Source organism: Streptomyces sp. NPDC059866, from assembly GCF_042731325.1.
Lineage (GTDB): Bacteria > Actinomycetota > Actinomycetes > Streptomycetales > Streptomycetaceae > Streptomyces > Streptomyces flavusporus.
In genome coordinates, this window is the sequence record NZ_JBHWJT010000044.1 from 1 (window position 1) to 50,581 (window position 50,581).

Annotated in this window: 45 protein-coding genes, 1 tRNA gene and 2 pseudogenes; 20 read left to right on the plus strand and 28 right to left on the minus strand. The window is 68.5% G+C overall.

Annotation, left to right across the window (positions count from 1 at the left end; genetic code table 11):
• Positions 1–366: 366 nt before the first annotated feature.
• The 3 genes from ACFV7R_RS40285 to ACFV7R_RS40295 form a co-directional block, all read right to left on the minus strand.
• A tRNA-Met gene (locus tag ACFV7R_RS40285) sits at positions 367–443 on the minus strand.
• A 133-nt stretch (positions 444–576) separates the two neighbouring features.
• Positions 577–1,257 carry an HNH endonuclease family protein gene (locus ACFV7R_RS40290; protein ID WP_385273639.1) on the minus strand — a complete coding sequence of 227 codons (681 nt, stop codon included), beginning with the start codon at positions 1,255–1,257 and terminating at the stop codon, positions 577–579.
• Positions 1,258–1,288: 31 nt separating this feature from the next.
• Positions 1,289–1,465 (minus strand): hypothetical protein, encoded by a 177-nt coding sequence (locus tag ACFV7R_RS40295; protein WP_385273641.1) that lies wholly within the window; start codon positions 1,463–1,465, stop codon positions 1,289–1,291.
• Positions 1,466–1,767: 302 nt separating this feature from the next.
• Here ACFV7R_RS40295 and ACFV7R_RS40300 point away from each other — a divergent pair, with 302 nt between their 5' ends.
• Positions 1,768–2,205 carry a cytidine deaminase gene (locus tag ACFV7R_RS40300; protein ID WP_385273644.1) on the plus strand — a complete coding sequence of 146 codons (438 nt, stop codon included), beginning with the start codon at positions 1,768–1,770 and terminating at the stop codon, positions 2,203–2,205.
• Positions 2,206–2,400: 195 nt separating this feature from the next.
• On the opposite strand, the gene ACFV7R_RS40305 is transcribed toward ACFV7R_RS40300, so the two are convergent.
• The 3 genes from ACFV7R_RS40305 to ACFV7R_RS40315 all read right to left on the minus strand — a co-directional run bounded on the left by ACFV7R_RS40305 (position 2,401) and on the right by ACFV7R_RS40315 (position 8,096).
• The gene (locus tag ACFV7R_RS40305; RefSeq protein ID WP_385273647.1) at positions 2,401–3,534 is read right to left on the minus strand and encodes a hypothetical protein; all 1,134 of its coding nucleotides are present in this window, start codon (positions 3,532–3,534) and stop codon (positions 2,401–2,403) included.
• A 16-nt stretch (positions 3,535–3,550) separates the two neighbouring features.
• The gene (locus ACFV7R_RS40310; protein ID WP_385273650.1) at positions 3,551–6,976 is read right to left on the minus strand and encodes a hypothetical protein; all 3,426 of its coding nucleotides are present in this window, start codon (positions 6,974–6,976) and stop codon (positions 3,551–3,553) included.
• A 556-nt stretch (positions 6,977–7,532) separates the two neighbouring features.
• Complete coding sequence (locus ACFV7R_RS40315; RefSeq protein ID WP_385273653.1) at positions 7,533–8,096, minus strand: hypothetical protein; 564 nt, start codon at positions 8,094–8,096, stop codon at positions 7,533–7,535.
• A gap of 200 nt (positions 8,097–8,296) precedes the next feature.
• On the opposite strand from ACFV7R_RS40315, the pseudogene ACFV7R_RS40320 reads away from it, so the two are divergent.
• Positions 8,297–8,554: pseudogene (locus ACFV7R_RS40320) on the plus strand (aquaporin); the annotation flags it as partial.
• Positions 8,555–8,601: 47 nt separating this feature from the next.
• On the opposite strand, the gene ACFV7R_RS40325 reads toward ACFV7R_RS40320, so the two are convergent.
• Both ACFV7R_RS40325 and ACFV7R_RS40330 read right to left on the minus strand, forming a co-directional pair.
• Positions 8,602–10,689 (minus strand): phosphatidylserine/phosphatidylglycerophosphate/cardiolipin synthase family protein, encoded by a 2,088-nt coding sequence (locus ACFV7R_RS40325; protein WP_385273656.1) that lies wholly within the window; start codon positions 10,687–10,689, stop codon positions 8,602–8,604.
• Between the two features lie 25 nt (positions 10,690–10,714).
• On the minus strand, positions 10,715–13,825 hold the full coding sequence (locus tag ACFV7R_RS40330) for a hypothetical protein (RefSeq protein ID WP_385273659.1): 3,111 nt from the start codon (positions 13,823–13,825) through the stop codon (positions 10,715–10,717).
• A gap of 113 nt (positions 13,826–13,938) precedes the next feature.
• On the opposite strand from ACFV7R_RS40330, the gene ACFV7R_RS40335 reads away from it, so the two are divergent.
• On the plus strand, positions 13,939–14,088 hold the full coding sequence (locus ACFV7R_RS40335; protein ID WP_385273662.1) for a hypothetical protein: 150 nt from the start codon (positions 13,939–13,941) through the stop codon (positions 14,086–14,088).
• A 231-nt stretch (positions 14,089–14,319) separates the two neighbouring features.
• Positions 14,320–15,549 (plus strand): PIN domain-containing protein, encoded by a 1,230-nt coding sequence (locus ACFV7R_RS40340; RefSeq protein ID WP_385273664.1) that lies wholly within the window; start codon positions 14,320–14,322, stop codon positions 15,547–15,549.
• A 79-nt stretch (positions 15,550–15,628) separates the two neighbouring features.
• On the opposite strand, the pseudogene ACFV7R_RS40345 reads toward ACFV7R_RS40340, so the two are convergent.
• The 3 genes and pseudogenes from ACFV7R_RS40345 to ACFV7R_RS40355 all read right to left on the minus strand — a co-directional run.
• Positions 15,629–15,792: pseudogene (locus ACFV7R_RS40345) on the minus strand (XRE family transcriptional regulator); the annotation flags it as partial.
• 56 nt (positions 15,793–15,848) lie between these two features.
• Positions 15,849–16,214, minus strand: coding sequence for a hypothetical protein (locus ACFV7R_RS40350; protein ID WP_385273667.1), 366 nt, complete (start codon positions 16,212–16,214; stop codon positions 15,849–15,851).
• Positions 16,215–16,223: 9 nt separating this feature from the next.
• On the minus strand, positions 16,224–16,811 hold the full coding sequence (locus ACFV7R_RS40355; RefSeq protein WP_385273670.1) for a DUF6573 family protein: 588 nt from the start codon (positions 16,809–16,811) through the stop codon (positions 16,224–16,226).
• A 212-nt stretch (positions 16,812–17,023) separates the two neighbouring features.
• Between ACFV7R_RS40355 and ACFV7R_RS40360 the strand changes: the two genes are divergently transcribed.
• Positions 17,024–19,087: a Shedu anti-phage system protein SduA domain-containing protein gene (locus ACFV7R_RS40360; RefSeq protein ID WP_385273672.1), complete on the plus strand. Its 2,064-nt coding sequence runs from the start codon at positions 17,024–17,026 to the stop codon at positions 19,085–19,087.
• Positions 19,088–19,217: 130 nt separating this feature from the next.
• Here the strand turns inward: ACFV7R_RS40360 and ACFV7R_RS40365 are convergent, their stop codons facing one another.
• The 10 genes from ACFV7R_RS40365 to tnpA all read right to left on the minus strand — a co-directional run bounded on the left by ACFV7R_RS40365 (position 19,218) and on the right by tnpA (position 31,068).
• On the minus strand, positions 19,218–20,486 hold the full coding sequence (locus ACFV7R_RS40365; RefSeq protein ID WP_385273675.1) for a phosphoadenosine phosphosulfate reductase family protein: 1,269 nt from the start codon (positions 20,484–20,486) through the stop codon (positions 19,218–19,220).
• A 78-nt stretch (positions 20,487–20,564) separates the two neighbouring features.
• A complete protein-coding gene (locus ACFV7R_RS40370) occupies positions 20,565–21,422 on the minus strand; it encodes a hypothetical protein (protein ID WP_385273678.1) in 858 nt (285 codons plus the stop codon).
• 75 nt (positions 21,423–21,497) lie between these two features.
• Complete coding sequence (locus ACFV7R_RS40375) at positions 21,498–21,848, minus strand: hypothetical protein (protein WP_385273681.1); 351 nt, start codon at positions 21,846–21,848, stop codon at positions 21,498–21,500.
• A 598-nt stretch (positions 21,849–22,446) separates the two neighbouring features.
• Entirely contained in the window at positions 22,447–22,806 is a 360-nt protein-coding gene (locus ACFV7R_RS40380; RefSeq protein ID WP_385273684.1) for a WYL domain-containing protein, read from the minus strand.
• A gap of 265 nt (positions 22,807–23,071) precedes the next feature.
• Positions 23,072–24,136 carry a hypothetical protein gene (locus tag ACFV7R_RS40385; RefSeq protein WP_385273687.1) on the minus strand — a complete coding sequence of 355 codons (1,065 nt, stop codon included), beginning with the start codon at positions 24,134–24,136 and terminating at the stop codon, positions 23,072–23,074.
• 60 nt (positions 24,137–24,196) lie between these two features.
• A complete protein-coding gene (locus tag ACFV7R_RS40390) occupies positions 24,197–24,748 on the minus strand; it encodes a hypothetical protein (protein WP_385273690.1) in 552 nt (183 codons plus the stop codon).
• Between the two features lie 392 nt (positions 24,749–25,140).
• Entirely contained in the window at positions 25,141–25,662 is a 522-nt protein-coding gene (locus ACFV7R_RS40395; protein WP_385273693.1) for a hypothetical protein, read from the minus strand.
• Positions 25,626–29,546 (minus strand): hypothetical protein, encoded by a 3,921-nt coding sequence (locus ACFV7R_RS40400; RefSeq protein ID WP_385273696.1) that lies wholly within the window; start codon positions 29,544–29,546, stop codon positions 25,626–25,628. The genes ACFV7R_RS40395 and ACFV7R_RS40400 overlap by 37 nt, the downstream gene beginning before the upstream one ends.
• 104 nt (positions 29,547–29,650) lie before the next feature.
• Positions 29,651–30,004, minus strand: coding sequence for a DUF3846 domain-containing protein (locus ACFV7R_RS40405; RefSeq protein WP_385273698.1), 354 nt, complete (start codon positions 30,002–30,004; stop codon positions 29,651–29,653).
• A gap of 647 nt (positions 30,005–30,651) precedes the next feature.
• Complete coding sequence (tnpA, locus tag ACFV7R_RS40410) at positions 30,652–31,068, minus strand: IS200/IS605 family transposase (protein ID WP_385273701.1); 417 nt, start codon at positions 31,066–31,068, stop codon at positions 30,652–30,654.
• A gap of 32 nt (positions 31,069–31,100) precedes the next feature.
• Here tnpA and ACFV7R_RS40415 point away from each other — a divergent pair, with 32 nt between their 5' ends.
• A complete protein-coding gene (locus ACFV7R_RS40415) occupies positions 31,101–32,324 on the plus strand; it encodes an RNA-guided endonuclease InsQ/TnpB family protein (protein WP_385273704.1) in 1,224 nt (407 codons plus the stop codon).
• Between the two features lie 354 nt (positions 32,325–32,678).
• Here the strand turns inward: ACFV7R_RS40415 and ACFV7R_RS40420 are convergent, their stop codons facing one another.
• Complete coding sequence (locus tag ACFV7R_RS40420; protein ID WP_385273707.1) at positions 32,679–33,119, minus strand: hypothetical protein; 441 nt, start codon at positions 33,117–33,119, stop codon at positions 32,679–32,681.
• A 453-nt stretch (positions 33,120–33,572) separates the two neighbouring features.
• Here ACFV7R_RS40420 and ACFV7R_RS40425 point away from each other — a divergent pair, with 453 nt between their 5' ends.
• Positions 33,573–34,220, plus strand: coding sequence for a DUF1963 domain-containing protein (locus tag ACFV7R_RS40425; RefSeq protein WP_385273709.1), 648 nt, complete (start codon positions 33,573–33,575; stop codon positions 34,218–34,220).
• Between the two features lie 122 nt (positions 34,221–34,342).
• Here the strand turns inward: ACFV7R_RS40425 and ACFV7R_RS40430 are convergent, their stop codons facing one another.
• The 4 genes from ACFV7R_RS40430 to ACFV7R_RS40445 form a co-directional block, all read right to left on the minus strand.
• Positions 34,343–34,477, minus strand: a complete 135-nt coding sequence (locus tag ACFV7R_RS40430; protein ID WP_385273712.1) for a hypothetical protein — start codon at positions 34,475–34,477, stop codon at positions 34,343–34,345.
• Positions 34,478–34,550: 73 nt separating this feature from the next.
• The gene (locus tag ACFV7R_RS40435) at positions 34,551–35,534 is read right to left on the minus strand and encodes a hypothetical protein (protein ID WP_385273715.1); all 984 of its coding nucleotides are present in this window, start codon (positions 35,532–35,534) and stop codon (positions 34,551–34,553) included.
• Positions 35,535–35,850: 316 nt separating this feature from the next.
• Positions 35,851–36,570, minus strand: a complete 720-nt coding sequence (locus ACFV7R_RS40440; protein WP_142270058.1) for a glutamine amidotransferase — start codon at positions 36,568–36,570, stop codon at positions 35,851–35,853.
• Positions 36,571–36,655: 85 nt separating this feature from the next.
• On the minus strand, positions 36,656–37,957 hold the full coding sequence (locus ACFV7R_RS40445; protein ID WP_385273718.1) for an aminotransferase class I/II-fold pyridoxal phosphate-dependent enzyme: 1,302 nt from the start codon (positions 37,955–37,957) through the stop codon (positions 36,656–36,658).
• A 651-nt stretch (positions 37,958–38,608) separates the two neighbouring features.
• On the opposite strand from ACFV7R_RS40445, the gene ACFV7R_RS40450 reads away from it, so the two are divergent.
• From ACFV7R_RS40450 to ACFV7R_RS40505, 12 genes are all read left to right on the plus strand, one after another.
• Complete coding sequence (locus ACFV7R_RS40450; protein ID WP_067271715.1) at positions 38,609–39,082, plus strand: nuclear transport factor 2 family protein; 474 nt, start codon at positions 38,609–38,611, stop codon at positions 39,080–39,082.
• A gap of 436 nt (positions 39,083–39,518) precedes the next feature.
• Positions 39,519–40,055 (plus strand): ATP-binding protein, encoded by a 537-nt coding sequence (locus ACFV7R_RS40455; RefSeq protein ID WP_385273721.1) that lies wholly within the window; start codon positions 39,519–39,521, stop codon positions 40,053–40,055.
• A gap of 136 nt (positions 40,056–40,191) precedes the next feature.
• Positions 40,192–40,767 carry a TetR/AcrR family transcriptional regulator gene (locus ACFV7R_RS40460; RefSeq protein WP_385273743.1) on the plus strand — a complete coding sequence of 192 codons (576 nt, stop codon included), beginning with the start codon at positions 40,192–40,194 and terminating at the stop codon, positions 40,765–40,767.
• Positions 40,768–41,188: 421 nt separating this feature from the next.
• Positions 41,189–41,587: a transposase gene (locus tag ACFV7R_RS40465; RefSeq protein ID WP_385273746.1), complete on the plus strand. Its 399-nt coding sequence runs from the start codon at positions 41,189–41,191 to the stop codon at positions 41,585–41,587.
• A gap of 111 nt (positions 41,588–41,698) precedes the next feature.
• Entirely contained in the window at positions 41,699–41,932 is a 234-nt protein-coding gene (locus ACFV7R_RS40470; protein WP_385273749.1) for a transposase, read from the plus strand.
• A 290-nt stretch (positions 41,933–42,222) separates the two neighbouring features.
• Positions 42,223–42,696 carry a nuclear transport factor 2 family protein gene (locus ACFV7R_RS40475; RefSeq protein WP_067271715.1) on the plus strand — a complete coding sequence of 158 codons (474 nt, stop codon included), beginning with the start codon at positions 42,223–42,225 and terminating at the stop codon, positions 42,694–42,696.
• 561 nt (positions 42,697–43,257) lie between these two features.
• Positions 43,258–43,677, plus strand: a complete 420-nt coding sequence (locus tag ACFV7R_RS40480) for a hypothetical protein (RefSeq protein ID WP_385273724.1) — start codon at positions 43,258–43,260, stop codon at positions 43,675–43,677.
• Between the two features lie 108 nt (positions 43,678–43,785).
• Positions 43,786–44,733 (plus strand): pyridoxamine 5'-phosphate oxidase family protein, encoded by a 948-nt coding sequence (locus ACFV7R_RS40485; protein WP_385273727.1) that lies wholly within the window; start codon positions 43,786–43,788, stop codon positions 44,731–44,733.
• Between the two features lie 14 nt (positions 44,734–44,747).
• The gene (locus tag ACFV7R_RS40490) at positions 44,748–45,215 is read left to right on the plus strand and encodes a nuclear transport factor 2 family protein (protein WP_217214895.1); all 468 of its coding nucleotides are present in this window, start codon (positions 44,748–44,750) and stop codon (positions 45,213–45,215) included.
• Between the two features lie 66 nt (positions 45,216–45,281).
• Positions 45,282–45,404 (plus strand): hypothetical protein, encoded by a 123-nt coding sequence (locus tag ACFV7R_RS40495; RefSeq protein ID WP_331733579.1) that lies wholly within the window; start codon positions 45,282–45,284, stop codon positions 45,402–45,404.
• Positions 45,405–45,704: 300 nt separating this feature from the next.
• Positions 45,705–45,836 carry a hypothetical protein gene (locus ACFV7R_RS40500; protein WP_385273731.1) on the plus strand — a complete coding sequence of 44 codons (132 nt, stop codon included), beginning with the start codon at positions 45,705–45,707 and terminating at the stop codon, positions 45,834–45,836.
• Between the two features lie 309 nt (positions 45,837–46,145).
• Entirely contained in the window at positions 46,146–47,822 is a 1,677-nt protein-coding gene (locus tag ACFV7R_RS40505; protein ID WP_385273734.1) for an acetolactate synthase large subunit, read from the plus strand.
• Between the two features lie 191 nt (positions 47,823–48,013).
• Here the strand turns inward: ACFV7R_RS40505 and cynS are convergent, their stop codons facing one another.
• Together cynS and ACFV7R_RS40515 are read right to left on the minus strand one after the other, a co-directional pair.
• Entirely contained in the window at positions 48,014–48,484 is a 471-nt protein-coding gene (gene cynS, locus ACFV7R_RS40510; RefSeq protein ID WP_142270050.1) for a cyanase, read from the minus strand.
• Positions 48,485–48,595: 111 nt separating this feature from the next.
• Positions 48,596–49,204, minus strand: coding sequence for a carbonic anhydrase (locus ACFV7R_RS40515; protein ID WP_385273737.1), 609 nt, complete (start codon positions 49,202–49,204; stop codon positions 48,596–48,598).
• Between the two features lie 124 nt (positions 49,205–49,328).
• On the opposite strand from ACFV7R_RS40515, the gene cynR reads away from it, so the two are divergent.
• Positions 49,329–50,237, plus strand: a complete 909-nt coding sequence (gene cynR, locus ACFV7R_RS40520; protein ID WP_385273740.1) for a transcriptional regulator CynR — start codon at positions 49,329–49,331, stop codon at positions 50,235–50,237.
• Positions 50,238–50,581 lie beyond the last annotated feature (344 nt).

The following is a 50,581-nucleotide window of genomic DNA, read 5'->3' on the forward strand; positions in this document are numbered from 1 at the left end:
CTCGATGCGATGCATGGGTGCTGTACCTCTCCCAACCAGAGTGCTGTAGCTATATACAGCACACGAGATGCCCAACGTACAGCACACCCAAACCTCTTGCTGGAAAAGGCAGATGAGGACACGTCAGCCTTGCGTCGAAACGCACGTGACCTGAAGCTGTGGTCCGTCGTTGGCCACATCGGCTTGAGTGGCTGCGCCAGGTGCCTGAAGGGCCGGTGGGTCGTCAGTCACGCGTGGATCCGAAAGCTGACGGGCGTCGATCCGAAGACACTTCGGGGAGGGCCATGGGGAAGTTGATGCCCGGTGGCCAGGCCTCGGCCGCAGCGCATGACCCGGGCCCACCGCAACACGCGACGGGCCCGGCCCTGGTGGCCGAGGCGGGATTTGAACCCGCGACCTCTGGGTTATGAGCCCAGCGAGCTACCTACCTGCTCCACCCGGCGGCCCCCACCGTAGAACCCCAAGCACGAGCCGAGCGAGCGAACTTCGAGGCCTCTCGCCCTCAACAGCGTTGTCACTCGCGCGCGGGTGGGAGGCAGAGAGGCTGCCGCGAGTCGGGAGGGTCTATGGGGTGGGTCAGTCGGCGGGACTGAAGCTGACCGGGGCGTTGGGGCAGCCGGCGGCCAGGTCGGTCAGCGTCTGCTGCTCGACAGGGTCGACGGACAGCGCCCAGCGGAGTTTGATCGCGGTCCAGTCGGCCACATAGCGGCAGACCACAGCGTCGCCGGGCAGCCACTCGGCCGGGTCCTGATCGGCCTTCTGCCGGTTCGACCGGGCAGTCACCGCCACCAGCGCCCGCTCATCACCGAGATCGTTGGCGTACCGCTCCCGCCGCTTTGCCGTCCAGTTGGACGCCCCGGAATCCCACGCTTCGACCAGCGGGACCAGGTGGTCGATGTCCAGGCCGCGCGGGCCCGCGACGTACGTATCGTCGTACCACGAGTACCATTCACCCCCGTTCAGGGTGCAACGCCTGCTCACCGAGGGCGCGGTGGTGGCCTCTTCGAGCAGGACCTCGGCCCGGGTGGAGCAGCCGTCGCGGTCGGCGTCGATCCAGTGATTGAACAGGTCCCGGTCATAGCCGGTCCGGTCCTCCTCGGCCACCGGCAGCGCGGCGACCGCTGTCTGCAGGGGAAGCGTCTCCTGGGCATGCGCTGGAGCAGTGACGGCAAGGGCAGCGGCTGCCAGAACTCCGGCCAACGACAGACGAATTGCAGTCTCCACACTGCGTGCATGCCGCTCACTCTTTGCATCCATGCGCCAACTGGCGCAGCGTCACACCTGAGAGCTATTTGTCGCACTGCGCGGCGTCGGGGGTGATCCGCGAGACGAGATAGTCGCGCAGCGGCTGCGGCAGCGCGTCGAAGGTGCCGTCCCACAGGTGCGTCCTGGTGCGCTCCAGAGCGGCCTGGGCGGTGGCCGGGGCACCGCCGTACTGGCTTTCCGGGGTGTCGATAGACACCATGCGAACCGCCATTTCGATGTTGGGGTGTCGCCGTCGGTGACACTCAAGAACCCGTAGTCGTTGGCGGGCCGGCTGGGGCCCACGAAACCGAGATCGACCATTGCTGCTCTCTCGAAGGTTGGCCCGAGGGCGCGACGGTTGGGCACTCGGCAGGAACATCACGGCTGATCAGGGCTTCGGAGCGGGCCACCTGCCGGTGCCATAGCGATTCCTGGCTCCGACCTCCCCCAAACCCTCATATTCGCTTGCACGCCATCGTCACTCGGGCCAACGTCGCCTGACATCCGACGAAGGCAGAGAAGATGACCACGCAGACCCACCCCGTCGACCACGCACTCATCCAGGCCGCAGCCCACGTCGCCCGCACGCGCTGCCGGGGCGACAACCACACCATGGCAGCAGCAGCCCGTGCCCGGGACGGCCGGATCGTCACCGCGGTGAACGCCTACCACTTCACCGGAGGACCCTGCGCTGAACTCGTTCTCATCGGCACAGCAGCCACCCAGGGCGCCTACGAGCTGGACACCATCGTCGCCATGGGCGACCGCGACCGAGGGGTTGTTCCCCCGTGCGGCCGCTGCCGTCAGGTCCTTCTCGACTACTTCCCCGCCCTCAAGGTCATCGTGGGCGAGGGCGACCGCATCCGAACCGTTCTCATCACCGACTTGCTGCCCGAAAGCTACGTCTGGGCCGACCACCAGCTCGAGGCCGAGCCAACCGCGCCACTCAGCACGGGCTGACACCGCCGACAACAGGGCGAACGTTGCCTGATGCGGCACTAGGTGGTAAGTGGGGCGTTGCTGAGGGGTCGGTAGATGGTGGGGCAGGACACGCCAAAATCGTCGGCGATGTGCCGGACGGTGTCGTCGCCGGAGTCGTATATCTCCCATGCGAGGGCGCGGCAGCTTTCGCTCAGCCCCCCAGCCCGACCCTACTCAGAACGGCCCCACAAAGGCGATGTCGGCCTCTTCTGGCGCTGGCTGAAGCATGACGGGCGGCGGTCGCCACCACGCGATCCGGTCCCCGAGCAGAGTGAAGACGACTGCCCGCTCCCACCACCAACCCACCGCGACGGCGCTGCCTACGAAGATGGTCGTGTCCGCGATCAGTCGGCGCCCCGGACCTGCGAGCACCCGCGTCACCCGGCCTCCGCCTCGGTCGTGGCCAAACACCGCCCCGGCGTCAGCGCTGGTGAGGCGCGTCGCGTGGCCGGGCCATGGCATTCGCTCGAGCACCTTGCCGGTGGGCCCGGGCATGAGCAGTTCCGAGTCAGTGGCAGCCACGATCGCCGTGCTGGCGAAGGCAAGGTCGTGGACGGCTGAGCCCAGGTCGTGCGCCCGTACCTCGCCGCCGTCCAGCTCGGCCCAGGCAGTCGAGCCCGTGGCAGCCATTGCCACCGCCGCGTCTTCCGGTGAAACCGCGAGGATGTCCCAGGCACCGGCGCCCGCCCACCGCTGCTCCAGCTGACCGTTCGCGGTGACGGCGAGCAGCTGGCGTTCTTTCCGTTTGCCCGTGATGGCCGCCAGCACGACGATCTCGGCGTGCAGCGGGTCGCCCGCGATGTCGAACACCTCGGCGCCCACGTCGAGCCGGTCCGGGCTGCGTGCCTCCCCGCCGTCGACGGTCCAGATCAACAGGCTCGAACCAGACGCGGTGGCGATGGCATCGCCTGCTGCAGCGATCTGCTGGTTGCCGACCGTTCGAGCTTGCTCGATGAGTGGGAGCAGAATCTGGCCGTGATCTCCGACATCCCGCGGCTCGACCGGACCCTCGTCCGGCGGCTGCGGCAGGAACAGTGCACCCCGGCGGGGGGCGGCTCGGGGTAGGGCATCGCGAGGGATCGTCAGGCCGAGGTAGCGACCGTTGAGCGGGTACTGTTCCCGCAGGACGATCTGGTTGTCGGGCAGCCGGACGACCAGTTCGCCGCTGGGGTACCCCGCCGCAGTGGTGCAGACCGACCTTTCCAGCCGGAACTCGCCGATGCCGTCGGTGACTGCGGTGCACTTCTGTCCGCCGACTGTAAGTTCGACCGTGACCCCGGTCAGTGCCTGACCGCCGGGCAGCGCCACCCGCCCGACGAGTGGTTCACGCCTCATCGTCGCTCCCTTGAGTGTGGTGCCCGCTCGCGCGCGGCAGCGGGCCCACGACGACCGGACCGCCACCGCCGATTGGCACGCCGCCGTCGACGACGACCGGACCGCCACCGCCGCCCGGAGGGGGACTGATGGAGCCACCGGATGTGGCGACAATGATCGGTCCTGCCGTGGCCGAGGCTAGGTTGGAGTTGCCATCGAAGTGGGCTTCGACCTGTACCGTGGTGGCGCCGACCGGGACCGACCTGAACGTTGTCGTGAACGCCCCGCCCGTCTGTACCGGCGCCAGTTTCCAGGAAGGCCGCTGGCCGGTGCTGTCCGCCAGGCAGACCCACACCTGGTCTGCGGTGGTGCCGCCAGCGAGGATGCCGGTGACCTGGACGCCCGGTGGCGTGCTCGTGGCCGACAACGTCAGTGTCGTCGCCTCCCGCGGGCGTATTGCCAGCTGCCAGCCCCCGAACGCTTCCACGTTCGTCATGTCCCGCGACCAGCGGCAGGCATGGAGGACGAACGCGTTGTCGAAGTGGGATTGAGGTGAAACCTCTGCCGTGTCGGCGGAGATGCTGACGACGAACTGGCTTGACCCCCTGGCCGGCACCCGCAGCGTCCTTGGTTTGCACGTCATGCGGTATCCGGGGGCGAGACCGACCGGTTCCAGGTAGACGAGTACGTCTTCCGGGCCGCTGTTGGCGACCGGCAACGCCAGCTTGTACGGCTCGTAGGGGCTGCCGCTGATCAGCTCGAAGTCGACGATGTTCTTCTGCGCCCGGTTGTTGTGCAGCCACAGATCGGTCGATGCTTCGTAGACCGGGACCGGGCCGCCGCCCGGTGCCTGCGGGATGTCCCAGTCGCTGATCTGGACGAGCAGGCACTGGTGGGCGTTGTTCGCCGGAGCAACAGCCCACCGCCCCTCGGCGAGTGCGAACGAGTTCGCGTCGACCGAGGGGATGACGTGGTTGTCGAGGAAGCGGAACTCGCCCTTGTCCCCGCATCCGGGGGGTTCCCAGATATAGAAGCGGACGTTGACGTTGAGCGCGGCCACCGTGCCTTTGTTGTGTACTCGCGCGACGATCAGGTGCGGCTCGGTTCCCGACTTTCGGAAACGCACCTTGTCTCCCTGCTCGTACGGCGTGCCAACCGGGTAGGACTCCCGGCCGTTCGGCGGCCAGTCGATCCAAACGTCCGGGTTGCGCCACGGCGGGTTTGCGTCGGTGAAATGAAGGTCGATGAAGTCCGCCTGCTCGCGCTCCACCCTGGTGCGCAGGACGGGGATGGCGCCACCCCTAACGTCCTGCCGTGCGACGACGCTCACCACCGTGCCCTCGTGGGCGAGCTCCGGTGCGGTAGCAAGGTCGAATGCCTCACCCGCGTTGTCCAGCTCCGACCCGACGTTCAACGGATGGGCGTATCGGCGGTACTTGAAGTCGACTACGTACCGCTCCGGGTCGGAGCACGCGATGCCGTCGCTGACCAGCAGCGCGGCTGTGCTGCCGGCCGCGAAGGGAAGGTTCTGGCTAAAGAGCGTCCCCGCGGCCCTGGCCTCGACCAGAAGGAATCGCGCGCCGGCGCCAGGCAGGGTGATCTCCATGAGCTGGCGGATGGGCAGGCTACCGCCCACGGCGGCGCGGACATCGGCCTCCAGCGTGGCGTCCCAGTGCTCGACCGGCACCAGCCAGCACTCCTCGGCGGTCGGGGCCGTCGGGTCGGGCAGCGCGACGCGGTGGATGCGAGTCGCCGGTATCCACCGCAGGTGCCGCTTGTGGTATCCGGCCAGGTGCGGCGTCTGCTGGTGGCTGGACATCAAATCCCAGCCCCTGAAGTAGCGCAGCTGGTTTTGGTTCTCCGGGTCGTTGTCGTAGGTATCCGGCAGCCCGAGGCACCAGTCGGTGGGAACTGCCATACCGCCCGCTTGAGTGCCCTCCACGCCACCCAGCGTGTGGGCCAGCTCATGGCACGCGGTTCCCACCGGCGCCGGCCCCGGAAAGGCCGAGGTGATCCAGTTCCCCTGGAGCTCGATGTCTGCGTCCCCGGTATGTTGCGCAGTGGCCCACCACTTGAACATCCGCAGCCCTGCAACCGCGGCCGGGTCGGCATCCCAGGTGGGCGGCGCCGGCGGCGGTGTTCCCAGGAACGCGACGTAGATGCAGCGGAAGTCGCGCGCGGGATTGGTGAGCCACGCGGTCTGGTCACCACCGCCGAGCGCGTCGTTGACCAGGGTCAGTACGTCGTTAATCAGCTCCTGGGCGCCGCGGTCGCTGATGGTGCTGCTCTCGCCCGCGGTCACCACGCCAGGAACGACGACCGGGGAGTCGAACCCGATCTTGCCGAGGCCGGTCTGGGTCAGGATGGACACTGAGGATCCGACCCCGCCGTCGAGATCCGAGAGCCGCACCCTCGTCGTCAACGTATCGCCGGAGAGCGTCACTGTCGGGTCGCGCAGCAGCTGGTTGTCGGTCCCCCCGAAGCCAGATTCCTCCTGGGCAAGTTGCAGCCGCTGGATGAGGTAGTCCTGGATCGGGCCGGTGCCCGCAGAGGGGGTGAACCGCGATGGCGCGGCAAGGTCCAGCCCGAGTTTCGCAAGCCCGGTCTGGGACACGACCTCGACGCTGGCTGACCCGTCGCCGTAATCGGGATGCACCGAGAGGTCGAGCACGAGTCTGCCCAATGCGCTGGCGCTGACGCTGCGGATGCGCCGGACCTGGACCGGCTGAAGTAGTGCCGGGGCGGTCCCCGGCAGGTTCAGCGCAGCGGTGGCCGCCTCAATGCGCGCGCTCAGGTAGCTGGCAACCACGGCCAGGTCGGCGCCCATGGACGCCGCGTTCACTGAAAATGAACTGTCGGTGAAACTGACGTTCAGCTGGCGGGCGGTGCCGAGGCTGTCGGTCACGAGCAGCTGGAGAGCGTCGGTCGCGGCGAACGCAATGGTCACAGGGAACGTCCCGTGGGTCGACTCGGCCGAAAGCGCCGAAAAGCTCACTCCCAGCTCCTGCTGGGGCCGCTCGCGAGGGCGCACGTCAAGTCGCAGACTTTCGGTCCCATCGAAGACGACGGGCGACCCGGCGACGACGCCGGGCTCGGCCGCGTCGAAGCCGCCCGCCTCGAACCTAGGGTTCCAGTAATCGGTGAGCGCCCTGGGCAGCTGCAGCGGCTGCGCTCGCGGGGCGACGTCGTGGCCGAACACCTGGAACTCGGTCGTCAGCCGGGTGAACGAGTTCTCGTGGAAGTACGCCGTTACCTCGTCAAGCAGGCGTGTTCGCAACGCGGCCGTCAGATTCCCGAGGTCGGGGTCACGGAACACCTGCCCCGGCACGAGCACCGGCACCACGAGTGTTCGGTACGTGCCGGTGGCCGGCGGGAAAGGAAGTCTCCTCGCCATCGAAAACTCCCATCCATGGGACGCGTCGCGTTCGACGCGCATGCACAACGGCTGACCTCAGTCTGGGCACAGTGCCCTGGGATACCGCGAATGGGCGTAGGCCATGTGGGTGATGTACGGCCTTGGGCTCGCCTCGACAATCGGCACTTCCATCGTCAGCGCCATTACCTACGTACTTCTGGCACTCGCCCGGCCCGGCGACGCAGCGCCGGACTGCTCCTCGGCCCGGCCTGCGGACCTCGAGGCCTCGCCGGCGGTTACCTCGGCGCGCGTCCCTGCGCCGCCCGCGAGTGTCGTCCTCCGCCGCCATCATGCGGGCAGACAGATCAGGCACGGGACCCGAACGGGTCGGCGCTGAGCTGTCGCAGCGGGGTGACCTTCGCACCGTCCGTCGGATCACCGATGGCAGCGCGGCGCAGGTCCGCGCACCCGGTCGTCGCCAAGCCGGAGGTGATCACACGTCAGCTGCTGACGGCGGGCCTGCCCGGCGTGCAGCCGCTCAGCCCCGGCGGCCAGGCCGCCCAGAATGTCAGAGCCGCGGGATCGGGACGGCTCCCGAGCCGCCGTCCCTACATCCTGGGCCAGGCAGGCCCGGAGTTCAGCGGCAGCGGCGGCCCGCCGACTGGGGTTCTTCAGCCCAGGGTCGGTGGACAGGCGCGAGTGGACGAAGCTGACCGCGGCTGCTGCTCAGGAACCAGAACACGTCGCCGGGGACGTAGTCGTCGTAGGCGACGGTGACCGTCTCGTCGGGCCGGATCTTGCGGTACAGGCGGGTTCCGGCTGTGTCGGCCGCCTCGTGGAGGGCGCGGTACAGGTCGTCGAAGGGGTCGAGCTCCATGCCGATGGCTGTGTCGCTCTCGGCGCTGTCGCCGGTGATGTAGACCGACCCGCGCAGCTCCAGTCTCTCGTAGCCGTAGTGAGCGGCGAGGGTGGCGGCGATCGGGTTGTCCTCGCCCGTACTGGCGGGCTGGTGGTGCATCTCGATGCCGTCGGCGAGCAGCAGCGTGGCGTACGGCGCCGCTCCGGCGAGGACGGGCAGCTCGGTGAGCGACCCGGGGGTGGTGCCCGATGAGCCAGTCCAGCATCTTCGCCACGGGGGTGGTGATGCCGTAAAAGGTCGGTTGACGGTGTAGTCGCTCGAGCCAAATCGGAAGTTGGCCATCGTTCCTCGCCTGGTTGAACCCTTGCCTGATGGTGGCAGGCCAACCGGCCCCGCCGGCAGCAGTTTTCGCCGTCGACCGCATGATGCGACCACCACCTCAAGCTGCTGCTGCAGGCTGGGCTCATCGACTGCGAGCGGCGCGGGACCTGGGGCTACTACTGGGTGCTGCCCGGCGTCTGCAAACCGCCGAAGCCAAGCGCGTGAACGCGCCGCTCGGCCGCCTCATCGCGGCCGAGGAGATCAAGGCCGGGCTGCTGGCGGCGGTGGTCGGCTCCGGCATTCAAGCCACCGAGCTGTTGCGCGACGTCGGCGTGCAGCTGTTCGCCAACACCCTCGCCATCGTCTTCAGCCTGGGCGTCATGATCGCTCTGCCCGGGCTGGTCTCCGGCGCGCACTTCAACCCGCCCGTCGTCCTCGCCGCCTGGTTCACCGGCCGCCGCACCCCAGACGGCCTCACCGCTCCCCCTAGTGACGACAAGGCACCTCCACCTCGACCGGTGAGGCCTTAGCGTCTCACGAAGTCGGGGTGGTTGCCGCGGGCGAACCTATCGTTGAGGAACATGCACTCGAACTGGAGGACCATCGACGGCCCAGGGTCGTTCGGTCCTTCGTCGAGGGGCAGGATCTTCACTCGGCAGCGGATGACGCCCAGGACGGCGGTCGTGGTCTCCGCGTTGATGCGCTCCGCCGACAGCTTCCCGATGTAGACCGAGTCCTGGTCGGAGTAGTTCCACACCTCGTCCCTGTCGTACTTCAGACTCCTCAGCTTCAGATACACCGGCGCCCGGCGGGGGTCACGTCCCGAGGGCTCAGTCGGGTCGTAGTGCAATTGGCAGTGCCAGCGGTACCAGCAGCGCCAGCCGGGCGGGACGCTCGGCACGACACGGGCGGTGAACGCGGCGCGTACCAGGGTGGGCGGTAGGCCGGAGGCGAGCAGGTCCCTGCTGAGCGACGGGATGATGCGCGACTGCTTGGCGAAGTCGATGCGGAGCGGGTCGCGGCTCTCCTGCAGCGATTCGGGGAACCAGGTGGGTACGCCGCGCTTGATGTTGTCGTATCCGGGGAAGAAACGCAGCTTCCCACCGGGCTTGTTGGCCAGGCCGCGAAAGCGGTCCGCGTCGTGTACGTCATAGGTCGGGCCGACCGGGACCCCCAGATGCTCGGACCAGACCTTCGAGCGGAAGGCCGACGCGAAGGCCTTGTCGTGGATGATCGCTGACAGCTCCGTGTCGGGCTCGTCCCGCCCCGAGCGGACGCCTTCGAGAGAGATGCCCCCGGCGTTCGCCGAGCCGATGAGAGACCAGGCGTCGTCGATGATGAGCACCTTGGAGTGGATGTAGATCTGGCCCTGCACATTCGACCGCCGGTCGTGCTGGTGCAGCGCGTACATCCCGAAGGTGGCCGGGCTGCGGCTGGCCTTGATGACGTCCTCCATCTCTGTCCCGATGAAGAGCTCCTGGTTGGAGCCCAGGCCCGCGGCGAACAGCCCTTCGTACGGCACCATCAGGATGATCCGGAAGTCCGGGTTGTTCTTGTTGCGGCGTGCCGCCGCAGCCAGCTCGGCCCAGATGTCCTCGTCCGCGACCCACTGGTTCTCCAGGTAGATGTACTTGTTGGCTGACCTGATGCCGATGAGGTAGGCCTCCTTGCAGGAGTGTTCCCACTCGTCGGAGCGGTTAGTGTTCCAAGTGGGCTTCTGGCGGTGCCAGTTGTCCTTGCGCGGCATGGACCGGACGATCTGGACCGTGGGAGCGGCCGGCTCCTCACCGTCGGCCGGGTAGGTGTACGACAGGACCGACTTCTGGGCGAAGGGCGGCAGGGCCGGAGGCCTGCGGTCCTGTGTCGCCTCCACCGCGACGTGCCGGGGATCCTCCCCGATGTGCTGCGACCACGCCTCGTAGCTGTTGAGTGACTTCTTCCTGATCGTGTGGAGGCTGCCGTGATTCCAGCGCTGCAGAAAGTTGTCACGCACGAACTCCACAGCGGGCCCCTGGAGCCTCAGGTGCACGTCGTGCCAGAACTTCTGGGTGCGGTCGACATGCCGGTGCCGGGCCGTGTGCTCCGAGGTGTCCCATCGGTCGCCGTCGAGGTACGTGAGGTCGATCCCGCCGAGGAAGGCGACCCGGTCGTCGATCACCACCGTCTTCTGGTGGTGTGTCGCGAAGATGTCGGAGTTGGGGTGGATGTCCGTGCGGCAGTGCACGTTCTTCAGGCCCTTGAGGCTGTCGAACAGCTTCAGGGTCTCCGGCAGATAGCCATACAGCTCACCGGCCTTCATGATCTTCGCGCGGATGGGGTGTCCGCCGGTGATCACTTCGGACTCGTCCCGCCAGAACTGGTTGACCAGCAGGAAGACCTGGACGCCGCGCTCGCCGGTCTGTCTGAGGACCTGGGCGAGGGTCGCCACCGCATCACTCGGCTTCCCGGTCCGGATCAGGCCGAACTCCGCCATGAAGTGCAGCCCGGTGAGGAAGACGAACTTCTTCGCGGACCGTAGGTCCTCGTAGAGGTCGGCGCAGTAGTCCCTGCCGTCGGTGTACAGCCGGGTGGAGTTGCCCGTCGTCACGGGCAGGTACTTCACGAAGTAGGTCATGGCGTGCTGCCGCAGAAGGCTGTCGTCAGGATTCGACCCACTCGCCGGCCGCGTTGCGCGTCCAGACGGGCAGCTTGTCGTCCGCGCGCAGGTGTACCAGCGTCGTCGGCACACGGACGAGCCAGTGGTCTCCTTCGGGGACCTCCTCACCGGGGCGGTCGAGGCGTTCGGCGATCTCGTCGGCGATGGGTACGTAGAGCGGTGTGGAGATGGGGGGCAGCGGTCCGCCGTTCCAGATCTCGCCGAACGTCATGAAGTGGTCGATCGCGCCTTCGAACCCCGGTCTGGCGGGCACGGCCACGCGACAGTAGCCCGCCTTCAGGAATTGGTTCATGACCGGGTCGGCATCCTCGTAGGCCACCCGCTCGGCCCACTCGCTCTTGCGTCCCCAGAAGTACGGGTAGGCGACCCAAGTCATTTGCTCCCACTCGAAGGCCTGCTCGAAGAAGCGGACGTACGGTCCCTCCGCGGCGTTCTCGGGCAGGTCCGTCTCGGGCACGGAGAACGAGCCGGTGCGCACCGCGCCGAAGAGGTCAAAGTGTTGGTCGGTCAGGATCGTGATGCAGTGCTTCTTCAGCTCGTCGTTCATCAGCTCACGATTGAGCTGCGGGTTCTTGCCGCGGACGGCCACCCCCGCCTGGACCTCCAGCTCGGCGAGTTTCTCCTCGTACTCCGACAGCCTCGCCTTGTAGGCCTCGGCCAGCTTGGCATGGGTGTCCAGCCGCCATTTCAGCAGTGCCCGGTCGGTGCGCCTGCACTTGACCTCGACGGCGACCGCGATATCGCCGACCAGGATGGTGACGAGCGCCGCCGGAATCGAGTCCGTCTCGTCGTTCAACGCCGTGCCCCACACCCAGTCGCCGTCCTTGAACCGATGGCTGCGCGACCCGAGAACGACGTCGACGACCGCGTCCCCCTCCCAGATGCTGCGGACGCAGCCGACAGTCCCGTAGATCGCCTGGTAGCCGTCGTCGATCGCGATCTGAGCCGAGTGCGTGAACTCGACGTTCTTGTCCTCGGCGTTGGCGTTGTAGTCGTGCGACTTGGTCCGGTAGAGCTCGGGCGGCGGCTGCACATCGGTGGCGCCGTACTCATGGACCCAGGTGAAGTAGTTCGTCTCGGTGATCTGGTCGGGCCGCAGCGTGAACGGCGCCGGTTTCGTCAGATCGACCGCACGGGCGTGCGCGCCTTCCAGTGCCGAGATCAGGAAGGCGGCGGGTTCCGGCACCATGAAGTCGTACATCATGCGAATGCCGTAGTTGAACATCTGTGCCTGGTAGACCTTGTTCACCCATTGGTAGACGCCCGAGATATGCCCCGCGCCAGCCGTGTTGTCGAGGGAATGCGTACTCTTCTCGATCACCTCGTTCGTCACCCGCAGCGACGACCGCTCCAGGACCCGTTCGGTGATCTTCGTGGCGCTCCGCTCGGTTACGTCCTGGGAGAAGGTGGCGGCGGTCTTCGTCGCCTCCTCCCTGCTGCGGGACACAGAGCCCTCCGCGCTGGCCGAGAACTCCACGGTGGGTCCGTACTTGCCGGAGATAGTGAGCCCAGCCGTCAGCGAGGCGTCCTCAGTGATCGTCCTGCTGGCCTCCCGGCTCATCTCGAAGCGCGTCGTCGACTCCAGCTCGCGCTCCTCGGTCGTCGTGACCTCCGACTCCCGCAGAGTGAACTCCTCCGTCTCGCGGCGGCGCGCATGCTCCCGCTCCTTCTTCTCCCCCTTCAGCACGTTCTCGATGTGAGCGACGTCCGCGGCCTCGTAGCGGACGAGGTGCTGCTTGACGACGAGCAGATCGGCCACGCCAGCCGGTGTCACGTCTCCGTGCGTGTGTGGGACGCGGGTGGTAGCGGGGAGGGGCTCCACAGGCAGGGTCAGGTCGCCAGCGACCACCATCATGTTCCAGACGGACGCGAGCGGTGTCGAGATCATCACCATCGCGTTCCCGACGCGCTTGAGACTGCGTCGAACCGGCCGTCCCAGCAACGCGTCCAGTGTCCGGCTCAGTTCGAGCATCTCGGTCCGCAGCGCCTCCGCGACCAGGTCCAGTGGTTGGTCGGCGAGGTTCAGGCCGCGTTCCCGCAGCAACTCTTGGGTGCTGCGGGAGAGTGCCCCCATCACGGTGGGCTTCACCCTGAAGCCCACCTCGGCGGGCCGGACCGGCGTGAACGGCACGCTCCCGCGGATCAGCCCCGCCTTCGGGGACAGCAGCGCCGCGGCCTCCAGGGCCGGGAGCAGCCCGGGCCCGGACTCCACGGAGTGCCCTTCCGCCTCGCTTCCCCGCTCGGCCGCGATGTTCTCGCGAAAGAGCGCCCACTGCGAACGCTGCTGGCGCCGCGCGACCTCCTGGACCAGCAACTGCACCGGGCGGACGTTCACCGGCGCCAGGAAGCCCGCGTCCGGTCGCTGGGGAGTGCTCACGAAGGCGTCACCGGACAGGCCGGTCAGCTCCTCCACGGCTTTCCCCAGCCGCTTGTAGAGCTCCAGCTTGGCGGCGGCTTCCTTGCGCTTCTTCTCCTCGCTCTCCGCAAGATGCTTGTCGCGTCCCTCGATCTGCTCCGACGTCGAGAGCACCGAGCGAAGGCCTGCCTCGCCCGGCAGAAGCAGCGATCGGCGGCGGTAGCGCCGCAGGGTCCGTCCGTCGCCGGGGAAGTCGCCTGCCGCCACGACATGGCGGATCAGCTCGAGGTCTCGCAGCTGATTGGTCAGGGCCTCGACGGGGCGACGGTGTTCCTCGGGGAGCAGCTTGATCGCGATGATGCTGTCCCGCAGCTTCTCCAGCGGGCCGTCGAGCGCCTTGTCCTTCACCAGATCGGCAGGCTTCTTGCCGAAGGCCTCCTCGATCGCGTCCACGACGTCGGCGTTGGCGACAGCGTCGGCAGTCTCCATGTCGTCGAGCGCCGCGCCGAGGGCCCGGAGCTCAGCATGGACGGAAAGGGCCGCGGGGTCACCTACGAATCCCGACGAGGCGACGAACTGCCGCGCGACCCGTTTGAGCTCATCCCGGACGTTTCGGCCGCCCTGGGCATGGCCGAGGGCGGCCTGGAACGCGGAGTTCTGCGCCAGCCGTGCACTCGACACGTCGTCATCCTGGGCGACCGCAGGACGCGTCAGGGCGAACCGGAACAAACGCTCCATCTCGGTATCCTTCGGAATTGTATGGGTGATCGAGACACACTCTCTTCCATCTTTGTGGTCAATGCATCGCCGTTCACCCGAAGGCGCTCGCCGTACGGCTGCCCGACGGACGCGTGGCGCTGTCCCAGCGGCTGACCAGGGTCGGCAACTACGACCAGGCCATCCGCGTCCCCGAGCGGCTCTACGAACGTATCGAGCGCCGCCAGGCCAAGACGGTCTCCCGGTTCGTTCAGCGCCTTCGACCCGGCTCAGGAAGGCGGTGAGGCAGAAGCTGGCGACGACGAAGGCCATCCGCAGGTGAAGGGCTGGGGGAGACGGAGCTCTTCGGTGACAACGAGGTCGACAACTCCTCGCTCACAGGGGGCAAGGTCTTCGTCAAGGATGAGTACGCCGGGAACCGACTGCGCCTACAGTCCCCGGGTGTTCTGAATATTCGATGCACCAGTCTTTGCCTCCTGGGACCCTTGATCAGGCAGTACGGGAGGGACACCACCTTGATCATTCTCGACGCGTGCATTCTGCGGGGCTGTGGTCTCGGCAGCAGTAGCGCAGAACTCCTTCAGACCATTCGCGCCGTCGGCACCGAAGGCATCTCCGTACCGTGGATGGTCCTGGAGGAGCTCGCGGCGCAGCAGGCTGTGAAGTACCGGCAGAAGTACGAGGCCGCTGTGCAGGCCATCGAAGCCCTCGACCAGAACACGCCCTGGAAGGTGCCGACCGTCCTCGGGGACTACGACCCCGAACGGGTCCGCGAGCACTGGCGCAAGGAGTACCGCAGCATCGTCGACGTGATCGAGACCAGCGAAAGCGCCCTCCGCGAGGCCGCGTTCCGCGAGGCCAACGGCCTGGCCCCGTGCAAGGTCAACGACGGTGGCAAGCAGGCGAAGACGGGCTTCCGAGACACGGCCATCTGGATGTCGGCCATCGAGTACGCCCGCATCAATCCGGAGGAGACCGTCTACTTCGTCAGCTCCAACACCCGTGACTTCGGGGACGGCACCGCCTACCCCGATCCAATGGACCAGGACGTTAAGGGGCTCGGCGAGCGGTTCGTGCACCTCACGAGCCTCGACGAGGTGATCTCCCGCTTCACCCAGGAGACCGAAGCAGACGACGCCTTGGTGGAGAGAGCCCTGGATTTCCCTGGCAGCTGCGACACCATCGCCGAAGCTGCGCAAGCGTTCGACCTGGAGCGCGGAACGCGCCGTATCCCAGGGTTCCGCTGCACTACTGGTGCATATCCATTCGACGGGACGAAACCAGGAATCGGCAGCGTATGGCTCACTCCGCCAGCCATCACGCTGAGCTCGTTCCGAGACGTCCGGTCGTACCGCATTGGCGATCACGAGTGGTGCACGGCGACGGCGCGTTGGATCGTGGCCGGCGTGGCGGAGATTGCAGGCCCTGACCGAGTGGCTGCCGCGGCGTGCGCCTGGGAGACCCGCGTCCTGTTCACCCCCGGCGGCGATGATCCGCGCCTCACGATCCTGCGCGGTGCTGCCCCAGAGCCGCTGGCCGAAGACGAGTTTGAGATCGTCTCCGGCCTCGAGGACGCCCACTCGGCCATCGCGCAGACCCTGCAGGGGCTCCCCGATGACTACGCCGTCACGGCCTTCCGGGAGAGGCTTCAGCGCGGTGAACTGACCAACCTGGAGTTGCTCACGACGGCTGGCTTGATGTTCTTCTTTGCGTTGAGGAGCCGCGGCACGGCCGGGCAGGAGTGAGCAGGGCCCGCGCTATCGGCTGATCCTGGGCCCGCACCCCGCAACCGCTCCCCCGCGCTGCGGAATGGTCTGCGCGGGGCTACAGGTCGAACTCGATGTGCTCCACGTCGGTGTACTCCACGAGCAGTCCGGCCGCCCGGTGGCCACGGTCCTTGTAGTAGGTCTCCTGATGCGCCTCGCGGCGATGTCGCGCAACTGCTGTTCGGAGCCGCCCTGCTCCTGGGCCTGAAAGAGCCGAGCCGCGTCCGCGGTAGCGGCCGGCGCGGCGGGGGCGTTGCCGTGTCATGGTTCCTCGCTCGTCACGTGGTCTCGTCGTCCTGCCGCTCCCACTCGATGACCATCCTTCGGAGCACCTCCGCCGAGCTGGCATCCGCATCACACCGGTCGTGGTAAATCGCAAGACGTGCGAACGCGGCGCTGAAACAGCCTGCCATCAGGATCATGCGCGATTGGATGGACCGGGCCACCGCGTCGGCCACGTCCTGCGAATCAGAACTCGCCGGCGTGACAGCATCGAACTCCAGCAACTCCGCGATCAGCTCGCCGATCAACTCCCCCTGAGAGTCGAGATCGTCACGCTCGCGGTCCTCCCCGTAGAGGTCGGCCATCTCCCTGGCCTGAGTGAGGATCGCGACCACGCGCTGCAACATCTGCGTCTCCGTCATGCAGCCAGCCTAGAAACGGCACAGCCCCCGCCCCTCTGCCGAAGCAGCGGGGCGGGAGCACGAGCGGCGCCAGCAGGGGCAACCGTGTGTCAGTCCTCGTCCGGCTCCATGATCGTCAGAACTGGCTCCCCGTGATCGCCGGGCCCAAGCCTGGGCAGCGAGCTGCACGCGCTGGGGCTGCCGGGCGCGGCCGCCGCGCGGCACCCGGTACAGCTCGACCGCGACACGGTCCCCGCCGCCCCGGCTGCGCCGGACGGCGAAGCGGGTCATGTTCAACACGTCCCACAGCCGGCCGGTCTCCTCCTGCGGCACCTGCCAGCCGCTGCCGTCCCCACCCCAGGCCACACAGTCCTCCCAGGCGGCCGCGGTCAGCGCCACCGGGACCCTGAAGCCGGCCTCGCGCTCCAGCTGGGCCGGAACCTCGACCAGGGCACCGTCGGCGAGAGCCTGAGCGCGGCTGTAGGCGTGGATCACGTCGACCGATTCGCCGAACAGCTCGGTGAGCGCGTCGGCGCGGGCGTGCTGCTCCTGCTCAGGGGTCCAGCGCACGGCGTCGTCGCTGACGCTGGCGTCGCAGCCGACTGCGCCGTGGATCACGTCCCCGAGCTGGACAGCCGCCGGGCGGTGACGGCGCTGGGCAAGCCTCAAAGGCCCGGGCCAGGCCAAGTGGATCGGCGGCCGCGGCCTGGCGGACGAGTCGAGAGCGCTGCTCACCGATGCCGCGGCATCCGCGACGTTACCACTGAGGTCAGAGACATTTGATGTTCAATCACCCACCGGGTGAGGCGGAGGGCGTTCATCCTGGGGGCATGACGCAGTCCGCCGCCTCCCCGGCATCACACAGCAACAGCACGCAGAGGATCACGACACTCACGCGACGCGACATCTTTGACTACCTGTGCGGTGAGGGCGGCCCCTGGTGGGGACGGCTCGACGAGATCGACTTCCTGGGATCCCTGTACGACCTCGACAGGCTGGCGTCGACGGACTCCCGGTTCACGACGGCACGCGAAGACATCATCCAGCACCGGATCAACAACCCACTCGACTGGTCTGACGACTGGGTCTTCGAGTACCCCCAGTTCCAACTCCTCGACGGCCCTGACGAGGTTCTTCTCGCCTTCCTGGCGCGGCTCGTGCATCCCGAGGTGCAGCCCGACGTTGACCACTCATCCCAACGGGTCGCGAAGCTGAATCGCCTCCTCGGACCGGACGGCTGGACCCTCCGCCCCTTCAAGTTCATATCGGGACGGCCGGTCTACGCGCCAGCCCCCGCACCGGACACCGGCCCGCTAGTCTCACTGCCGCTCGATGACGACGACACCGGCAAACTCGACCTCGTCCTCGGACAGACCTACAGCCTCCTCGACCGCGACGGCGAGGAAGTCGCCCGAGACCTGCTCCGCCCGACTGTACTGACGCTGCGCCGCGACGGCGGCATCTACAACCCCATCCCTGGTGACGGATGGACGGACGCCACGTACGAGGCAGTCCTCACCGTGCCTTCTGTCCTCCTGCCTGCATTCACGGAGGCGGTCATCAACGCGGTCTGGCAACGACTGGAAGCCGTACTCACCCGTCTCCAGCGCGAAGACGTCCAGTCCCTCGTGATCGAAGGCGACATGGGGCCGCTGCCGGCCGTCTCACCGGACTGGAGAGACCAGACGGCCGAGCTCGATCTCCCTGTCCTGCGGCGCCTCCGCATCGGTCTCCTGGCCACAGAGTTCGACGTCACGGCGCAGGACTTCTCAGATCTCGAGATTCGCGGCCAAGGGCTCCCCTACTTCTACGACACGCGCAGAGGCCGCCTGATCACGGATTTCCTTCTCGACGACCGGCCGCAGGTGGCCACGTTGTGCCACGTCACCCTCATCAACAAGGACGGCGTCCTCTCGCCCAGGATCAAACTGTGGAAGAAGGACAAGACCAAGGCTGCGAAGACAGCAGCCATGGAAGCGATACCTGGCACCGAGGCCCCTCAGATCGTCAAGGCGCTCGTCGACACCAGCGATGTCCACGAAAGCTTCTGGAAGGTCATCCGCTTCCTCCAGAGCTGCGTCGGACTAGACATCCCTGAGAGCAGCCTGCGGCTGGTCGTCGGCGACGAGGCCGAGTTGGCTCGGCTCCTGGCCGACCAGGACCGCACGACGCTCCTCGAAGCCGTCAGGACCGCCGTCGGCGGCGCCCTCACGGAAGAGGACATCCGGCTGATCAGCAACCGCAAGGCGCAACTCCAAAGGTTCAGAAATTTGTTGAACGACCCGGACTTCTTCGAGCAGGAGCGCGGTCAGGTGGCCGGGCCGGAAGCGGTCTGGCAGGGCTTCTTCGAGGAGAATCCCTGGATCTTCGGATACGGTCTCACCCTCGTTGCCTGTGGCCCCTACGACGACGGCAAGCTGGAGCGCATCACGACCGGCGCGAACCTCTTCGCGGGGGCGGGAAAGCGCAGTGACGCCGTCATGCGCTCCAAGGGCTTCATCAGCAGCCTGCTGTTCTGCGAGATCAAGACCCATCTGACATCTCTGCTGGCCAGCGCCCCGTACCGGGTGCCAGACGTCTATCAGGTCTCCAAGGAGGTCGTCGGCGCCGTGGCGCAGGTACAGAAGACCGCCTACAAGGCCCAACAACTGGTCAGCGGTCAACTGCATAGGCACTTCCGGGACGACGGTGCTCCAACCGGTATCGAGGTGTCCACCGTCCGCCCGCGACAGGTGCTGGTGATCGGTCGCCTCAGTGAGTTCGCCGACCGCGGTTCGGTGAACCCGGAGAAGATCACCTCCTTCGAGCAGTACAGGCGGTCCATCCAGGACGTCGAAGTCATCACGTTCGACGAGCTCTACGAACGGGCCTGCTTCATCGTCGAGGACCGCTGAGGCCCGAACGCGCCAAGCCGGAAACTTCATCGCCTCTGGCCCTGTGCTTACAAGCTGCGGGCAAAGGCCGCCCCTCCCGGGGGCCGTGCCGCGGCCGGCGGCCCCCGGGGCGGGCGAGAGGTGATGGGGGTCAGGCGGCCAGCGCTACGCGGGCCAGGTAGTCGTCGGCTGCGTCGGCGCCGAGGTGCTGCCGGATGGCGTCGCCTTGGTTCCAGACGAGGGGGCCTTCCTCGCGTTCCAGACGCTCGGCCTCGGCGTAGACCTCCGCGAGGCTGTGGCTCTGCTTGAAGCGGTGGCCGATCTTTGCTTCCAGGTCGCGGTAGCGGGCGGGCAGTGGCAGGCCGAGGGCCCAGCACAGGCGGGCGGCGCGCACGAGGACGTCGAAGGGGGCCAGGACGCAGAACACGCAGGACAGGCGGGGGATCAGGGCGTCGTAGACCGGGTGGTACTCCAGCCCGTGCGTGGCGATTTCCTGCCAGCCCTCGTGGTCGGTCACGTCGAAGATGGGGTGCCAGGTGAGCACCATGCGGCTGTTCGCGCTGGTGCGCATGTCGATGGCCAGGCGCTGCTTCTTGCTGCGGGCCGGGGACTCGGCCGCCCGGATCCCCATGCAGTTGAGGATGACGGCCTGCTCGTCGAGGCCGAGTTCGGCGGCGATCTGGCGCAGGAGCTTGTTGGCGATGTCCCGCTTCAGGGTCGCCGTGCATAGCCGGCGGGCGGCGTCGGGCCACATGCCGCGCTTCTCGACCAGGCCGAGGAGTCCGCCCTCGGCACGCAGGACGTGGAAGCGCAGGTCGTAGCGTTCGGCCTGGCGCTGGGCGAGTTCGCGCACGCCCGGCCACTCGGACTCTTCACCCAGATCGATGTGGATCACGACGACCTTGTCGAGGCAGCCCGTCTTCTTGGCCCAGGTCGCGATCCGGTGCAATTGGACAAGTGAGTCCTTGCCAGCACTGGACTGCACAAGGATGGCGTGCGCGGCGTCCATCAACTCCAGTGGGATGTCGGCGAGTTCGTCGAGCAGGCTGGCGGCGACGTCCTCGCGGCTGGTCGCTCGGGCGCGGCCGCGGGCGTGGGGGGTGTACGTGGCGCCGAGGGTGCGGTTGGCGGCGCGGGCGGCCAGGAAGGTGCGGGACACCTTGCGTTTGGCGGCCTGGAGGTGGTGGACGCAGTCGGCGTAGTCCTCCAGCGCCTGGTCCAGTTCACCGGTTGACCCGGAGGTCTGCTCGGGGCCCTGGGCCGTCGGGCGTTGGCATGCGAGCTCTTCGACGCGGTCGCGGGCCTGTGCAGCGGCTTTTGCTGCCCGGGCGGCGGCGCGCACCGCTGCCGCGTGTGCGGCGGTCGCCTGCTGCGCCTGGCGAACCAAGTCCAGCAGGTACAGGCGTGTGGTGATGTCCATGGGTTCCTCAGCCGTGTGGTGTCTTCGGTTCGGGCCCTGGGGACGGGCGGCTGCCACTGCCGCCCGCCCCCAGGTGGATCAGCGCGCGTCGCTGCCGGGGGTTGGCCAGATCGGCGTGCGGCCGGTGTCGTGGTCGCGGCGCGCGAGGCGGAGGTAGCGGCCGAGCACCTCGACGTGGAACTCGGCGAACGCGGCGAAGGTGAGCGCGTCGCTGCGGTCTCCGTGGTCGAGGTGCTCGCTCAGAGCTGCGCGCTCGCGGTCGGCCGCGTGGATGAAGTCCGCCAACGTCATCTCCCGCAGCGGCCGGCGCGCCTGGTAGGGCTTTCGCGGAGGCTGCGCCGCGGGGAAAGCGGCCTTGGCCGTGCTCAGCGCGACGGTGAGAGCCACTCCGATCTGGGTGACGTAGGCGTTCGTGATCGTGTCGTACATGTCGTCGCGGTCCTCGCGCGCGAGGTGCTCGGCCAGGCCTGCGTGGTTGTCGGCCGCGGAGGCGAGCAGCTCGGCGAGGGTGAGGTCACCGAGGCGGCGGCGGGCGGAGCGTTCGGGTGCTGGCGTGGTGTCGAGCCGCGCGGTGGCCCTGCGCCGGTCGTCCAGCCAGTCGCAGACCTGGGCGGCGAACAGGGCCGTGTCCGTCTCGGCGTCGAGCGGGGTTCCGACGCCTGCGAAGAGGCTTGTGACGTAGTTGCCCTCGGCGTCGTGTAGGTGGGCCGACCAGGGCTCGGTGTGCTCGGCTGCGGGGCGGTCCGCGTGCTCGCCGGCGTACATCAGGAGGTGTGCGGTGGTGTATGCGGATCCCTCGTCGTCGGGGGCGTCCGGATCGGCCGTCATGATCAGGAACGTCACTCCGCGGTCGCCGCCGAGGTAGGCGCGCCGGCCGCGCCGGGCCAGTTCGGCGATGAGCAGGTCGCCTTCAGTGGCCTGGGTCTTCGTCGTCATGCAGGTGTCCCTTTCGGTGCCTTCGGTTGGGGCCCGGGACGGCCGTTTGCCACGTCGACCGCCCCCGGGGAGCGCTCAGAACGGGAGCGGCTCCAGCACGCTGGACGCCTGGACGGCTTCGACACCCGCCGGGCTGAACTTCAGCGTCTGGAAGGTGGTGGTGACGCCGTTGTCGTGCTCGGTGCGGATGCGCAGCAGCGCTTCACCGAACTTCAGGGCGAGGTCGGCCAGGTCGACGATCCTGTCCAGGGGGTTGCCGTAGTGGCCCGTGCCGATGACGCCGTATCCGCGGTAGGTCACGTCGGCGATCGCCCACGTGTGGCTGCCGCGGTGCTCGAAGCTGATGTCGAGGTTGACGGTGCCGATTCCGCCGTCCGTCACCGCGGCAACGATCGGCAGGAGGGCGGGGGTGAAACGGCGCAGCATCAAGGCCTCCGTGCAGGCGAGAGTTCGGGGGTGCTGACCAACCCCGACCAGCAAGAGAAATATACCGCAGTTTCATCACGGAGGCGAGGGGTGTGCGCCGCTGGCGGCGCCCGCCGGCGCGGGATTGGGCGGGTCAGGCCGAGCGGGAGAGCGTCTCGGCCCGCTGCGCGGGATTCTCGGTCTGCCACGTAGGCCCGACAGCGCCCGAGCCGTCAGGGGTGAGATCGGCGGCGGGACTGGGCGTCTGCTGCTCGGGAAGCGCGGTCCCGTACAGGCGGTGCAGGTGCTCGCGTACGGGCTGCTCCCAGTAGCGACCTAGGAGTCGGCCGATGACGACGGCGCTGATGACGGGGCTGACGACGTCGGCAGCCTGCTCGATCGCCGAGCTACGCGAGCCCTGCCAGGGATACGGTGGCCCGCTTGGGGCGGAAGGTGGCGGTCACGGGGATGGTCGCGAGCTCGGCGAGTTGGGCGGGCGGCGCGTACGCGGGCATGCGGTGGCTCCAGAGGTTGGTGCGCGGGTGGCGGAGACCGTGGTGGCGGCCGTGATGCCGGGCCCGTATGGCGGCCCCGACACTGGGCGGTGTGCCGTGTGCGGTCAGCCGCGTTCCAGCTCCAGGGCCACGAACTCCTCTTCGGTGCGGGCGGTGAAGCGCACCGGGAGCGGGGCGGTGGGGGCGTCGAGGACGTACGGCTCGTCGAGGGTGATGTAGAGCTGGATCCGGTCGGCCCGGAAGTCTCGGAAGCCGCCGCTCAGGCGGTCCATGGACTGAACGAAGACGGCGCCGTCGTCGCCGCGGGTGATGATGTCGTGGATCTCGATGGTGCGGATGGAGGGGGCCTCGTCTGCGTCGGCGTACGCGATGGTGACGGCACGCTGCTCGTCCATGGCGCGGCCGAGGTCGGTGAGGGTGTCGGTGAGCGACTGGCGGGCGGTGTTCTTCATCGTCTTCAGCACGGAGTCTCCCTGGGGATGTGCCTGTCTTCGGTGGTGAGCTCTGCCACGAAACCCAAGACAAATATACCGCACTAGTATCACCGCGGGGAGTGTAACGCGCCTGCTTTTCAAGCGAATTGGCACGTCAGCGGGTCCCCTGCGTCCCGCGTCGCTGAACGCACGAGAGGCAGAAACCGATGAAGGGCCCGGGCCACCAGAGTTCTGGTGGCCTGGGCCCTGAAGCGATCAGCCGTCGACCGGTCCTGTATGAAGGCCTGCTGCCAGTTCAGCCGTGCAGGGCGGCACCGGCCGGGCGGATCGTCTTGGGCTGCCGGGAGCCGCGCCGGCCATCGGTGAGCGCGGCGAGCAGCTCGGCGGGCTCGGGCTGCTGCTCCTCGCTCAGGTAGCGGATGCCGTCGCCCTCCGGCGGCGTGCCGGTCTCCTTGCCGATCGGGTGGCGCCGGCTGACGGCGGTGCGCCAGCCGTAGCGCTCGTCCCACACCAGGGCGGGTGAGCTGGTTCCTCTCAGCAGCACGGCGGCGGCGAGCACCTCGCCCTCCAGTCGCTGTACCTGGACGTCCTGCTGCTCGGCCAGGCTGGCGCCGACCAGGACGTCGGCGACGCGCTGCAGGTACGGCTGGACCTGGCGGGCGCGCAGCTCGGTGGCGGCGCTGGCCAGGGCCGTACGCTGCACCGCCGTCGGGTAGCCGAGGCGGGCAGCAGCGTCCTCGGGGGTCAGCTCCGGCTCCGCCTGCAGCAGGTCGGCGATCCGCTCTCCCCGCAGCCGAGGCAGTGCCCGCGCGGCCGCGGCGTAGGACAGGCCGACACGCTCCTGCACGGTCGCGATGGTGGCCGCCGGGTCCTCGTCGAGCAGGGCACCGACCCGGGCGGAAATCTCATCGCGTGGAACCATGTCGCCGCTACCTTTGGGGCGACCCTTGGGTCCGGCCTCCGCACTGGCGCCCTTCGCCGTACGGAAGGCCTTCACAATGCCGCGCGGGCAGTGCTCCACGCCCTTGACCTTGGTCAGGTGGGGGGCGATCTGCGGGTGCGTCTTGTAGTCGTCCCAGGTCTTCGGAGTGACCCCGAGCTCGGCGGCGGCCTCGTTGCGGTCGAGGAGGTCCTGATCGTCGTCCTCGTCCGGACCGGCGGGGACGGGACGGCCGGCCAGGTAAGCAGCGGTCTGCTGGCTGTCCCACAGCTTCACCCGCGCGCCCTCTGAACTGATCAGAGGCGGGAAGCCCTCGGCGGTGTAGGGCTGCTTGTTGCGGAAGGTACCGATGCTGATGCCCATCGCCTGGGCAAGCTCATCGCTGGTCTGGGCGTACTTCCGGCGTCCGGCGCGGATCATGGTTCTCTCCTGGTCGGGGGGCAGGGCGCCGGCGTCGGCGTTCCGAGCGGGGCGGGTGGGTTATGCGGTGTGGGCGGGCGTGAGGTCAGCGGTAGTGGCCTTCCACTGGGCTTCGAGAGTGCGGACGGCAGCCCGGTAGCAGTGATCGTCGTCGCCGGTCCGCGCGTCCTGGGCCGCCGTCAGGGCCTCGAGCAGCTCCAGCTCGTCCAGGAGGTGGTGGGCCAGGTCTACGACGAGGCGGGCACCGAGGTCTTCAAGGACGCGATCGTGGCGTGCCTCGAGGGCGGCGCGGCGGCGCCGCTCGGCCTGGCGTGCCTGGGACACGGCTCGCCAGGCCACGACGACCAACGTGATCAGGGCCCCGAGTGCGACGGCGCCGGCAGCGAGACCGATCGTCGCCCACGGGATGGTGAAGTCGGGAAGTAGGGGCGGCGCGGGGCGTCCGGCTACGAAGGCATCGAACTTGGCCTTCGCACGGATCACGACGAAGCAGACGGCAGCTCCGCAGACGACCCCAAAGGTGGCGAGGAACAGGAACTCGATCGGGGTCGAGCCGGCGTCCCCGCGCGCGTGGCGTAACACGGCGGCACGCGGCCGTGCGCGGTGCAGCATGGAGGAACTCCTTGAGAACGGTGATGACTTCGGTCCGGGGTGCGCTTGCCACAACACACCCAACGAAAGAAAGTTACCGGGCTTACGTCATCGCGGGCAAGGAGGCGTTCCTCGGGCCTGCCGCGCCGCTACACTCGAAGGACGGCGCAACCCGTGCGGGTCACTTCCTGTCCTGAGCGGTGTGTGTCTTCGGTTGGCCGGTGCCCTTGCCACCCGCTTCGGCGGATTGGGCGCCGGCCGCATTCTTTGTCCGCGGCCGGCCGACTGTCCCTGCAGCGTAGGTGCCCCGCCTACGGGGGAGGGCGGGGCAGGATCAGTGTCGCAGCCCGAGCCCCGCCCAGGGCAATTTTCGCCGCACCTGCTCTTCCCGATGGCCGAGTCCATACGCTCGTTCAGCCGTCCTGCTGCTGGCCGAGGATGCCTGCGAGCCCAGCACGCTGACCCTCTTCCTCAGCCATGACCTCGGCGAGGATCTCCCGGTCTATGTAGCCGTCGACGGCCTCCGTCACCAGGCGCTTGAGTTCGGCCGGTTCCAGCGCCTCAACCTCCCACTGCACGGGACGGTCGATGTCGAAGCCGTAACGGCGGGCGAACCCGGGCCAGCGCGGATCGTCCCTCTTCCCTTCAGCCGGCGGCAGCTGGTACTCGCGGACCTGCCCGTCCGTCAGCAGCACCCGCTCCACCCGCTCCCAGCAGTCGGTGCGCTCCACCCAGTCGCGTTCGATGTCGGAACCGCTGGCGTCGAAGTCGCCGATGTAGAGCAGCGCCGCCGGGCGGGGATCGCTGCGCGCGCGTTCGCGGACGACGTCGGCGTAGGACTGGCTGCCGAAGCCCCTCACGACCAGGACGGGGATGCTGTACTCGGCGAGCCACCCGGTCAGCAGCTGGCGCAGCGTGTCTTTCTCGGCCGCCACGTACAGCGCCCACTCCTGCCCGCGGGTGCGGTCCAGGCGGAACCACTGGGGCATGTCCGCCACGAACGCCTCAGCGTCCGGCCAGGCCGGCGGGACGTGGACTTCGCGGATCGTGTCGATGAGGTCGGGGAAGAGTCCGTCGCGGCGGGCCTGCGCGAGTCGGGAGGACAGCCTGCGGTACATGGGTGCGGTGTTGGGCAAGAGCCCCTCGGCGACCAGCCGGTACATGACTTGCCGAACGGTGACGCCGCCGTCGTAGCCGTCGACGATGTCGCGGGCCCGGTCGATGATGTCCTGCCACTTGATGCGCGCCATCCGGTACATGTACCAATTCCTGCTGCCGAGTGGTCAACTCCGTTTTCGAGGCTGCCGGCTACGCACCTGCCGCCGGCGCCGTCCTCGGGATCCCCGCCGGTCTGCCGCCCCGATCCGGTCGCTCCGGGGCCAGCTGCCCCGCTGAGCAGCTGGCCCTCCTGGCCTCCGCCCGGGGGCGGGGCCAGGAGGGCCGGTCCATCAGCTGGCAAGCGGTACATATGTACCGGTTCGGGGTCCCTCGCGTCGCCGGCCTGGTTGCCTCGCTCGGCGGAGTCGACCCGCATGCCGGTCAGGACCGTGGTCGCCATGCCGGTCGTGGCGACCGTTTCGAATCCGTCGGTGCTCCGGTGTCGCACGCTCCACACCGGTCCGGTCAGGGTCGGCCGCCAGGTGAGTTCGTAGCGGTGTCCTTCCTTGCTGACCACGTCCCACCATCCGCGTTGGACGGGGGTGATGCGCTCCCCCGTCTGCACCTTGGGCGTGACCGGGTCGGGCCCGTACATCGCGTCCACCCATGCGAGGTAGGCGGGTGTCGGGGCGATCGGGGCGCGCATGGTGTCCCCGCGCGTCCCGTGGGCCGCCCACGAACCGGTGACCTTCCAGCCGCGCTTTTCCACCAGGGCAGCGAGGGTTTCCCGTTCGACGGACAGCGGGGTGCGGTAGCGGCCGCCGATGGTGTGCGGCCGCCACAGGGCGTCATCGTGCGTGTTCGCGCACGTCCCGCACACGAAGGCCAGCACCGCGTTCCCCGTGATCGGCGAAACGTAGAGTTCCGCAGCCACCGGACGGTGCCGTTCCTCCGCCCGACGGGCGATGGCTCGCCGCTTTTCCACGGTCAGCCGCACGGGTGCCTGCCGCCGCTCCCCCTGCAACCGGTAGGCCGCGCGCCGCTGTTGCTGCTCGACACGGCAGCGGTCCGCTTCCAGAGCGGCGGTACGGCGGCGGTCGGCCCGGACGATCGCGCGCACGTCGTCCAGGCCGACCCAGCCTCCCAGGTCGACGTCAGCGCCGCTGACGGTCCGACGCACGGTGTAGGGCAGCACCGCATCCGGGGCGTGATAGACGCGGTACTCCTCCCCTGCGCAAGTCAGCGTTGTGGTCCGGCGGTTGGTGCCCGGGGTGGTGACCCACTCGGCCACGGCCGGACGAACGGCGTACGGGTCCGTGCCGGGCCGCTCCCCCGCGAGGCAGGCGCGCGGCGCCTCGATGCCGGGAACGGCGCCGCCCTCGCCATCCCACGTGTCGACGGCTCCCGGGTCACTCACGACGTCGGGGCGGACCGGGGTGCCGTCGACGGCCGGAGCGGTACATGTACCCATTTCCGGCGACGGGTCGATGCCGACGGGCCCAGCACCCCATCCAGCGTCCGGCGCGCTGGGCCGGTCGACGCCGACGCACGCCCCACCCTCGTCCTCCCAGACGTCCACGCTGCACGGGTCGCTGATCACGTCCGCCGGACGCTGCCCGTACGCCACGGCGACCGCCTTGCGCGCGGCCTCCCCAGCGCGGTGAATCTCGCCGACGCTCGCGCCCGACTCCTCTGCCTCCCTGGGCGCTGCCCGCGCGGCCCGGACAACGTCACCGGCCGGAGCCTTGACCGGCGCCGGACCCGCCTCGGGTAGACGGCGCCCGTGCGCCGTGTAGCACTCGGCGCACACGTACCCGGGCCCCGTGTGCAGCGTCGTCGCGTACAGCGCCACACCGACCGTGAAGCAGCGCGGGCAGTACTGACGACCCGTAGCCATGGCCGTTTCCTCCGCTGGGCACAGCACCGGCCCGGACGGCATGAGCGCGGCCACGATGTCCACTCGCCCACACGTCCGGCACTCCGCACCGAACACGGTGTCGGTGTCGCAACGGTGGCAGTGCGCACCCGCCGGAGTCTCCGGCGCGGCTGTCTCGGCCGGAGCGTCGGCAGGCTCCGGAGCCTCCGGCGCGGCCGTCTGGGGCGGAGCGTCGGCAGGCTCGACACCCGGGACGTAGCCACCCTCCGACTCCCATCCCTCGACCGGGTCACCGGTCGTGGCCACCACATCAAACAGGCCGTCCGAGGCGCACTCCGGGGCGATCACCTCAACGTCCGCGTTCCCCTGCTGAGTTGCCACGAACGCGTACGGCTTCTTCCGGCGCGAGCCGTGCACAAACGGCAGGCACACTGCCTCATCGCGCCGTGCCCGACGGCCGTCAACTGTCGCCACCACTACCGCCGAGCACTCGCCCCGGTCACCGTTCCACTTTCCGGAGCGCACGCGGTTCGCCCACACCTGACCCGTAAACCGCACCCCGTCAACCATCCAGGCGAGCATGGACCCCGGGGCGTAGTCCTTCGGCTCGAACGCCTTACGCGGCGCGGGCTTGCCCGACCACATCTGAACCTTCGCGGGCTTGAACACGGGTCGTCCGTCGCCACGCTTGACGATCTCCCCGGACAGTTCCCGCGCATGCTTGTGGAACCCTTCGCGCGCTTCCTGGTGTGCCTCATCCGGCACCGTGTGCAGCGTGAACCGGGCGCGCCCGTCCGCCGACTCGATGTTCAGTCGCGCGCCCCCACCTGTGACGAAAGCGCGACCCTGCGCGCCCACACTGACCAGGGGACGGACATTGTCCGGGGTGCCTTCCGGGCACGTGTCCGGAGTCTGCGCGTGACCAGACTCGCCGTTCAGGAAGTCGGCGCGGGTGTCCGCCGCGAGCCGCGACAGATGACCATCGGAGGCAACACGCCCGTTCGCGTCGACGACCTTCCAGCGCTTGACGGGCTTAGGTGCGCCGTACGCGATACGGCCGACCGCCGACACGTCGGGCGTGCCGCTGTACTCGGCCACGCTGTACGGGGCGCAGAACGGCGCCTCAGCGTCCGCCGGAACGTCCGGGGTGTCGACCGCGACGGGCGCCGGAACGGGCGCAGACTCCGCCACAGCAGCAGTCTCCGCCGCCTTTCGGGCGTGACCTTCCGCGATCACCTCAGCGGCCGGACGGAACTGCGTAGCCACGACCACGGGCGCGTTCGCCGTCATGGCCACATCCGCCGACCACTCAATCCCGTGCTCAGACCGCACCGCGTACGCCACATTGTGAGTACCCGAGCGGCCGTCAGACACGATCGTGAACCCTTCACGGCGAACGGCGTCCGGGGTCAGAACAGCACCACACGAACACTCGAACCCGTACCCGCCGCGCGTCGCACGGTGAATCTGCCGACGGCAGATGCCCGCCTTGCGCCCCCCGAACCGCGTTACCTCGTACCGGCCGTTGTGCCGCACCGGTTCCACGATCACAAGCCCGTCCGGGCGCACATCCGCGATGTTCTTCCGCGCGTACGTCGACACCGGCCCTCGCGTCCTGTAACCCTCCCGCCCCGGGATGATCCACCGACCGTCAAGCGTCACCAGGCTGTACCGCTCCGTCGCGGGGCAGTACACGGAGTACGCAACCGCGCGACGCGTCATGCTCTGCCCCTGCAGCTGCGGGTACAGATCGGCATCCGAGGCGAGGATCGTCTGCGCGTCCGTAAGGCCGTGCCCTTCCATGGCGTTGCGGGCGGGGGTGGTGATCATGACGGTGTTCGACATTCGTTGTCCTCCTGCTGAATCGGTGTGCATCTCCGGCGCGGCGGGGGTGCCACTCCCCCGCCGTCGGGGGGAGGGGAGCGGCGGACGCCGCTCCCCTTGGGGGGTTAGATCAGGTCGGCGATGCTGGTGAGGAGCGCAACGGCCTTGTCTTTGGTGAGCGGGATCGTGTCGCCGTCGGCGTCTACGCCGCCGGTGAGCAGGACGGGCCCGTGGTACTGCTGGTGGGTGAATCCGAAACGGATCGCGAGGAACGTGGCCAGCTTGTTGACGGGGTGGTTGTAGAGCCCCTCATCGTCAATCCACATGTCGAGTCGGCTGGTGAGGGCAACGACGTCAACCCTGTCGCAGCGGATTACCGAGCGCATGACGGTCAGTCGTTCATCGCTGTTGGCGGGCAGGTTGATCGGGACGATGTCCGCTTCGGGTGTGATGAGCAGGGCGTCGGGCGTGTGACCCATGATGTTTCCCGTTCTGTTGGTGTGGATCTTCGGTGCCGGTCGACTGCCACCGCCGACCAACAAGAGAAATATACCGCACTTACATCACGCAAGGGAAGTGAATCCGGGGCACTTTTCCGAGAATCTCCGCTGGTCAGCGGCTCGCGCGGCGCCACGCGCGCGAGCGCGCGCACCCCGCCCGCGGCGCCTCTGAGCGGGCCGGCGGCGGGCGCAGGGGCCGCTCGAGCTGGCCGGGTGCCGGCGGGACGACCGGACGAAGCCGAGATGGGCTGAACTCTGGGCTGGGCTGGCCTGTGCTGAACTACGTCCTCTTCCTCCGACTTACGCGGAGAAAGAGGTGTCGGTAAGGGTGAAGGGCTTGCCCATGGGGGGTGAGCTGGGAGAACACCGGAAGCACGCAGAGGGGTGCTGCAACTCTCGGTGCACCTCTCGATGCAACGGTGCAGCCCACTGTCCAGGCAACAGTCGAGCCCACTAAGGAAGCAACTACCGCCGAGGCGCCGGTCTCAGCAGTCTGCCCATCACCGCCCGCAGAGGGCCGTGCTTCGCTGCCCCTGGGGGATCACTCGGTTGTTACCGGGACTCTTGCAGAAAGCCCCGGCGTTCGCCGGGGGTGAATGCACCTCAAGGCTGCTCTGACGTGCACTTTAGAGCGGACGCTTTTGCTGCTCGATGTACTGGCGGACGATCGTCAACGGTGCTCCGCCGCACGACGCGGAGAAATACGAGGGCGACCACAGGTGCCCGTGCATGATGGCGCGGTTGATCCGGCCGGTGAACTCCTGCCGTATCCGGCGAGCGGAGACGCCCTTGAGGCTGTTGACCAGCTTGGAGACGGCGACCTTGGGCGGGAAGTTCACCAGCAGATGGACGTGGTTGGCCTCGCCGTTGAACTCGGACAGCTCGGTCTCGAAGTCCGCGCACACGTCTCGCATGATCTCCTCCATCCGCCGCAGGTGCGTGTCAGAAAAGACGTTGTGCCGGTACTTCATCACGAAAACCAAGTGCGCGTGCAGGAGGAAAGCACAGTGCCTACCTGTTCTGATGTCCTTGTACTCATCCATAACCCAACCCACCTGGTATTACGATCGTGCTTGTGCAGCTGCGTTACCAGTACCGCGTGTATCTGACGCCCGGCCAGCGCATCCGTGCAGCCGGGGTGTTCGGGTGCCGTCGCGTGGTCTGGAACGACGCCCTGGCCCGGACCAAGCCGGTCAAAGCGTCGAACAAGCTGTTGGGCAACCCGAACAACCGCCTCGCCGAAGGCCCCTACCTGCGGGTGCCGAAGAACCCGGACCTGTCCAAGACACTCATCACCGAGGCGAAGAAGACCCCCGACCGGGCGTTCCTCTCGGACTGCCCGGTCGGCGTGATGCAGCAGACCCTTCGGGACCTGGACGCCGCATGGAAGGCGCACGAGGACTCCAAGACCGGCAAGCGCAAGGGTCCCAAGGTGAAGCCCCCGCGCTTCAAGAGCCGGAAGGACAACCGGCAGTCCGCCCGCTTCACTCGGTCCGACCGGTTCGCTGTTCTCGACAGCGGACGGCTGCGCCTGCCGAAGATCGGCGACGTGCGGGTGAAGTGGACGAGGGATCTGCCCTCGGACCCCAGTTCGGTGACGCTGATCAAGGACCGCTCCGGCCGGTACTTCGTCAGCTTCGTCGTGGAGTCCGGCCCGGCCGCCGACATCCTCCCTCCTACGGACGGCGACCAGGGCATCGACCTGGGCCTCACGCGCTTCGCCGTCCTCGCCGACGGCTCGCACATCGCCTCCCCGAAGTACCTGCGGCGGGCGGAGAAGAAGCTGAAGAAGCGGCAGCGGGAACTGTCGCGGAAGAAGAAGGGATCGAACAACCGGGACAAGGCCCGCATCCGCGTTGCCCGCGCTCACGCCTCCGTGGCCGATGCGCGCCGGAACTTCGCACACCAGTGGTCTCACAAGCTGACGAGCGAAAACCAAGCCGTCTACTGCGAGACCCTGAACGTGCGTGGACTGGCGCGAACCAGGCTGGCCAAGAGCGTGCACGACGCAGGCTGGGCCCAGTTCATGATGTTCTGCGAGTACAAGGCGATCCGACGCGGACGGCAGTTCGCCCGCATCGCCCGGGACTTCCCCAGTTCCCAAATATGTTCCGCCTGCGGCTTCCGCGACGGCCCCAAACCCCTGCACATTCGGCAGTGGACGTGCCCGAACTGCGAGACCCGGCATGACCGGGACTGGAACGCAGGCCGGAACGTCCGCTATGAAGGCCGCCGCATCCTGACGGCGGCCTCAACGACCGAACCACCCACCCCCGGACCGGGGGCCCGACGCCGGTAACGGCGGCGGTAAACGCCTGCGGAGCGCACGTAAGACCAGGCAGCAGCCCGGCCGCGCGCACAACCCCCACCCCGTGGGGAAGAACCAGGAACCCACCCGAAGCCGATGGCCCCGAAACAACCCGGACCACGGCAGGCGGAGAATCCCCGTGCTTCAGCGCGGGGAGGCGGAGGTCAAAAGGGGTGATCGTAAGCCGGTCACCGTTCCTCCACGGAGTCGGCACCTCGGTAGCCGCCCCGGCTGGCGGCCGGAACATCGGTGGGCAAGCCGGCCCTGCCGCTGGGCAAGCCCTACTGCCTCGTGGTGGGCAAGCCGGCCCCGCCGGTCTCGGCCGGGACCGGCGGACGGGGTCGGTCAGGTGCGGGTGACTGTGAAGCCGGTGCTGTTCAGGGCGCGGGTCCACACGTCGCGGTCGAACCATTTGGTGATGTCCGGCTGCATCTCGGTGAGGGTGCGCATACGGGCCTGCCAGTCATGGCCGGTGGGACCGCGGCTGCCGTCGCATCCCTCGCAGCCGTCTTCTCCGTGGATGTGGCCGGCCATCCATGCGTTGACGGCGACGTTGATGATGACGGCGTACAGGTCTCCGCCGGTTTGGGCCAGGGCGTCCGGCACGCCGGCGACGATCATCGCCAGCTCGGGGTTGTCCCGCGGCGGCATGGGCGCTTGCCCGGCCCCGTCGTCGGGGCTGCTGTCCTCGAACTCCCGGACGCTTTGGGCAATGTTGTCGGCGAGGGCGGATGCGTCGAAGTAGCGCCAGGCTGATCGCACCTGGATGCCGAGCTGGTTGGCCACCGCCTGGACGTTGCGTTCGATGGTGTGGCTGCGTTGGTGACAGTGGAGAACGTTTGTCGTCGGCGGCGAAGAACAGTTGGCGATCATGTGTCGGTTGGATGTTGTCGAGTTGTGAGAGCGCCAGTGCAACGGGAGGAGGGTGAACGGGCTCCGGCCGCACCCAGCCGTCATGCCCCGGGCTGGCTGTCGTACCTAGGTTCTAGAGTCCTGCACATGTCCCGTCACACACCCAGCCGTCCGGTCGACGTGGAAAGCCTCTTTCCTCAGTTGCTGCCCTTCCGCCGTGAGTCCGTCCGCCTGCACCCGCGTCCTGGTTCTCCGACCTACGAGGACAGTTCCGTAGGAGGTCCCTTGCTTTGGCCTGCCGCGGAGCCCTGGCCGGTTTGCAGGGAGGAGCACTACGACCCGGACGGCACGAATCAGCCCGCGCCCTCGGTACCCATGGTTCCCATCGTGCAGGTTCGTCGTGTCGACGCGCCGTCCGTGCCCTTCCCCGAGGGCACGGACCTGCTGCAGGTCCTGTGGTGCCCCTACGAGCACGGCGAATTCTGCTACCCCCTGCCCCAGGTCCACTGGCGGGACTCAGGTGCCGTCGGCGACGTGCTGCCCACTCCGGTGCCGGCCGCTGAACTTCCTGAGGACTGGTACCCGGCTCGCTGTGCCGTGCACCCCGAGCAGGTGACCGAGTACCCGAGCCGGGACCTTCCCGACGAGGTTCACGACGCCCTCAAAGGCCGCTTCGACGAACTGCTCGCCGAAACCGGCCTGCGGTACTCCTATCACCTGGCGGAGGCCCCAGGGATCAAGCTCGGCGGCTACCCGGGCTGGACGCAGGAACCGGTATGGCCCGGCTGCGAAGGGTGCGGCAGCCGGATGGAGCACCTCCTGACGGTGTCCAGCTGGGAATTCGACGGTGAGTCCTGGCGCACGTGGCTTCCCGAGGAGGACCGAGCCGACGAGAACGAATCGGGCGGTCGGCGATGGAAGGACGACGCTCACAACCCCGCCGGGCTGTGCCTCGGCGACGCCGGAGGCGTCTACGTCTTCGAGTGCCGTACCTGTCCCGACCGCCCCATCGGGCACTGGTTCGACTGCTCGTGACTACCGGGCGCCATCGCCTACCCGCTGCGTAAGCACAAGCACACCACGAAGGGAAGCAGCCAGCCGTTCTCGAAACTCAGCGACACTGATCCTCGGCGTGAAAAGGCACTCTCACCAATGGACTACAAACGTTCTCGGTTCTCGACGACATAGCCAATGGTGTCCTCCACCGTCGCAGGGGTGAGGGTCACGCCCCGGCGGGCCAGTTCGGCAAGGGTCTCGGCAACGGCCTCTTTGAACGCTTTGGTGTTCCGCACCACCGCATCGTAGGGGCGAGGGGCTTGCCCGCGTGCCAAGAAGTGGTGCTCTCAGGGCGCGGGCGTCTGCGGTTCAGGGTGAGGGGGCCAGGGAGGCCGGGAAGACGGCGTCGGGTCCGAAGCGGGCGCGGGCGGTGTCGGCTGCCTTCTCGATCCGGTGGGCTTTGTCGTCGCTGGCGTCGAGGAGGAGTTGGTGGTGGGCGGCGGTTGTGGGGCGCAGGGCGGAGGCGCGCAGGGTGATGGTGCGGACGCGTGCTCGTTGGAGGCCGAGGGTGTCGTAGATGCGGTAGGCGGCGTGGGTGAGGGCGGCGGAGTGGTTGGTGGCTTCGGGCAGGGTGCGGGTGGTGTGGGAGCGGTCGGCGTAGTGGACGTCGAGGGTGAGGGTGCCGGCGGTGTCGTGGGTGTGGCGGAGGTCGGCGCCGAGTTCTTCGGCGAGGGCGAGGATGGCGCGGCGGTGCTGTAGGGGGTCGAGTTCGTCGTACGGGAAGTCGTGGCGGGTGGTGCGGGAGGCGGGGGCGGAGCCGGGGGTGACGGGGCGGGGGTCGTGGCCGTGGGCGCGGTCGGCGATCTCTCGGCCGGTGGTTTTGCCGAGGAGGCGCTGCAGGGTGAGCAGGGGGGTGTCGGCGAGGGCGCCGATGGTGTGCAGGCCGTGCCGGGTCAGGAGGTTGGCGGTGGTGGGGCCGATGCCGGGCAGGGCGTGGACGGGGCGGGGGTTGAGGAAGGCGGCGATCGTGTGAGGGGTGGGGTCGATGATGGTGATCCGGCCGGGTGGGGTGGCGTCGGCGGCCATGGCGGCGATCAGGATCGAGTTGCCGCCGCCGATGGTGGTCTGGGTGCCGTACAGGGCAGCGACTCGGAGGGCGATGAGCTGGGCCAGGTCGCGAGGGCTGCGGTCGAAGTATTTCAACGCGCCGGTGACGTCGTGGTCGGCGGCGGTGGGGGGCTGGGCCTGCCAGCGGGGGGAGATCCCGTCGAGGACGGTCAGCAGCTGGTGGTAGAGGTCCTCGTTGCCGCCGTGGTGGAAGTGGATGCGCAGGACGGCGCGCTGGTGGGTCATGCTGCTCACCCGGCGCTTCCGGGATTCTCCAGATGCCTCAGAGTGTCTCGTTTTCCTGCTGCGGACTGGTTCGTCTCCATAGGCCGCGAGACGCACGCCGTTCGCAGCAGCATGACCACCCGCCTCCCAGTGCTTCGAGGGCTGCCGATGCACCTCTGAGATCAATATATCGAACACGAATCGAACATCGCGAGGAACTCGATATTGCGCAAGCGGCTAACCGGGAACTGACCCGGGCACTGAACCAGGCCCGCTGACGCCAACTGCGCGGCCGCGGCGTCCTAAGCAGCACCGGTCTGTTTCAGCGGCCCGCTCGTCAGCGCGCGGTGTAGTCCGCGGCGAGCCGGTCGAGGAACGTCATGAGCTTGGCGTTCATCTCGGTGTAGTCGTTGGCGCGCAGCTGGTCGGGCTGCTGGACAAATGGCCGGTCGGTGAGCGCGGCCAGTTCCTTCTCGCTGTGCTCGATCAGGGCCTCGATGCAGTCGGGGGTGAACTCCATGTGGCACTGGAAGGCATACACGTAGCGGCTGTAAGCGACGATCTGGCGGGGGCATCCGGCGCTGGTGGCCAGCACAGTCGCGTGGTCGGTGAGGCCCGGCATGTCGTTGTGCCAGTGGCCGGTGTGGAAGGAGTCCCCGAAGCCCGCGAGGAAAGGGTGCTCGCGGCCGGCGTCGGTGAGTGTGACGGGGAAGGATCCGATCTCCGTGTTCGGGCTGGGCGCCCAGGCGGCGCCAAGGGACTCACCGACGAGCTGGGCGCCGAGGCAGATACCGATGACGGCCTTGTCCGCCTCGATACAGGAGGAGATGAGGGCCTTCTCCGCGGCGGCGTCGAAGTGCGCGCACTCCTCGACGGTGGTGCTGGGCTGCTGGGGGCCGCCCATCACGATCAGCAGGTCGATGTCCTGTCCGGACGCGGGCAGCGCGTCCCCCTCGTAGACCCGCGAGAAGCTGAGGTCGTGGCCCCGGGCTCTGGCCCAGTCCTCGAAGGCCCCAGGGGCCTCGAACGCCTCGTGGACGACGATGTGGGTACGCATGACTGTGCTGGCCTTTCGGTCTGTGTGTGTGATGGGAGCGGTGCGCTGCGGTAGCTCATGCCGCCGACGGCATGGCCGGGCCGGGTCAGGTGGGGTGGACGGGGAGGACGGCGGCGAGGTCGTCGGTGAACTCGCGGGCCTGCTGCGTGGTGAGCGTGGAGGTGGTTACCCGGATCTCCTGGCTGGTGCCGGCCTTGGCTGCGAAGAGGTGGCCGGGCTGGACTGCCCACCCTCGTCGTGCCAGTGCATCCGCGATGGGGCGGGCCTCCGTGCCCAGCGGCACCCAGACGTTCAGGCCGTCCGGCCGGTAGCCGGGCGGACGGCCGATGCCCCGCTCAGCCAGCTCGGCCAACAGCAACGCGCTGCGCTTGGCATAGGCGTCGCGCGCGCGGGCGGTCAGCTCGTGCACCTGCGGATCACTCACCAGCCGGTACACCGTGTGCTGCAGCAGTCGGCTCACCCACGTCGTCCCGGTGTTCAGCCGCGTCTGCAGGCGCTCGGCGCTCTCCTCGTCCGTCGCGACGAGCGCGAGCCGAAGATCCGGCCCGAGGAACTTCGACACCGAGCGCACCAGCGCCCACCGGGAGACCTCGGGCGGCGTGATCCGGTGGTACGGCGCGTTGGAGACGGCCCAGAAGTGGTCGTCCTCGATGACCAGGACCTGGGGATGCGCCGCAAGGACCGACCGCAGTTCGGCGGCGCGCTCGCGGGTGACGCTCACACCGGTCGGGTTGTGGGCCCGCGGCGTGCACACCACCGCCCGTACCCCGCCCTCCAACGCCGCCCGCAGGGCCTCCGGCCGCATCCCTGCTTCGTCGACCGGGACCGCGACGGTGCGCAGACCGTTCAGCCGCAGGGTACCGATACTGGCCAGGAAACACGGATCCTCCACCGCGACCGCGTCGCCCCGGGTGAGATATGCGGTCAGCAGCCGCTCCGTGGCATCGACCGCGCCGTGCGTGACCAGAATCCGGAAGCCGTCCGTGGCCACGTCCGGCGCGAACTGTTCCGCCGCGCAGCCGGCGAGGTCCGGATCGACCGACGGTGCGCCGTAGAACGCGGGCCGGTAGTCACCACCCCGGAGCGCCTGCAGTGCATCGGGGATCAGTTCCGGATCGGGGTTGCCGCTGGCCAGATCGATCAGGCGGCCGCCGAACCACGCGCCTTCGCTGGCCAGTTGCGGCACCCCACTCACGACAGTCCCGCCGCGGCCGCGGGTCTCCGCCTCGCCGGCAGCCACCAGCTGGCGGTACGCCGAGGCCACCGTGTTCCGGTTCACCCCCAGCTCCTCGGCCAGCTTGCGCACCGGCGGGAGCAGGTCCTGCGGCGCCAGCTGACCCGACGCGATCAGGTCCCGCACACTGCTCGCGATCTCTGTCGCCGTCATCCCGCTGATTTGCACCGAGCACCACCTCCGCCCACGACCATAACGTTTGGCATAGGCCATAAGAAATATGTCCTATGCCAAAAAAGTGCTCCCGACCGTGTCGGACCAGCGAGCCGTTCATCCGGGCGACTAGACCGCGGCCACGTCATGCCGGCTCTCAGGCGCCCGGGGAGGTAGGGAACACCTCGTCGACGGCACGGTGGGAGTTGGCGCGTCCACGACCCGATGCACACCCCACTCCCGGATCGGAGGTGGGGAGATCAACAGAGCACGTCTGCCCGCCTGCTGAGCACCCGGCGGGATTTCCCCGGGTTCAGCCAAGGCGAGCCCAAAAGCCGCCATGAGATGACCTTGGAGTCCTGAAGGCGGCTGGTCAGGAAGCGGCAGGCGTCGCGCGGGCGAGCGGCGCCAGGCTTCCGTGCAGGGCGGCGTGCAGGGCGACTGCGAGTCACGGGCCCGGCCCTCGACCCCCTCACCTCAAGCCTGTTCACAGCGGCTTGCCCCGGACGCACCTGGGGGTCTTGCGCGAGAACCATCGTTCCCGTACGGTTTTTCCTAGCCGGTGAGAACGCTCGTTCTCGCGCAGTGCACCCACGCCAACGGAACTCACACCCCGCCAGCGGCGATACCGACAGACCCAGAGGAAGCGACATGAGTCACGAACCGCGCCCCCCGTTCCCGCCGTTCACCCGGGAGACCGCCATCCAGAAAGTCCGCCTGGCGGAAGACGGCTGGAACTCCCGCAACCCGGAAAAGGTCGCCCTCGCCTACACGGTGGACTCCTACTGGCGCAACCGCGCGGAGTTCGCCACCGGCTACGACGAGATCGTCGCCTTCCTCACCCGCAAGTGGAACCGGGAGCTGGACTACCGGCTCATCAAGGAACTGTGGGCCTTCGACGGCAACCGCATCGGCGTGCGCTTCGCCTACGAGTACCACGACGATTCGGGCAACTGGTTCCGCGCCTACGGCAACGAGAACTGGGAGTTCGACGACAACGGCCTGATGCACCACCGCTACGCCTGCATCAACGAACTTCCCATCAAGGAATCGGAGCGCAAGTTCCACTGGCCCCTCGGGCGCCGCCCCGACGACCACCCCGGCCTGAGCGACCTCGGTCTCTGACCGGCCGCCCCCGCGCCGTGGATCCGGGCCCGACGCCGGATCCACGGCGCGGCCGTTCGCGCGTGACGCTGTACCTGCGGCAGAGGCCGCCGCGCACCTGGAGGGCTTGGGCTCAGGAATCCCTCGCAGGCCCTGAAGACCCTCTCACCTGCGGTAAGCGTGGGGCGCTGCTCCGGATTTTCGGCAGTTCGGCGCATCCCTCTTGCGCCGAGAACGACCGTTCTATAGGTTGGTCTCAATCAATAGAACGATCGTTCTCAGCTGGAGGCTCACGACACTGTCATCGCTGGCCGGACGGATTGCCGGTTCGGCCGCCGCGAGTGCCGCAGGACCGCCGCCTGGGCCCTGACGCCGCCCCAATCCAGGGCCGAGGGCAGAGAAGCTGCAGAACACGAGCCTGTTGATGCGGGCTCGGAAAGTTCAGCTGGGTGATCCCATGACTCTCTCGCACACCGCAATGCGACCCCCGCCGATGGCGCTGCCCCCGTCCGGCGAACAGCCCCGGCCGGCCCCCGTGACCCCGGCGCTGGCCCATGCCCGTACGGGCATGCACCGGCACGGCATGATCGCCCTTCCCGCCGAGGAGCGCTGGGTACACACCGCCCGCCACTTCGCCGCATCCCTGCTCGCCCGATGGGACGTCGTCCCGGAGGATCAGGACTCCGTCCTGCTGATCGTCGGCGAGCTTGCGGGAAACGCAGCCCAGCACGGACGGGCCGACATGATCGTGAGCCTCGCGTTCGAAGGCCGCGCCGTGCGTATCGAGGTTGCCGACTCCGGCGCCACGGCGCCCTCGCCCCACCCTCGCTGCACCGGTGCCCCTGATGAGCACGGCCGCGGCGTGGGCATCGTCGAACTCCTGGCGGACTGGACCGAAACACTCGAGGAACGGGATCACCGGCGGGACCGCGCCGGCCTCCGCGTCGCCACCGCACCGGCTGAGCAGCCCCAGGCAGACCTTGCGCTCGCTTGAGTGGGCAGCGGGCAACGCCCGGCCCCGATCCGGGCAGGCGCATACGGCGACTGGCCGGCCCGCGCTCGGGAATATGCCGTGTGACCTGGTGGCTGTACCGTAGGAGAACGACCGTTTTCGAGAATGGGTGAGCGAAGTGGAACTCGGGACGACTGAGCAGCGGATCCTTGACGCTGCCGAGGAGCTGTTCTACGGCCGAGGCATTCAGTCGGTGGGAATGGATGCGATCCGCACCGCCTCCGGCCTGCCCCTCAAGCGCCTGTACCGGACCTTCCCTTCCAAGGACACCCTGGTCGAGGCGTACCTGAGGCGGCGGGACGCGAGGTGGCTCCGCGATCTTGCCCAGCACGTGGATATCTACGACTCACCCGAGCAGCGGATTCTGGCGGTCTTCGACTGGCTGTTCCTCTGGTTCAGCGAGCAGGGGTTCCGCGGCTGCGGCTTCATCAACTCCTTCGGGGAGCTGGGGGGGACGTCCCAGACCGTGGCCGACATCGCGAAGGCCCACAAGGATGCCTTCCGGCGATATGTTGCCGATCTCGTGGCCGCCGCGGACGCGCCCGCGTGGCTGACCGACCAGCTCGTCCTCCTCGCCGAGGGCGCGATGACCACAGCGGCCATCTCCGGGTCTCCAGAGCCCGCCCGTCACGCCAAGGACGCCGCCCGCACCCTGCTGCGGGCCGCTCACGCAGACGTGGTCACCGCTGCCTGAGCACGCCGTCGCCTTCACTCGCAGCCCCGCTTCCGTTCCCTCCGGGGTGCCACCCAGTGAGCAGGGCGCACGTGAGGCTGGTCCTCGGTAGGGGCTTCTGGCCCTGCCCGCGCCGGTCGTCCACCGAGCAGGACCCGCAGCTACCGGCCGGCGCGCGGATGACCATGCGACTGCGGGTCGCGGCCGAACGCCGGATACGCGACGCCGGGTTCCACCGTCGTCCAGGCCGCCCGGGATCTGCACCTGTCCTGGCCGACCGGACGCATGCCTTCCGCGACCAGGCCCGTGAGGTCGTCGACGCACCTTTGCCCGAGGTCGACGTGCTGGGCATCGGTGAGACCCGCCGGGGCAAGCCGCGCTGGGAACAAGACCCTGACACCGGCAGACGGGCGGGGCACGCGATCGGTGGCACACCGGCTTCATCGACGCCCTCGGGGCGGGCGGGCTGCTGGGCCAGGTCGAGGACCGCAGCGTCGCCGACGTGCTGGCCTGGCTCGCCACCACCCCGCTGACCTGGAGAAAGAGCATCACACACGTCGCCATCGACGTGTCCGCCACCTACCGCGCCGCGATCCGCACCGGTCTGCCGCACACCAGGGTCGTGATCGACCACTTCCACGTGGTGCAGCTGGCGAACAAGATGCTCTCGGCGGCCCGGCGCCGCACCACTGCCGAGGTCCGCGGCCGACGCGGACGAGCCACCGATCGGGAGTGGTCGGCCCGCCGGCGCCTGCTGCGCAGCCGTGAGGACCTCACCGACCAGCAGTTCGCGACGATGTGGAACGCCCTCGGCGAGGGGCAATCGGGCAGACCCTGCTGAGGACATGGATCGCCAAGGAGAACCTGCGCAGCCTCCTCGCTCTGGCCAGAACTGGCGCCGACCGGAACCAAGTCGGCCAACCCCGCTGGAAGTTCCTCACATGGTGCGCGGATTCCGACATCCCCGAGATGCGGCAGCTCGCCGTCACCGTCGACCGCTGATGGCCCGAGACCGCCGCATTCATCGACACCGGACAGCAACGCCAGGAGCGAAGGCATCAACCGTGTGATCAAGCTTGTCGCCCGCGCGGCGTTCGGCTTTCGCAATGCCGACAAACAACGGCTACGGACACGCTGCGTCACCGCTCGCCTCTCCCGCGGACACCTCCGCACCGCTCAACTCTGAAGAGCCGGTATGGGACCCCTCGTGCAGTCGCCGATCGTGCCCGTCCAGGCAACCAGGGCCGAGGCCCGGGCCTGTTCAGGAAGGCCCAGGACGAGAACTGGGCTGGACATCGTGGACGGATCGGAATCACGCAATCGAATTCAGCAGCTTGCGCGAGAACCAACGTTCTCCTATCATGGAGGGCACGGAGAACGCTCGTTCTCTACCTGGTCGGTCGACTGCCGCGATGCGGTTGCCGTCGAGGGCGCCCACCTCCTTGCGTGGGCCCGAGTACAACCGAAGGAAGCGACATGAGTCACGAACCGCGCCCCCCGTTCCCGCCGTTCACCCGGGAGACCGCCATCCAGAAAGTCCGCCTGGCGGAAGACGGCTGGAACTCCCGCAACCCGGAAAAGGTCGCCCTCGCCTACACGGTGGACTCCTACTGGCGCAACCGCGCGGAGTTCGCCACCGGCTACGACGAGATCGTCGCCTTCCTCACCCGCAAGTGGAACCGGGAGCTGGACTACCGGCTCATCAAGGAACTGTGGGCCTTCGACGGCAACCGCATCGGCGTGCGCTTCGCCTACGAGTACCACGACGATTCGGGCAACTGGTTCCGCGCCTACGGCAACGAGAACTGGGAGTTCGACGACAACGGCCTGATGCACCACCGCTACGCCTGCATCAACGAACTTCCCATCAAGGAATCGGAGCGCAAGTTCCACTGGCCCCTCGGGCGCCGCCCCGACGACCACCCCGGCCTGAGCGACCTGGGCCTGTGACCCTCGCCGCCGCGACAGGTCCCAGGCCGGCCACCCGGTTGAGAGCCTGCCGGGTGGCTGTCGATCGGAGAGCGGACGCGGCGTGGTGCGTGCGCCCGACAGAGGACAAGCCTGAGGGAGTGGGGCGAGACCGTCCCCGTCCCTTCAGGCCCGCCCTCTGGCTCTCGCGGCGAAGCCTGTGGCCTCGGCCAACAGCGGGCCGTCGAGGCACGACAGCCCGGGCGGGCCAGTCGGTCGAAGCGCCTGAACCGCGCGGCCACTGAGCGCGTTGTTGCAGGGCTGCACGAGCAGGCAGCGGGAACCGAACCCACGATCAACCTCCGGGGCCCAAGTAACCGACCCTCGAGCAGCGAGAGCTGCTGTCTGCGTGCAGCGCCAGGAGCATCTGCCGCGCTGCTGCGACTAGCCTGCCCCGTGCGGCGCTTCGGAGGCCGGCGCGGACTCAGTACTCGCCGTGAGGCTCGAACGGCGACGGCGTCATGAGCGCCATCGACTTCCGCCTCCCTTTTTTGCACTCATACTGCTGCGGATCGCTCGCACGCAGACCGATATCCCGGCCTGATGAGCGCCACCCAGGCAGGCCCGGAGACACCGCAACGGTGGCGGCATCTTGTTCGGCCCGCCCCGCACCCGCCGCAGGCCATCACCTTCAACGGCCTGGTCGTCCCGGCCGCCACCGGCCGGTTCCACCCGGCCTGGGCAATGGCCGCCGTGGCCCTGTCGGTCACCACCGTCTTCGCCAACTTCATCGGCGCCCGCCCCACACCCTGCTGTTCGCCGCCGTCGGCAGCTACGCCGTCGCCCGCGGTCACGGCCGTGTCGACGACGGCGCCCTTGCAGGCCGAGCGCGACGCGGGTGCCTCGGACGCCGAGATCGGCGAGGTCGTCGGCCACCTGGCCCTGAACGTCCTGACGAACCACTTCAACCTCGCCAAGGTCGACAACGACTGGCCCGTGGTCACGCCGCGCTCCGTGGTCTGACCCGCACCCGCCCCGCCGGCCCGGCCCCACCCCCCGACCGGGGCCAGGCCGGCGGCCCCCTCACCCGCCGGTCGGCGGCATCCCCGACCGCCCGTGGAAGGAAGAACGATGACAGACCCGGCGCGTAGCACCCCGGTGGGCTTCCACGAGGGCGAGCTGGCCGTCCAGCGTCAGGCAGGCGTAACCAGGGACGCGGCACGGCTCTCCGGCATGCTGGCCCCCGCCCAGCTGCGCGGCGGCGTGGCCCGATTCCTGGCCGAGCGGACCTTCGCCGCGATCACCGCCCGCGCCATGGACGGCACGCTGTGGGTCTCCCCGCTCACCGGCCCGCCCGGGTTCCTCCACGTCGCCTCGTCGGCAGCCCTCGCCGTGCGGGCACTGCCCGCCGAAGGCGACCCACTGCATCACCTACCGGCGGCCCAGCAGGTCGGGCTGATCGTGGTCGAGTTCGCCACCCGCAGACGCCTGCGGATCAACGGCACCCTCTCAGCCACCGGGAGCGACGGCCTGCGCATCGACGTGGAGCAGGCATACGGCAACTGCCCCCAGTACATCCAGAGCCGGCAACTCCACGCCACGCCCGCGGGTATCCCTCGCGGGGAGCCGGTCCGGAGCGCCGACACCCTCGCCGCCAGCGACATCGGCCTGATCCGCCGGTCCGACACCTTCCTGATCGGCACCACCCACCCCGCCCGCGGCAACGACGCCTCACACCGCGGCGGTCCTCCCGGATTCGTCCGCGCCGAGGACGGACGACTGTGGTGGCCCGACTATTGGGGCAACAACATGTTCAACACCCTCGGCAATCTTCAGGCCGACCCCACCGCCGCCCTGCTCTTCTGCGACTTCACCACCGGCCACACCCTGCACCTGTCCGGTCAAGCCACCCTGGAATGGACCCGCACGGGCATCCCCGGCGACGACGACCGCACCGGCCGCCGCGTCCACTTCACCCCCCGCCATCTCGTGGCCGGCCGCCTGCTGCCGCTCCAGGCCGACACAGTTACCGCAGCCCCCGACAACCCGCCGCTGACCGACCAGCCCACCGCACAATGAAGGACCGCCCCGCCATGACCGACAGCCGCCCGCTCTTCCCTCCGTTCGACATCGACAGCGCCCTCGCCCAGGTCCAAGCCGCCGAAGACGCCTGGAACACCCGCGACCCGCGTCAGGTCGCCCTCGCCTGCACCGAGGACTCCGCCTGGCGTAGCCGCGATGCCCTCGTCACCGGCCGCGAAGAGATCACCGAGTTCCTCACCGCCAAGTGGGAACACGAACTCGACTACGTCCTGCGCAAGAGCCTGTGGGGCTTCCGTGGCAACCGGATGGCCGTCCGCTTCCAGTACGAATGGCACAACGCCGAAGGCCAGTGGTTCCGCTCCTACGGCAACGAACTGTGGGAGTTCGCCGACAACGGTCTGATGCGCCGCCGCGAGGCCAGCATCAACGACCTGCCCATCAACGAGGAAGACCGCCGCTACTTCGGCCCCCGCCCCGACAGCGAGCGCGGCCCCGGGCACGACCTCCCCCTCGCCTGAAACCACCGCACGTCCCAAGATGCCCATGACGGCGCCTGAGCAGGGCACAGCAATGAGTGAATGGCCATGACCCTCAGCTTTCGCACCATCGACGTAACTGGATACCGGGTGTCCTACCGGGAAACCGGTGAACTTGGCGCACCGAAGCTGGCCCTCCTGGGCGGTTTCCCGTCCTCGTCGCACCAGTGACCAGGGACAAGCCCACCTCACCCCGCTTCGCTTCAGCGATCAGCCCCTCCAGCTGGCTTCGAGGACGTCGGCGTCTCTCCATTGCCGGAATCGGTTGTGGACGGTCGGGTCGGCCAGGCACCGAACTCGCCCGGCATCTCCCGCCACCGCCGCCCGTCTTCACCGCCAGACCAACCCCTCGAACCGCCGCGGTGACCGCTTGAGGTACGGGGGCGAACCTGCCGATCGGCAGGCAGCGCTCGATGAACTCCCATTCCAGATCCGTACGGCGGCGACGGGAAGCCCGGCGTGGTGCCGCTTGTGCCACAACGTACCCACCTCGGCGACGAGTTCGGCGATCCCATCGGCCAGGCCAACAGGGACACCCCGCCTGCCCAGGCGGTCCGCGAGCACGCCACCGACGACCGCGCCACGGCGCCGCCGACGCCGTAGACCGCTGTGACGAAACCGGCGAAAGATGCCGAACAGCCCCGTTCCAGCGTCAGATAGAGCGACAGGAGGACCGCTACGAAGCCGCCGAGTCGGTTTGACGAGCATGGTGGTCCACAGCCACCAGAACGCAGGGCAGCGCCGGCCTCGCATCGGCCACCTCGCGCGCCATGCTCTAGGCGCCGGTGATCACGGTGTGACGGACTCGGAGTGCCCCCCGGCCAGCCGACGCGGTGCCCCACGCGACTGCGGTGGGTCCGGACCCGGAGGGAGGCGTAGCTTGGATGTGGACCCCGGCAAGGAAGGCGTGCCATGACCGGGCCCAGCGAATTCTCAGACCGAGATCGGCACAGCGCAGCGAAACTGCTGGTCCGCTGCCTGGAGAACGAAGGTGTCCGCGTCGTCTTCGGTCTTCCCGGCGAGGAGAACCTTCACCTGACCTTCGCCCTGGCGCGCTCCGGCATCCGATACATCCTGACCCGCCACGAACAGGCCGCCTCGTTCATGGCCGAGATGTACGGCCGGGTCACCGGTACGGCCGGGGTCGTCTCGGCCACGCTCGGCCCGGGAGCCATCAACCTTCAGCTCGGTGTCGCCGACGCCATGACCAACAGCACCCCCTTGGTTGCCCTGTCAGCGCAGGTCGGCCACAACCGCAACTACAAGGAAACCCACCAGTTCGTTGACCTGGTCAACATGTTCGCTCCCATCACCAAGTGGTCGGCCAGCGTCCCCAGCGCCGGGGCGATCCCCGAAATGCTGCGCCGCGCGTTCAAGACCGCCGAAACCGAGCGGCCCGGCGCGGTGTACCTGGCGGTACCCGAGGACGTCGACGCCGCGCCCGCCGCCGCCGAGCTGCAACCGCTGCCTCGCTACGTGGTGCGCGCCGAGGCACCGTCGCCGGGGCAGATCGCCCGCGCCGCAGCACTCCTGCGCAACGCTCGCCACCCCATCGTGCTGGCCGGCCACGGCGCCGCCCGCAACGCCGCGGCCACATCGCTCACCGCTTTCGCCGGCTCCCTCGGACTGCCGGTGGCAACCACCTTCCATGGCAAGGGAGTCATTGCCGACGACCTCATCAACTCCATGGGCTCGATCGGCTTCATGCGCCGCGACTACACCAACTTCGGTTTCGACGCGGCCGACCTGATCATCGCCGTCGGCTATGAACTGCAGGAGTTCGACCCCGCCCGGATCAACCCCCAACGCGACAAGAAAATCATCCACGTGCACCGCTTCCCCGCTGAGGTCGACGCGCACTACTCGATCGACCTTGGCATCATCGGCGACATCTCGCAGTCCCTGGACGCGCTGTCGGCCGCTGTCTCCGACCGCTTCCGCGGGCCGGCCCCGGCCAGGTGCCGCGAAATGGTGCAAGCCGAGCTGGATCGCGGACGTGCCGACGGCCGGTACCCGCTCGCACCGCAGCGCATCGTTGCCGACACGCGCGCTGCTCTGGGTCGCGACGATGTCGTACTCGTCGACACCGGCGCCCTGAAGATGTGGATGGCGCGGCTGTACCCCACGTACGCGCCCAACACCTGCCTGATCTCCAACGGCCTGTCCGCAATGGGCTTCGCACTGCCCGGAGCGCTCGCCGTGGCCCTGGCCCAACCGGACGTCAAGGTGCTGGCCGCGGTCGGCGACGGTTCGTTCCTCATGCACTCCCAGGAGATCGAAACTGCCGTCCGCGAAGCCATCCCGCTTACCGTGCTGATCTGGGAGGACAACGGCTACGGGCTCATCGAGTGGAAGATGGACCTGACGCTCGGCGAACACCACGCCACCGCCTTCGGCAATCCCGACATCGTCCGCTACGCGGAGAGCTTCGGAGCCACGGGATACCGGATTGCCGACGCAGAGGAACTGCTGCCCACGCTGCGAACAGCACTGGACGACCCCGGAGTCTCCATCATCACCTGCCCCGTCGACTACAGCGAGAACCTCAGGCTCACCGCCCGCCTCGGCCAACTGGACGCCGCACTCTGACGTCGTTCTGACTGATCCCGTGGCCCAAGTCAGCGCAAGGCCCCGCCGCCTCACCGCGACCCCATGTCGTGCTGGGGGCGCGGGAAGCGGCGGGGGAGCCCTGTAATGGTGGCCCTGGTCGCCCGAAGCGAATCGGCGTGCCGGCCCAGGCGCCTTATCGGCAGCGGTCGCCGGCACGGCGGACGGCTGGGTCAGAAGGGCTTGGTGGGCAGGTACTTGCCGTCCAGGGTGATCACCGCGCGCTCGCCGCCCTCGGGGTCGGCGACCTTCTTGACGTCGAGCTTGAAGTTGATCGCGCTGATGATGCCGTCGCCGAACTGCTCGTGGACCAGGGCCTTGAGCGTGGTGCCGTAGATCTGGACGATCTCGTAGAAACGGTAGATCGTCGGGTCGGTCGGGACGCCGCCGGGAATGGATCCCCGGGTCGGGATGGCCTGAAGCAGTACGGCCGCCTCCTCATCCAGTTCCAGCAGTTCGGCGACCGCCCTGGCGGCGGCCTCCGGCAGGGGATGCTGACCCAGAAGCGCGGCGGTGGTGAAGGCGACCGACAGGCCGCTGGCGTCGGCGAGCTGCTGCCAGGTCAGGTCCTTGCGCGTCTTGGCCTCGACAACCACAGCGGCCAGGGCCTGCCGGGCGGCAGGGTCGAACTGAGCGTGCACCATGAGGGTGTTCCTTTCCAACATGCCGGCCCGCCCTACAGCGAGCTCAGCGGAGTCATACGGTCAGGGGATCAGGCCGCCGGACGGCGGCCTGGACGAAAGGGCCAGGGCAGCTCAGGCCGCGAGGGCGGCGGAGCAACCCGTGACCGGGTCGAGCTGGTCGACCGCGCCGGTGGGGATGTCGTAGACCCAGCCGCGCAGCGTGAGGGTCTTCGCCGCCAGTGCCCGGACGACGCTGGGGTGCGTTGCCAGGTTTGCCAGCTGAGCGATCACGTTGTTCCGTACCAGGACGCTCACCTTGTCCTCGCCGGGCTCGGCACAGGCCGTGCGGACCCGGGAGGCCTCCGCGTGCCGCAGCCAGTGGGCGACGGCCGGCAGGGCGGCGAGGTCGTGCTCGTCCGCCAGGGCGGTCATCGCGCCACAGGCGGAATGCCCGCAGACGACGATGTCGGACACGCCCAGGACGGCGACGGCGTACTCGATGCTCGCCGCGATCCCATCAGCGTTCGGGGTGTAGGCGGGCACCAGGTTTCCGGCCGTCCGGATGACGAACAGCTCGCCCGGCTCGCTCTGTGTGATCAGCTCCGGTATGACGCGGGCGTCGGAGCAGCTGATGAACAGGGTGCTGGGCCGGTGCGTGGTGGCCAGGTGCTGAAAGTGCGCCGCCTGGGCGGGGAAGACGCCCCGCTGGAAATGTGCGACTCCCTCGGCGAGGTCTTGCATGATCACTCCTTTCGGCCAGTGCCCGACTGGTGCGGGTTGACGAAATCCACCATGCATGAGCTGTGCTTATAGAGTCCAAGACGCCCTGAATATAAGATCTATTGGCCTCATCTATAGTGATGTCATGGGCTTCGAACTACGTCATCTGCGCTATCTGCTCGCCGTCGCCGAGCAAGGCAGCTTCACCCGCGCCGCCGAAGTCCTGCACATCTCCCAGCCGACCCTGTCCCAGCAGATCAGACAGATGGAACGCCTGATGGGCACGCAGTTGCTTGACCGTACGGGTCGTGCCGTGCGCCTCACCGACGCCGGCGAGACCTACGTCCACTACGCCCGTCGCGCCCTGCAGGAACTCGCCGCTGCTGAACGTGCCGTTCACGACGTGGCCGACCTCTCCCGCGGCAGTCTGCGCCTGGCGGTCACCCCCACCTTCACCGCCTACCTCATCGGCCCCCTCACCGGACAGTTCCACGTCCGGCATCCCGACATCACCCTGCGCATCAGGGAGATGACGCAGGACCGCATCGAGTCCGCCCTCCTTGCCGATGACCTCGACCTCGGGATCGCCTTTCGCGGTGCCCACCTGCCCGGCATCACCACGGACGACTTGTTCACCGAAGCCCTCAGCCTCGTCGTCGGCACCCGCCACCCCTATGCCGACCGGACAGACCCGCTACCCGTGCGAGAACTGGAAGGCCGCCCCCTGGCCCTGCTCAGCAGCGACTTTGCCACCCGCAGGCACATCGACACCTACTTCGATCAGCACCGCACCACACCGCGCATCGCGATGGAAGCCAACTCGGTCAATGCCGTCGCCGAAATGATCCAGCGCACCCCTCTGGCATCTGTGCTGCCCGAGGCCATCGCCCGGGATCACCCGCATCTGCGTGCCGTACCCCTCGACCCGCCCCTGCCCGAGCGCATTGTCACTCTGCTCTGCCGCTCGGGCTCCTACCAAAGCGCTGCCGCCCGGGCTTTCACCCACCTCACCCGACAATGGGTCGCCTCCAGCGGATACTCCTCCTCCCCGTGAGGTCGCGGAGGCAGCGGGCGGTGGCTCATGGCGCAGGGACGCCGTCTGTCGAGCGGACAGGTCGAGCCGTGGAACTCTCCCTTCGTACGGCACGCCCTCTGATCGACTGGCAAGGCCCGCACGGCTCGCTCAGCTCCCGCGGTCGGTCACGGACGCCGCTGTCACCGTCGCGGGCAGCAGCCGGGCAGGACACAGGCCTGGAGTTCGGGAGTACCGGCTCCGGAGCGATTTGTTGCGGCTTGAGGGCGGGCCGTGGATACGTGTGGCCACCGGGACATCTGATAGGCGAATGCCGCCGCGCCCTTCCCGGACCCCCGACAAAGCGGGGGCCGGGAGGGCCCGGC

Coding starts and splice junctions, on each gene's coding strand:
- ACFV7R_RS40290 (WP_385273639.1), bottom strand. CDS start 1,257: ATGGATGCAAAGAGTGAGCGGCATGCACGCAGTGTGGAGACTGCAATT.
- ACFV7R_RS40295 (WP_385273641.1), bottom strand. CDS start 1,465: ATGGTGTCTATCGACACCCCGGAAAGCCAGTACGGCGGTGCCCCGGCC.
- ACFV7R_RS40300 (WP_385273644.1), top strand. CDS start 1,768: ATGACCACGCAGACCCACCCCGTCGACCACGCACTCATCCAGGCCGCA.
- ACFV7R_RS40310 (WP_385273650.1), bottom strand. CDS start 6,976: ATGCGCGTCGAACGCGACGCGTCCCATGGATGGGAGTTTTCGATGGCG.
- ACFV7R_RS40315 (WP_385273653.1), bottom strand. CDS start 8,096: ATGGCCAACTTCCGATTTGGCTCGAGCGACTACACCGTCAACCGACCT.
- ACFV7R_RS40325 (WP_385273656.1), bottom strand. CDS start 10,689: ATGACCTACTTCGTGAAGTACCTGCCCGTGACGACGGGCAACTCCACC.
- ACFV7R_RS40330 (WP_385273659.1), bottom strand. CDS start 13,825: ATGGAGCGTTTGTTCCGGTTCGCCCTGACGCGTCCTGCGGTCGCCCAG.
- ACFV7R_RS40350 (WP_385273667.1), bottom strand. CDS start 16,214: ATGACGGAGACGCAGATGTTGCAGCGCGTGGTCGCGATCCTCACTCAG.
- ACFV7R_RS40360 (WP_385273672.1), top strand. CDS start 17,024: ATGACGCAGTCCGCCGCCTCCCCGGCATCACACAGCAACAGCACGCAG.
- ACFV7R_RS40365 (WP_385273675.1), bottom strand. CDS start 20,486: ATGGACATCACCACACGCCTGTACCTGCTGGACTTGGTTCGCCAGGCG.
- ACFV7R_RS40370 (WP_385273678.1), bottom strand. CDS start 21,422: ATGACGACGAAGACCCAGGCCACTGAAGGCGACCTGCTCATCGCCGAA.
- ACFV7R_RS40375 (WP_385273681.1), bottom strand. CDS start 21,848: ATGCTGCGCCGTTTCACCCCCGCCCTCCTGCCGATCGTTGCCGCGGTG.
- ACFV7R_RS40385 (WP_385273687.1), bottom strand. CDS start 24,136: ATGATCCGCGCCGGACGCCGGAAGTACGCCCAGACCAGCGATGAGCTT.
- ACFV7R_RS40390 (WP_385273690.1), bottom strand. CDS start 24,748: ATGCTGCACCGCGCACGGCCGCGTGCCGCCGTGTTACGCCACGCGCGC.
- ACFV7R_RS40400 (WP_385273696.1), bottom strand. CDS start 29,546: ATGTCGAACACCGTCATGATCACCACCCCCGCCCGCAACGCCATGGAA.
- ACFV7R_RS40405 (WP_385273698.1), bottom strand. CDS start 30,004: ATGGGTCACACGCCCGACGCCCTGCTCATCACACCCGAAGCGGACATC.
- tnpA (WP_385273701.1), bottom strand. CDS start 31,068: ATGGATGAGTACAAGGACATCAGAACAGGTAGGCACTGTGCTTTCCTC.
- ACFV7R_RS40435 (WP_385273715.1), bottom strand. CDS start 35,534: ATGACCCACCAGCGCGCCGTCCTGCGCATCCACTTCCACCACGGCGGC.
- ACFV7R_RS40440 (WP_142270058.1), bottom strand. CDS start 36,570: ATGCGTACCCACATCGTCGTCCACGAGGCGTTCGAGGCCCCTGGGGCC.
- ACFV7R_RS40445 (WP_385273718.1), bottom strand. CDS start 37,957: ATGACGGCGACAGAGATCGCGAGCAGTGTGCGGGACCTGATCGCGTCG.
- ACFV7R_RS40450 (WP_067271715.1), top strand. CDS start 38,609: ATGAGTCACGAACCGCGCCCCCCGTTCCCGCCGTTCACCCGGGAGACC.
- ACFV7R_RS40455 (WP_385273721.1), top strand. CDS start 39,519: ATGACTCTCTCGCACACCGCAATGCGACCCCCGCCGATGGCGCTGCCC.
- ACFV7R_RS40475 (WP_067271715.1), top strand. CDS start 42,223: ATGAGTCACGAACCGCGCCCCCCGTTCCCGCCGTTCACCCGGGAGACC.
- ACFV7R_RS40480 (WP_385273724.1), top strand. CDS start 43,258: ATGAGCGCCACCCAGGCAGGCCCGGAGACACCGCAACGGTGGCGGCAT.
- ACFV7R_RS40485 (WP_385273727.1), top strand. CDS start 43,786: ATGACAGACCCGGCGCGTAGCACCCCGGTGGGCTTCCACGAGGGCGAG.
- ACFV7R_RS40490 (WP_217214895.1), top strand. CDS start 44,748: ATGACCGACAGCCGCCCGCTCTTCCCTCCGTTCGACATCGACAGCGCC.
- ACFV7R_RS40495 (WP_331733579.1), top strand. CDS start 45,282: ATGACCCTCAGCTTTCGCACCATCGACGTAACTGGATACCGGGTGTCC.
- ACFV7R_RS40505 (WP_385273734.1), top strand. CDS start 46,146: ATGACCGGGCCCAGCGAATTCTCAGACCGAGATCGGCACAGCGCAGCG.
- cynS (WP_142270050.1), bottom strand. CDS start 48,484: ATGGTGCACGCTCAGTTCGACCCTGCCGCCCGGCAGGCCCTGGCCGCT.
- ACFV7R_RS40515 (WP_385273737.1), bottom strand. CDS start 49,204: ATGCAAGACCTCGCCGAGGGAGTCGCACATTTCCAGCGGGGCGTCTTC.
- cynR (WP_385273740.1), top strand. CDS start 49,329: ATGGGCTTCGAACTACGTCATCTGCGCTATCTGCTCGCCGTCGCCGAG.